Source organism: Microcoleus sp. B4-D4 (assembly GCF_036705185.1).
Taxonomy (GTDB): Bacteria; Cyanobacteriota; Cyanobacteriia; order Cyanobacteriales; family Microcoleaceae; genus Microcoleus.
Genome location: NZ_JAUBTX010000012.1, coordinates 62,386 through 120,056, shown reverse-complemented (window position 1 = coordinate 120,056; position 57,671 = coordinate 62,386). Strand labels below are relative to the sequence as shown.

Here is a 57,671-nt window from a genome sequence, read left to right as displayed (position 1 = left end):
TACGAATATTCCTAGCTACCAGTTCAACTACATTGAAGTCGGTAATTCCTAAGCTTTGAATCTTCTCAATGCTCCAATGCCACTGATTTAATTCAAAGTTAAAAGTTAATGAATTTTCGGAGGCTAAAGTTTTAAATAGCTGCGTTAAAAAAAATGGATTTCCTTGAGTTTTATTATATAATAATTCAGACAGCTCAAAAATGCGGTTGCCGCTAATAGCTACCTCACTCAAAGTATCGCCTACTAACTCACTGACCTGACTAATATCTAAGGGTTGCAAAATAATATTATTTATGACAGAACCAGCTTTCTCAATTTTTTCTAAAGTTTGAATAGTCGGGTGAACTGGACTCACTTCATTATCTCGATAGGCACCAATCATTAACAGGTAATGACTATCCGAGTCCGTCATTAACTGTTCGATTACATTTAGAGAAGCTAAATCGGCCCATTGTAAGTCATCAAGAAACAAGACTAGGGGATGTGAGGGTTGAGCAAAAACGTAAATGAATTGCTGAAATATACGATTAAAACGGTTTTGGGTTTCTGTAGACCCTAATTCAGAAACTTCAGGCTGTTTGCCGATAATCAGTTCCACTTCTGGAATAACGTCAATAATAATCTGCCCATTTTCGCCTAAAGCTACAAGCAGTTTCTCTTTCCAAACAGCAATTTCGTCATAATTTTGCGTCAATATCTGCCGAATAAGTTCTTGAAAAGCTTGAGTAAGGGCGGCATAGGGAATGTCTCGCTTAAATTGATCGAACTTACCGCTAATAAAATATCCCCTTTGCCGAAGAATTGGTTTGTGAATTTCCTGAATTACGCAAGTTTTGCCAATACCAGAATAACCAGAAACCAACATCATCTCGGTTTGCCCTAAACTGACCCGCTCAAAGGCTTGTAAGAGAGTTTCCACTTCCGCTTCCCGTCCGTATAGTTTTTGCGGAATCAGGAATTGTCCAGTTTTATCCACTTTACCCGGAATAAAATCTTCAATTTTTCCTGTCGTTTGCAGTTGCGTCAAACATTCTTCTAAATCAGCTTTTAATCCCAAGGCACTTTGATATCTATTTTCAGCATTTTTAGCCAGCAATTTTGTGACAATATTGGCTATGGTTATTGGTAATTCTGGATTGCGTTGGTGGAGTGGAATGGGGTTTTTCGCGATGTGGCAATGTATCAATTCCATTGGATCTAGTGAATTGAAAGGCAATTTACCCGTCAACATCTCGTAGAATGTGACACCCAAGGAATAAAAGTCAGTGCGATAGTCAAGGGTGCGGTTCATTCTCCCAGTTTGTTCTGGGGACATATAAGCAAGAGTGCCTTCAATGCAGTTGGGATTCATTGGGCTTTGGGTTTCTCTTTCCAAGCTGGTAGCAATGCTGAAGTCGATAATTTTTATTTGCTTGGTTTGGGGATTTATAATAATGTTTTGCGGTTTAATATCTTTATGAATTACGTGATTATGGTGCAGTGTTGCTAAAATTTCTGCTATCTGAATAGCAATATTTAGGAATTGTTTTAATTCAAGGTGTTCTGCATTAACAAATTTTTTTAATGACTGAGACTCAAAGTATTCTAAAACCAAAACTAAACTATGTTGGTAGTTCGTTATTTCAATCGGTTTAATAATTCCTTCTATCTTTAAACTTTGAAGGATATTGTATTCATGTCGGAGGCGGGCGATTTCTTCTAGGGTGGGATATTCGGCTCTGAGAGTTTTGATAATTACGGGAGTATTATCTGAGGAGCGTTCGGCTTGATAAATAACGGTTTTGAAGCCTTCGTAAATGGGTTGAAAAAGTTGGTAGCCGTTGAGTTTTAGCATAATTTTAGCTGTGCAATTTTTTGAGAATCAGACTGTTGATTAAAAACAGCACCCATATAACCAATAAACGTAGCATAAACTTTTACAAAAGTTATGTGATATAGAATACAGCATTTTCAGATAAGTGAGGTAGGGGTATGAAAGTATAGTGCTAGATAGCATAGATTTGTTAAGAAGAATGTATACAAAAGCGAGAGGGACTGTTAACAATCGCTCTCGTCTTTTGGGGCATTTTCCCTACTGCGCGGTGTATCCGCCGTCAATCACCATGTTATGCCCTGTAACAAACGAAGCTTTTTCCGAACATAGCCACGTAACAGCATTGGCAACCTCCTCTGGCTGGCCGATACGTCCCACAGGATGCTGTGCTTCTATATAAGCAAGTTGGTCTATGGGGATATTCATACTTAGAGCCTCAGTCTGGATGGCTCCTGGGCTAACAGCATTGATGCGGATGCCAGACTTAGCATACTCCATCGCTGCGGTTTGGGTTAAAGCAATAATCCCGCCTTTGCTAGCTGAATAGATAGAAAAACCAACCAAGCCAGTAATTCCAGCTATAGATGCTATATTCACGATAGCACCGCCTTGTTGGAGCATCGCAGGGATCTCATATTTGAGACAAAGCCAAGTTCCTTTAAGGTTTACATTAGTTATGCGATCCCAGTCTGATTCTAAAAGAGTTGTAATCGAACCTCCTACAATTACGCCAGCATTGTTACAGGCGTAGTCTAAACGACCATAAATTTCCACAGTTTTGTCAACCAATGCTTTTACATCAGCCTCCTGAGAAACATCAGTTTTCACAAAAATAGCCTCCCCTCCTCTTTCACAAATTTCATGGACTGTTTGTTCCCCTTCCGCAACTCGGCGACCAGCAATTACTATATTTGCTCCAGCGCTAGCAAATGCGAATGCTATTGCTTTGCCAATACCAGAAGCTCCTCCAGTAACAAGCGCAACTTTTCCATCGAATTCTCTTGAGTAGAACATCATTGAACTCCTTATTTTTGATGAATTAAAATGTGGCTGTGTGGGGAGTAAAAATAAAGTTTTTTATTGATTACTCCCCCGACAAGCAAATAATTTCCACAAAATATTACTTATTCAAATGGTAAATTCTTTACCTTAGAACGCGATTAAACCATTACTGCTGCCGGAACATTAATGAAGCTTGGCGATGGAGTTGGCATGGGGCCTAATGCAACCTTACCCCAGCGTATAACCATTGCGGCAGCATTACCTACAAACCCATGAGCGTAAACAAGAACCAAATCACCCTCGTGAATTTTTTCTAGCTTTGCTGCATGATGCAAGGCAACTACAACCGAAGCTGTAGAAATATTAGTGTAGTGAGGGTAAATATTGATTGTTTTTGTGGGATCAATACCTAACTCTTCTACGCAGAAATCAACGTACCATGCTGTGGCAGCATAAAAAATAAAGAAATCGATTTGCTTCAAAGTCACGTCAGCATTTTCTAAGGCACTATTACAGCACTTACGAAAGTATTTCGTGAATAATTCTGGCATTTTTTTACCAGCTTCTTTGTTTGCCCGAACCATGAATACTGGTTGACCTTGAAAGTCAGTTGTGAGGTCTGCGGAAACAGCCCCACACGATTCTTTAGTGTTGGTAATTTCTGCACCAATAAGTCCTTGATTTGCTTCCAACTCACCAACCAAAAAAGCACCCGCTCCATCACCAGAGAAGATAGAAAAAGCTTCCCCCTTACAAAAGCGAGAGTATGTACATGAAGCTACGACCAAAATATTTTTGTATCGCCCAGATGCCACTCGCAAACAAGCATCTTCAAGAGCAAAAAGTGAACCAGCACAGCTTGAATCGAGATTGAAAGCCGGACATTCTAGGTTTAATTTCTTTGCTAAGTAAGCTGCGTTTCCGGGAATAATATGATGTGGAAACATTGAGGAAACAATCATTAAATCAACATCCTTAATATTCAGCTTTGCTGATTGAATAGCTTGTAAAGCTGCATTATGTTCAAGAGTTAATGAAGTCTCATCACCACTAATCATCCGGCGCTCAATACTACCTCGGAAAGGATCGGATACGTATGGGAGCATCGTCTTTGTCCAGGCATTCATTTCACCACCTTCTAGAGGTGTAAAAGCCTTGGAAAAACTTGCTTGTTTTGTTGTGTCTAATAGTTCTGGATAGTTTTCTAAGAAGTAATCGTTTCTAATAACTTCTTTTGGAAAGCTAACAGCTATTGATCGAATACCTACTGATTGAGACATGACAATGTAACTCGTTATGAAATTGTAAACTTTTGGGCAATTAAGAGTAGGGTGTCTAACCGCGACAGGTTAAAAATTCGCAGAGCATAACTCAAGGTAAGACACCCTAAAGAGTTGGAAACCTGACTAGGATAGGATAGGAGCTTAACTATGCGCCTCGCGCAAAACCCGCCTCAAAACCTTACCCGTCGTATTCTTCGGCAACGAATCAACAAACCGGACAAGGTGAGGAACCTTATAAGCAGCTATCTGCTTAGAGCAGAAAGAAATCACATCCTCTGGCGCGACAACTTGCCCATTATTCAGGACAATATTCGCCAAAATACTCTCACCTTTCACTCTGTCAGGAACACCACAAATAGCCACTTCCGCCACCGCTGGATGTTGAGAAATCACCCGCTCCAATTCGCTCGGATAAACCTTAAATCCAGAAACATTGATCATGTCCTTCAAGCGGTCAACAATGTAGAAATAGCCCTCTTCATCCATCCGGCCCAAATCTCCAGTGTGAAACCAACCATTTGACATAACTTCGGCAGTTTCAGCGGGACGTTTCCAATAGCTTGACATCACATTAGGGCCGCGAATAATAATCTCGCCAACATCCCCAACCTCCACTTCTGAACCCTCACTATCCACCACCTTCATTTCCACATTATCAATTGGCATCCCAATCGAACCAGGCTTATATTTCAAGTAATGATTATAACAAGAAAAAGGCGAAGTTTCCGTCAAACCGTACCCTTCATGGATCACCAAACCATACTGTTCTTGCCACTGCTCTACAACTTCCAAAGGCATTCTAGCAGCAGCGCTAAAATAATAGCGTACTGAGTTAAAGTTGCATTCATCTGGCGACATTTCTAACAGCTTGGCAAAGGCAGCAGGCACTCCAAAAAACATGGTAATCTGCTCCGCAGCCGTTACCTTCAAAACTTCTGCTGGATAAAATCTGCGCTGCAAAATGATAGTCGCACAAGCATTTAATCCCGCATTCAGAATGAAATTCTGACCGAAACAGTGGAACAATGGTAAATACAAAAGCAACCTATCTTCAGCCCTCATACCGCAGCAGTGCTTGACAGAGTGCATATTAGAAGTCACATTTCCATGAGAAAGCGCAGCTCCTTTAGGAAAACCAGTCGTCCCCGATGTATAGATAATTGCAGCGGGTTCTGTGGGTTCCATTTGAATAGCTTTAGCTTCTACAGAAGCTAAAGCCATCAGTTGTAACAAACTGATTTCTTTACAGCTTAAACTCTGCTTGCTTCCAGAAATATGAGAAGAGTGGCTAACAACCATGCTTGGCGGCTTAATAACTCCATCTTCAGCAATCAAAATGTATTGAAGATAAGCTAAATCATCATCAGGCACTTGCACTCGCAATGATTCTGTCGCAATTACTATCTTAGCCGCACAGTCATTGAGAATAAACCGAACTTCATCAGTTTTGAGCATCGCATTGATAGAAACTGCGACAGCACCAATCTTTAAGATGCCCAGATAAGATATGACAAATTCGGGAATGTTAGGCAGGAAGAGAGCGACGCAATCTCCCCGTTTAATGCCTAATCCTTGCAAACCATTAGCAGCACAGTTTGCCAATTGATTTAGCTGCTTGTAAGTAAAAGATTTACCTTCAAAAATTAAAGCCGTTTTCTGAGGAAAAAATCTACACCCTCTCTCGATATGCTCTGCAATGTTCATTCCTATCTTAGTCCTCCGTAAAATTGCCGCCAAACAATAGGTTTTGTGTTCAAGATTTTGATGCACTGTTGCACTGTCGTTAAGGCCAATCGCCAACCACTAACTAAAGCCTTTGAGTGCTGTGTTTTTTCTAAGGAAACATCCCTCACATAACCAGGGTGAATTGCCTGATAAATTTGTTGCCAATCCCTCGGTTCAAGTTGATAGACTTTGACGCACTGGCGAACAGTATCGGTCAAAAAGTGTTGCTGATTTGACAATCTATCTGCTTTTTTACTTGGGTAAATATCTAGCTGAAAAGCAGTTTCAGAGATGTTAGCTGAAATATTGTGAGTAACCATTTTTGTGCCTTTCTAGTAATGTTCAACAATCCTTTGCAGCCGCAAAATTGGAACTGCTTGTGTAAAAGACAAGCAGTTCTTAATGAGTTAAATTTTTAACTCATTTTTCCACCGTTTTGCAGACTGTTATTAGCTACAAATGACCTGTTTTATACCATTTCTCTAAAATCGTGCAACACTCTTCGACCCCCCCTAGCCCCCCCTTGCAAAGGGGGGGAACAAGAATACTGTTGCATTCTTTTTTAAAATTGGTATTACATAGGAAATGAGAGGGGAAAAAGGGAATGAAATAATGTAAATCTTTGACAAAAATTCTTCCCCTTCCCTTTCTGCTTCCTACTTCAAACTTGATAAAATCTGGTTCACAGCTTGCACAATTCGTCCTTCCTGTGCAATGTCAGCAGCAATCATGGCAATGTGTACATCTAAAGATTGCTCGTTGTCATTCCAAATGTAAGATTTGTCAACATTAGGCGGCTGTCCTACAACTTCGCGCACAGCCTCATATAGCGGTAAGCTAAGTGGTGACAAACACTCCCGTGCATCATAGTGACCTGCGACTTGATGGGTTCGTAAATCAACCGCTTGGACGGCAAACATTAGGGAAATTGCCATATATTGCTGGAACAATTCAATTGAGCGACGAGCTAAATTAGCTGAAGCGAATCCTTGGCTATTGATATTCTGATTGAATTGTTCGGCATGAGTGGGAAAACGGTCAGCAATTGAGTTTCCGTAAAAAGTCAATAGCGGCATAATCGAATTTCCAGCTATTTGCAGACCTTTTAATCCCATGTTGACCTTACGGCTGGTGTTGCCAACCAGAGAAGGCGACAAACCATTATTAAATTCAGGTGCAGCTAACAGCGCAATTTGCACATCCAAATGCTTAGCCAGCAAACCTAAAAGATAGCGCAACCGATCCATCCCAACGCCAATATATTGCCCTAAGAAATTGCCGCCGTGATAGCTAGCTTGATTCTCAGTATCGATTAAGGGGTTGTCAGTAACAGAGTTAAGTTCAACTTCAATCTGCTGGGCAATTTCTGCGATTCCATCCACAATCGGCCCCATGTACTGAGGCAAACAACGCAGCGAATAACGGTCTTGTATCGGACGATCGCCGCGAGACTCGTGGGAACCATCTAACTCATCTCGATTCAAGCAGGAACCTGCGAGGAGTTCGACCATTTGGGAAGCGGCCCACACTTGACCAAAATGAGGCTTGAGCTTGTGAATGAAGGGGTGGAATGATTGATTGGTTCCGCCTAATCCTTGGATGGTCAAAGCATGAGTACCCATTGCCAAGGCAAGTATTACTTGCGAATCCCGGACGCAGTTGGCAGCAATGCCGGTCATTACAGATGTACCATTGGTCATTGCCAGCCCTTCTTTGGGGAGCAGATCAATTCTTGGTAAATCTAATATTTCTAGGGCTTGAATTGCTGACATTTCTCTGCAGTTAAAATCAACAGTGAAACTGTCATCTAGACCTATTAATGCCCCTGTGATGTGCGCTAGGGGAACTAAATCGCCGGAAGCGCCGATCGAACCCAATTCACAAACGTGAGGCGTGACTCCTGCGTTTAGAAAAGCGATCATCCGCTCTATTAACTCCAGCCGAATCCCTGAAGCGCCCTGGAGGTGGGAGTTAATTCGCAAGAGCATGGCGGCGCGGACGCAAGCTGTGGGCAGCTTTGGCCCTGCACCAGCTTTGAGAAACCAAATTAAATTGTTTTGTAAGCTTGCGGCTTCTTCAGGTGCGATCGCTGTATTGGCCATCCCACCAAAGCCAGTTGTAACTCCGTAAATCGGCTTTCCCGACTCGACAGCATTTGCAATGTAGTCGCAGGATGCTTGCACTCGTTCAACAATATCGCTTTCATCATTCAACCGAACTCTGGTTCCGCAGCGGGCAACCCTGGCAACTTCATCTACACTCAGCCGTCGGTTCCCCACAGTTACGTTACTCAAATTAGGCTCAGGCCATTTGGGTAATTTTAGAGAAATCGGCTCTGTTAAGTTTCGTGACACTTCTTAGATCCTAAATTTATAGATAGATGCCACTAAAATGTGACTTTAGTCACAGCACACTCGAAACCAGGATGTTATTTTGAATTCAATGACAGAGAAATATGACTGGATACCATACTCTGCCATTTGTATTCAAATCTTGCCTTTCGTTTCGTAAAACAAGCCGCAGCCACTAGACATCACCGATGTTGAGCCTGCAAGCCTTATTGCGTTAAGGCTGGAAGCTTAAATTCGGTTGGTGTCTATTGTGCTCAAGGCAAAATAAAACTGCGCCGACGCTACATTATGCGGGCAGAGTTATAATTGATTGAGTTATTAAAGCTGGTAGGCTGTTACTGGGGCTATTGACCGATAACTAAATGACAATACCACCGCTAAAGGCTAATCATACATTTTTGTAACAAAACTTTACAATGATTTCCGAAATTTTTAGGATGACTATTGAACGCTACGGGATATCTGGAAAACAGTTATCCAAGTTTTCAGGCGTTAGCGAGAATCATATTTCTGAGTTTCGGCGGGGCAAGACTGGCATTTCTACGGAGGTGCTGTGGAAATTAATTCAGGCAATGGACGAGATCAAGCCGGGAGCCCGCGCTTACTTCTGTAATCGGCTGACGGGGGGAGAGGGATTTGGTAACAGCAGCCAGATGTCAGTGCCAAAGCAACTAGAGTCTTTGTTAAATATGCAGAATTTGGTTGATGGGCTCTCTGACGACAGTTTGGCCTTGTTACTGATGGTGGTGGCGGCGCGGATCAAGAATGGTGTTTCCTCTCATGCGAAGGGTTTTGAGTTAATTGGCTAATAATTTAACCGTTAGTTTGTATAGGCAAGAATCCACAGCTCTTGCCCCTTTTCTGAAACTCTTGCTAAACAAGGATCAAGAAAGATTATGCTGATTTCACTAATTTTTTTATCTTTTAAAAATCAGTGAAATCCTTTGAAATCTCAAGAATTAGAAAAGAGCGGACAGTCTCCCTTAAGACAACTTTAAAAGCAGCTAAACTTGATCAACATCATGACACATAGCATCCAGCATCTCATCGAGCCGCACATTCAAGATTTGGGTGGATTCCAAGCCCGCCGCCTGCTTCCCTCAGACGTTCTAACGCTGGTAGGCCCGTTCATCTTTTTTGACCATCTCGGCCCTGCGGTGTTTCCACCCGGTCGGGGCGTGGATGTCAGGCCGCACCCGCACATCAACTTAGCAACCGTCACCTACCTGTTTGAAGGCGTTTTGCTGCACCGCGATAGTGTCGGCAGCGTTCAAGAAATCCGTCCCGGCGCGGTGAACTGGATGACGGCAGGGCGAGGCATCGTCCACTCCGAACGCACGCCAGACAACGATCGCAGCAAAGAAGCCATCCTGCACGGCATCCAAACCTGGATAGCACTTCCCGACGAATACGAAGAAACAGAACCTTGGTTTCGGCACCATCCGGCAACCGAACTGCCCGCTTGGGAGGATGCAGGAGTTTCGTTCGCCCTGATTGCGGGCGATGCTTACGGTCGCACTTCCCCAGTCCAAATATTTTCACCCATGATTTATCTGGACGTGCAACTGACTCCAGGAACAGAATTTACTTTACCGGGCGATTACAGCGAACAGGCGGTTTACAGCGTGACAGAGGGGCTTGCGATCGATGGAGTGCCTTTAGCACAGCATCGGTTGGCGGTTCTAACTTCAGGCACGCCGGTCAGCATTTCTGCATCGGGCACGGCTCGGTGTATTGTGATTGGCGGCGAACCTGTGGGCGATCGGCATAAATGGTGGAATTTTGTTTCGAGCCGGCGCGAGCGCATTGAACAAGCCAAACTCGATTGGAAAGAAGGAAGGTTTGGTCAGGTTCCTCAAGAGACAGAGTTTATTCCGCTGCCAGAAGAAATGCCAAATCAACCGGAACAGCCGTTGTAAATAGCCCCAGCCATCTAATAGACCTTGTGACGATGTTGGATCGATAAATCCAAGAAATACTTCTCTACCCTCTCTGAAAACAGCTATCCACCACTCACGTCGATACCCAAACTCTTGGCGTAAGTAATATTCAATCTCAGACCAAGTATTTTCCAAAAACTGGGCTATGTTTGCCAAAAGATATTGAGTAGCTTCTGTTATGTATCCCCAAATTTCTTTGGTAGCAGCAACTAAGTTTTCCCATAACTCGGCAAAATCTCCTGATAGAGCATCAATAATCGCAGCAACCCATAACCCACTGCTGCACAAAGAATTAATCCAGCAGCAGCTTGCAGTAAAATATCCCAAACCATTACTATTGACTCCAGGAAACGTATCGATTCATAAAAATGAACCGCATTGAGCGTATGAAGTTAGCCGATCGCACGCACCACAAATAGATACCGCAACGCCTAAGCATCCAGTACCAACTCGGCCCCGCACCAAGCAACATCTTGCTTCTATATCTATGTATTCGGTTTCAATCCCTGATAAGTAGTAAGACACAATTAATTACACAAAACTCTGGGCTACAAGCCTTGTCTAGTAAAGAATCAGCCAAAAATCAGTGTGTAATTAATTCTGTCCAATTACTTATTTACGCAAAAGTTGGCGTATTGTTACAAATCTTTACACTTACCCACTAACCGTTGCTGTATCTGCACCCTAAACTCTTGACACATAGCCCGCTCTTTTTACAGCAGAGCGATCGCCACATCCGTTTCTGGAATGATAAACTAAGTATACTCAGATAGCAACTAGCCAAAGCTGTAATTTTGGTTAGGCTTTGGCTATCAACTAAGCGAGACATACTGCGATGACATCCAGCGATGAGATGTTTGCCGAGGCTGCGAATAACTGGGACTTGGAAAGGCTCTATAAAGCTATGGCAGAAGCCAAATGGCAAGTATCTCCCCGTTCCAGAAAGGGACTTACAGAACGGGAAAAGCTGTTTCTCCGAGGTTTGCTCTGCGGCCACAGTCCTGCTGAAATAGCTAGCCAACTCCATCAAAGTCGTAAAGGCGTTGAGGTTTATATATCTAAAACTTTATATCAATACTTTAAAAAAATTACAGATGTACCTAACGAAAAGGTCAGCAACTGGAGAAATATTCACAACTGCCTAGAGGAAGCTGGATATAAAACTATGCCCTCTGTTAAATCTCACTCAAGCAATTATTCACCCCAAATTCCGTTAGTAAATATAGTTAATATAAGTTTGAACAATCAAAGTCATTCAATAACAATTGACATTCACCTTCAACTAACATTACCTTCGCTTTCAGATCCAACCATCACAGAAGACATGGATACAAAAGATCGCCCCGACACCAACCAATCTAACTAAAGGCCGATCGCCTACAATAGAATCAACACTCATATTCTCAAACGCCATGCAATATAGTTTTGCCACCTGAAGTCGAAGCTAGGAGTGCAGCGCTTTCCTCACCAGCGGCAAATCCAAAATCGGGCGATCGCCCCCAACGACTCCTGAGCAGACCCAATGCTTGCTACAATCGGGAAAGGTAAACGTTGTGGCTAACACTACAGCCCGTAACCCTGAAAGCTAATAGCTAAATTATTAAAAATCTGCCTCTCCTGCCATGTTTAAAAATCTGCTAGGCGATCCCAACGCGCGCAAACTAAGAAAATTTCAGCCTTGGGTAGCTGATATCAATATCTTGGAAGAAGACTTCCGTACCCTCTCAGACGACGGCCTCAGAGGGAAAACTGCCGAGTTTCAAGAACGTCTGGCAAAAGCTAAATCTCTCAACGAAGAGAAAGAAATCCTAGACGAAATCTTGCCAGAAGCTTTTGCAGTGGTGCGGGAAGCGGGACAGCGGGTTTTGGGAATGCGCCACTTTGATGTCCAACTCCTCGGCGGCATCATCCTCCACAAAGGCCAAATTGCCGAAATGAAAACCGGTGAAGGCAAAACTCTGGTGGCGACACTGCCGGCGTACCTCAACGCCCTCAACGGTAAAGGCGTACACATCATCACCGTCAACGATTATCTCGCAAGACGGGACGCGGAATGGATGGGGCAGGTGCACCGCTTCCTGGGATTGACTGTGGGACTGATTCAGCAGGGCATGGATCAGGTGGAACGCAAGAAAAATTATAACTGCGATATTACCTACGCGACTAACAGCGAAGTGGGTTTTGATTATTTGCGGGACAATATGGCTACTGTGATGGAAGATGTAGTCCAGCGTCCTTTTAATTTCTGCGTGATTGATGAGGTTGACTCGGTGCTGATCGATGAAGCTCGGACACCTCTGATTATTTCGGGCCAGGTGGAACGCCCCAGCGAGAAATACATCGGGGCGGCTGAGGTGGCTGCTGCTCTGAGAAAGGAAAATGAGGAACATTACGAGGTTGACGAAAAGGCACGGAATGTGCTGTTGACCGATGAAGGGTTTGGGGAAGCTGAGCGTTTGTTGGGCGTTACTGATTTGTACGACCCGGCTGACCCTTGGGCGCATTACATTTTTAATGCGATTAAGGCGAAGGAATTGTTTATTAAGGATATTAACTACATTGTCAATCCCGATCGCGAAGTGGTGATTGTCGATGAGTTTACCGGCCGGGTGATGCCCGGAAGGCGCTGGAGCGACGGTTTGCACCAGGCGATCGAAGCGAAGGAACGGGCGGAAATTCAGCCGGAAACTCAGACACTGGCGACGATTACCTATCAGAATTTCTTTTTGCTTTATCCGAAGCTGTCGGGAATGACTGGGACGGCGAAGACTGAAGAAACCGAGTTTGAGAAGATTTACAGTCTGGAAGTGACGCTGATTCCGACAAACCGGGTGACGAGCCGCACTGACCTTTCGGATATGGTTTACAAGGCGGAGGCTGGGAAGTGGAAGGCGATCGCCCAAGAATGTGCCGAAATGCACGAAATTGGTCGCCCGGTGCTGGTGGGCACCACGAGCGTAGAAAAATCCGAGTTGCTGTCGCGGCTGCTCCAAGAACTCAAGATTCCTCACAATTTGCTCAACGCGAAACCGGAAAACGTGGAACGGGAGTCGGAAATTATCGCTCAAGCCGGACGCAAAGGCGCTGTGACGATCGCCACTAACATGGCCGGACGCGGTACAGACATCATTTTGGGCGGTAATTCTGAGTACATGGGGCGGCTCAAGTTGCGGGAATACTTGATGCCCCGGATCGTGCAGCCGGAGGATGAAGAAGGGTTTTCGCTGGTGCAAGTTCCGGGTATTGGGGGCCGCCCCGCAGCTCAAGGTTTTGGTCAAACGGCTAAAAAGGTCAAGTCTTGGAAAGCTTCGGCGCAGATTTTCCCGACGCAGCTATCGAAAGATGCTGAGCAAATGCTCAAAGCGGCGGTGGAATTGGCGGTGAAGGAGTACGGGGAGCGATCGCTCTCGGAATTGAAAGCCGATGACATTGTGGCTGTAGCCTCGGAAAAAGCGCCTACCAAAGACATCGTAATTCAAAAATTGCGGGAAGCTTACAATTTAACTCGCAGCGAGTACGATGCTTTTACCAGCCGCGAACATGATGAAGTCGTTCAGTTGGGAGGCCTCCACGTCATCGGTACAGAACGCCACGAGTCGCGCCGGATTGACAATCAGTTGCGCGGCCGGGCGGGACGCCAAGGAGACCCTGGTTCTACGCGCTTTTTCTTGAGTTTGGAAGACAATTTGCTCAGGATTTTTGGCGGCGAACGGGTTGCCGGTTTGATGAAGGCTTTCGGTGTTGAGGAAGATATGCCGATCGAATCTGGAATGCTGACTCGCTCGCTCGAAGGCGCTCAGAAAAAAGTCGAAACCTACTATTACGACATCCGCAAACAGGTATTTGAATACGACGAAGTGATGAACAATCAACGTCGAGCAATCTATGCAGAACGCCGCCGAGTCTTGGAAGGTTTGGACTCGAAGGAACAGGTAATTAAATATGCCGAACAAACGATGGACGACATCGTGGGAGCATACATCAATCCCGAGTTGCCTTCGGAAGAATGGGAACTCGAAAAACTTGTCAGCAAAGTGAAGGAATTTGTTTATCTCCTAGCTGACATGACTCCCGATCAATTAGAGGATTTGTCGGTTGAGGAAATTAAAACTTTCCTCCACGAACAAGTTCGCAACGCTTACGACATGAAAGAAGCGGAAGTTAATGCCATCCGAGCGGAATTGATGCGCGATGCTGAGCGGTTCTTTATCTTGCAGCAAATTGATACTTTGTGGCGGGAACACTTGCAGCAAATGGATGCTTTGCGCGAGTCTGTCGGGTTGCGCGGTTACGGGCAGAAAGACCCGCTGATCGAGTACAAAACTGAAGGTTACGAGCTGTTTTTGGACATGATGACGGATATCCGCCGCAATGTGGTTTATTCGCTGTTCCAGTTCCAGCCGCAGCCGGCAATGCAAGTTTCACCAGAGATGGTTTGAAAATAGTTACCGGAAATCAGGACACGGCAGTGCCGTGTCCCTACAATTAATCGCGGTAGGGACACGGCACTGCCGTGTCCTCTATATCATTTACAAGAAAATAAACAAACGCTATTGGAACCTTGGTATGGGTATTTTGGCGATTCGAGCGGACGAGAGAGTTAAGCACATTCATTTTACAGAAGAAACCATTAGTGTTGATTTGATGGATGGACGAATCATTACCGTGCCTTTAATTTGGTATCCAAGATTGTTTAATGCAACGCCCCACCAAAGGGAAAAATGGGAAGTATGTGGAGGAGGCTATGGCATTCACTGGGAAGAAATTGATGAAGACTTGAGTACAGAAGGAATGCTGCGAGGCGCACCGGCTCCGAGACCTAAAATTACTCATTAATTTAGATCGCTACTTCACTTCTAAGCTTTGGTATTATTAAGCCCAATCTTCTTGGTCGCTTTTTTGTTTCCTGTAAACTTCACCTGTGGCGTGAATTTTACGGGTTTGTTCGTAAAGAGTTTCTTCGGTATGATTCCATTGTTGCAGGACTTTTTTTAAGTCTGATTGAATATCTCTAGCGCCGGGAAAGCCTCGGTAGCGAATGATTAATCTTGCTAATTCCGATAAATTGTAGTCGGTTGCTTCTCCTGTTAATAAAGTATTGACACTGGCTCGATCGCGCTTGTATTGCGGGTGCTGTTGGTCTTGATTTTTGGCTTCTAAATTCATGTTTTTTTGCGATAAAACGGTTTGTAGTGAAGACTTTAATCCGGGAGCATCTCCTGCATCGCAAAAAGGATGTTTTTTACAGTGAGATCGTCCCCGCTCGCGTATTGTATTGTACTCGCGAGCGGGGACGATCTCACTACAAATGCCAAATACATTTGTACAAAAAAGAGTTGTTTTTTTACTCGCCCTGTAAACACTGGTGCGTCGCTTTGAGATTGTCGATCGAGTACAGGGATTTTTGAGGTATGCCCACCTTATAGCGGTTCTCTAAAAAGTGAGGTATGCCCTATGCCCACGGAGGCCTATGCCCTATGCCCACGGAGGCCTATGCCCTATGCCGGATAGTACCTCATCTTTTTGAGAAAGGCTATACAACTACTTTGCTAATTCTGGCTCTAATTTTAAAGCTTTTTCTTGATATATTAAGCCTTCGTTGGTGCGCCCTTGCTTTTCCAAAAGTTTGCCTAAATTCCAATAAGCGGCGGCTAAATCTGGCTGTATAGCGATCGCCTTTTGGTAATAAGTTATTGCTTCGTCTAGCAAGCCTTGTTTGTAAAACATACTGCCTAAGTTAACATAGGCAGCGACTAAATTGGGGTCAAATTCGATCGCCTTTGAGTAGGCGCGCGCCGCCGCTTCTATTTTGCCTTGGGCTTGCAGGATATTGCCTAGGGTTTTGTAGGCTGGGGCGAAATTGGGTTGATGGCGCAGTGTTTGGTAGCAGGAGGCGATCGCCTCTACATATTTCTGTTGCGTATAATAAACTTCTGCTATCTTGCTGCACGCAACCGCCGCATCCGGTTTGAGTGCTAATATTTGTTGGTATTGGGCGATCGCCTCCTCAAATTTTCCCGATTTCTGCAGGTTCTCGCCCGCTGACAAATACTGCTGTGTTAACTCGGAATTTGCGGTCATAAATTTTACTTGAACAGCCGACACTACTTTACCATAGAGAGAATATCAACGCTAATTGGAGAGCAAATCTCATGGCATCACTAGCAGGAAAAGTAGCAATTGTGACTGGTTCATCGCGGGGAATTGGACGCGAGATCGCCCTTCGATTATCTCAAGAAGGCGCATCGGTTGTCATCAACTACGCCAAAGCAGCAGAAGCAGCAAAAGAGGTTGTCTCAGCGATTGAAGCAGCAGGCGGCAAAGCATTAGCCGTGCAAGCGGATGTCAGCAAAACCGCAGAAATTTGCAATTTGTTCGATCGCGCTCTCGAAACCTATTCACAAATCGATATTTTAGTCAACAATGCAGGAGTAAATCTTTCCAAAACTGTAGCGGAAGTTACCGAAGCAGAGTTTGATAATCTTTTTGCAATTAACGTCAAAGGCACGTTTTTTGCTTGTCAAGAAGCTGCTAAACGCATGGCAGAGGGAGGAAGAATTGTCAATTTTTCCAGTTCGACAACTGCTATGCTACTGCCAACTTACGGGGCCTACGTGGCGACAAAAGGTGCGGTGGAACAGCTAACTCGATCGCTGGCAAAGGAATTGGGCGATCGCCAAATTACAGTCAATGTCATTTCTCCGGGCCCAACGGATACAGAACTTTTCACAGTCGGAAAAACCGCCGAACAAATCCAAAGATTCACTCAAATGACTGCTTTGGGAAGACTCGGAAAAGTTGAAGATATTGCCGATGTGACGGCTTTTTTGTGCAGCGAACAAGCCCGCTGGATTACCGGACAAAATATCCGCGTTAACGGCGGAATTGCCTAACTCGGCGGAGGCGGACGAAAGTTTGACTCTTAAGCAATTTCCATCGCCGAGTTTTGAACAATCCCCAACCAAATCAAAGATTATGGTTAAAGATTGTTCCAAGAAAGAATAGAAAAATCAAGGAGACAGTCGCCACACCTTAATCGTGTCGTCATAACTGCCGCTGATCAACGTTTTGTCTTGAGGATTAAAAGCCAGTTCCACCCAAGTCGAATGACCTTTGAGCGTACCTTGTTCCCCGCTATCCATCGCCCACAGCTTGATAGTACCGCTCAAATCGCCGCTAGCTAACGTCTCGCTGTCGGGACTGAAAGCTAAAGACTGGATGCGATCGGCATGACCGGTAAAAGTCACCTCGCCCGAGGGCTGCGGCCCGTGATTCGTGGTGATATCCCAAATCCTCACCGTGTTGTCCCAACCGCCGCTGCCCAAAATATTACCATCCGGGCTGACAACCAAAGCCGAAACAGCATCGACATGACCCATGAGAGTCGCTTGGAATTCCCCAGTCTTCCAATTCCACATCTCGATCGTACCGTCGCCCTTGCCAGCAAACAAAGTATCTTTGTTGGGACTGAAAGCCACTGAATGTACTTCGTCGGTAATCCCCTTGAGGGTTTGCAACTCGGCACCGCCTTCGACTTGCCACAGTTTCAATGTATTGTCTTTACCGACACTGGCGAGGGCTCGGCCGTCGGGACTGAAAACAACTGAGAACACGCCATCTTTGTCTCCGTCCAACGTCCGAATTAACTTGCCAGAATAGAAATTCCACAATTTAATCGTACCGTCTGCGCCTCCGCTGGCGATCGTCCTGCCGTCGGGACTGACAGCCACCGACCACACGGGCCCCAAATGTGCTGAGATAACTTTGAGTATTTTGCCGTGACGCTTGTGCAGCAGGCGAATTGTCCCGTCATTGTTGCCGCTGACTATGACGCGGCCGTTGGGAGTGACTGCTACAGCCCACACCGGGTTTTTGTCTTGCTCTGCGAGAGTGCGAACTGCAGGGCCTGACTGCAATGGCTCACTGCTGAAATTCTGCATCGGGGGCGGATCGAACCGAATTTCGGGAATGCTGGAAACCGGTTCCGAAGAAGTGAAAGCCTCCGGTGTCGATGACAAGCCAGAACCCAGCAGCACTGAAATTAGGGCAACGGTGGCTCCTCCCCACAAAGCCAAAGTCACTCTGGGTTTGTTGACGATCGCGTCTATCGGTGTCGGGCCGTATTTTATGTCTCTGAGAATTGCTTCGGTCGATCGATAGCGTTTTGATGCTTCTCGTTCTACCATTTTATCCAGGATGCGGCCGAGTCTGCTCGAAACTGGTATTTTCAAATAGTGCCTCCAGGCCCAAGTGTCCCCTTTGATATCAAACAAATCAAAGGGCGACATTCCTGTTAACAAATGAATGCAAGTCACGCCCAAACTGTAGATGTCGCTGCTCAAAATAGCTTGACCTTTGATTTGTTCGGGAGCGGCGTATTCGGCAGAACCAGTCACTGTTTCTGTTTTCAGCGGCCCGCTGTTGGCAGGAATTGCTGCGCCGAAATCGACTAAAACCAGTCCCGATTCCTCCTCCCAGGGTATAGTACCTACATCCTCTTTACCCGCCGTTATTAAGCCATTTTGGCTGGTTTTGCGGTGAATAATATTGGAGGGTTTGATGTCTCGGTGAATTAGTTGATGGTCGTGAACCAGTTGCAGGACAGGCAACAATTCGCTCAGCAAATACCAAATGTGAATTTCTTTCAGTACGCCTTTTTGCGACAGTCGATCGGCCAAATTGCGACCGGGGATGTATTCTTGCACTAAATACTGGCAGCCTTCGACTTCAAAAAATGCCAGCAGTTTCGGTATTTGGGGATGTTTACCCAACTCGTCGAGGACGCTGGCGTCGCTGCGAAATGTCTGGTTTAGCTGTGCGCCATTGTCGGCGACTGAGGGCACTGAGCCGCAGAACTGTTGAATGACGCAGCGGGGTTGGGCTGGTTGGTCTTCATCGACTGCTAAGAAGGTGCGGCAACCGAGACTTTGACCGAGGGGGTGAAATACTCGGTAGCGACCTTTTAGCAGCAAGTTTGACTCGCAGCTTTTGCAGGCTGTGGCGCGATCGAGATTTTCTGGATTCTGGCAATTGGGATTGATGCAGTAACTCATTTCTCTTTCCGCTGGAGACCCCCGTCCGACTTAAAGCCAGGAGTGGGGGAGGAAAGCGGGGCGGTGCGTGCCGCTTCCTTTGGACAAATTAAATAATTTGAATCATTGCTTTGCTTCATGATAATTGTTTCCAAGATTTTAGTGACAATTCCTGCGGTCGATCGCGCATTAATTATTACTGACTTTCCTGCGATGGAGGTTTAATACCATTTTTCTAAAGCTGTGTTATGGATCAAGTCCTAGCCCCCCCTTACTAAGCTACCGTTGGGGGGCTAATATCTAGCACTACTTTATGAAATTGGTATAATAGGTCGATCGCCCGCGTGCCGTGACATTGTTCGGCAGAACTCGCTCTCAACGAATTAGGCTATACTGTCATTGCGGATACAATAATTTTGCTCGCAGCGCCAAGTCAAGCCATCGCGAGGCATTGCCAAAACTCCCCTATCCTCCGATCGCCCTGAGTAAATCTCAAATTTCAAATAAACTAAAAAATTGAAATTTGGGCAAATTTCGCCCGACGAACTACTAACTTTTAACTATTACTTATGCCCTTCATTCGCATTCCTAAATCTTGGGAAATTCTCGATCCCCAAATTACCTCAGAAACAGCCTTTCTCAACCGCCGCCGCTTCATGACAAATTTAATCGGCGCTGGCGTGACTGCTTCGTTGCTGCCGCTGACAAGCTGTCAAAGCAGTGATAGTTCAAAAACCGCTCTGGACAAAGGCTCAACCCAAGCATATTCGGGATTGACCCGGAATTCTAACTTCGCAAAAGTCGATCGAGCAATTACCGACGAAGCCTTAGCTACAAAATATAACAACTTTTACGAATACGGCGGCACAAAATCTATCTGGGAAGCCGCTCAAGCTTTGCCAACAGAAAACTGGAAAGTAGAAGTAGCAGGTTTAGTCAAAAATCCCCGCACTTACGACATTGACGACATCTACAAAAAATTTCCCATCGAAGAACGAGTTTATCGATTTCGCTGTGTAGAAGCATGGGCAATGGTAGTTCCTTGGGTCGGATTTCCCATGAAATTACTCATGGCTGATGTCGAACCACAATCAAATGCTAAATTCGTTCGCTTCACCTCGTTTTATGACAAAAAAATTACTCCAGGCCCCGGTTTGATGTCACAATTTTATCCTTGGCCTTACACCGAAGGTCTGCGGATTGAGGAAATGGCCAACGATTTAGCATTTTTTGCTACGGGCTTGTACGGGCGGCAGCTACCAAAACAAAACGGTGCGCCACTGCGAGAAGTGATTCCTTGGAAGTACGGTTTTAAGGGCGCAAAGTCGATCGTCAAAATTGAATTTGTCGAAAAACAGCCCGCCACTTTTTGGAATACAATCGGCCCCAACGAATACGCTTTTGAGGCAAATGTCAACCCCGACCAACCTCACCCGAGATGGTCTCAAGCCAGCGAAAGAGTCGTCGGCCCCGGTAACAGTTGGTCGTGGGAAACTCGCCCGACTTTGCCCTATAACGGCTACGGCGAATATGTGGCGAGTCTTTACAGTTAAAAATAGATTCGGCTCGTTACCAGGCTCTGCCTGGTAATGCAGATCCAGAGGCTCTGCCTCTTTTTACCTCGCCGCTTCTGGAGAAAGAGAATTGTGGCACAATACGGTTTACTTAAGACGATCTCTCTGGCACACCCCTTAAAAAGGGGAGTAGGGGGTGGGACAAGAATGCTCTCAAAGTCCCCCTTTTTAAGGGGGATTTAGGGGGATCTCCGGGGCATAAATATGTTAAGTGAACCGTATTGAATTATGGCAGATATTTCATATCGCGTTTGGTCGATCGATAACGATACAATCAGATCATCTGGTGTGTTGCAAAAAGCATTTTTATTATAGTGCGAGCGTCCCCGCTCGCGAGTTGTACAATACGCGAGCGGGGACGCTCGCACTATAAATGCAAAACATCCAGATGCTCCCGATAAAATTCGATCGCGCGTGTAGACTTTAGTCCGCTCCATGAAAGCGGACTAAAGTCCGCACTACGAACCGTTTTTGGGTACGATCTGACATGATATCGCTTACCTGAAAACCGCTATAAATCCCAACGTTTATCGCTTTTGAGCAAAGCCTCAAACTCAGCCGCTGGTAAAGCCTGACTGAAAAAATAGCCTTGAATTTCGTCGCAATCGCGGGCACACAAAAAAGCAAGTTCCCGCTCATTTTCTACCCCCTCAGCAATCACAGTCATATTCAGAGAGTGCGCCATTTGAATAATCGCCACTGTAATCGCTGCATTTTGGCGATCGTCCGCAATATCCCGAATAAAACTCTTGTCAATCTTGAGCGCATCAAATACAAAGCGTTTCGGATAACTCAAAGAAGAATATCCAATCCCAAAATCATCAATCGCTATCCTAATCCCCATCTCTCTCCATACCTGAAAAGCTCCCGCCGCAGCCGTTTCATCTTGCAAAATCAGACCTTCCGTCAATTCTAATTCCAGACATTTAGGATCGAGATTCGTTTCTCTCAATATCTGGCTTACTCTCTCCGTCAAATTTTCGCCTTCAAACTGGCGGGCTGACACATTGACCGCTACCCGCAGCGGAGGTAAACCCTCAATTTGCCACGCTTTAGTTTGCCTGCAAGCAGTCTCTAAAACCCATTCGCCCAGCGGTGCAATTAAGCCCATTTCTTCAGCCATTGGAATAAATTCCCCAGGGGAAACTCGGCCTCTTTTTGGATGATTCCAGCGCACTAACGCTTCAGCACCAACTATTTTTCCTGTTTTAATTTGTATTTTTGGTTCATAATAAACTTCAAATTCCGAGCGTTTCAAAGCATGGCGAAGACAATTTTCTTGACTAAATTTATTAATGGAAATAATTGCATTTTTAGCGGTATAAAATTGATAGTTATTTCCTCCTTTCTCCTGAGAATCGTACATAGCTGTATAAGCATTTTTAAGCAGTTCGTCTCCATTGCTGCCGTCGTTTGGAGATAAACAAATGCCGATACTCGCCGTGACGTAAAGTTCGGAGCCTCTGGCCATTATAGGTTGGGCTACAATATCTAAAATATTTTGAGCAATTTTGACAGCATCCTGTTTTTTGGCAACTGGTTCGATAACAATTGCAAATTCAGCAGATTCCAAACGAGCCACCATATTAATTTTATCCGTGCAGTTGCTCAGCCGTTCGGCAATTTCGCAAAGTACAAAATCGCCAATATCGTGTCCAAATGTACTGTTAATCCTGTTAATTCTATCTATACTGAGAGTAACAACGGGAACGATTTCTGGCACTTCTTTGTGCTCTTCCAATACCTGACTTAGCTGCTTTTGCAACAGCGAACGATTTGGCAAGTTTGTCAAGCAGTCGTGCTGATGTCGGTGCAGAGCTATTTGAATAGTTGTGTGCAAGTTTTTTTCTTCAAATGGTTTAACAATATAGCCGAATGGTTTGGTTGAATTGACCCGCCGCAACGTATTTTCGTCAGCATAGGCTGTTAGATAAATTACCGGAATTGCCAAGCGCGATCGAATTACTTCTGCTGCTGTAATACCATCGATTTCTCCTTGCAGGTTAACATCCATTAAAACTAAATCTGGTCGAGATTGTGTTGCCGATTGAATTGCTTCTTCTCCTGAATAGGCAATATCAGTGATTCTATAACCAAGAGATATTAAGCTGTCGGAAATGTCTTCGGCAATAATGCTTTCGTCTTCAACTATCAGAATTTTTTTATTGGGCATATTTTTTTCTCTCCGAAGATGGCTATTGTTGTTTAGAAAATGTTATTTGAAAAGTCGTGCCTGTTGTTGCTAGTAGCTCTATTTTCCCCCTAATTTGCTTAACTAAAGATCCGACAAGTCGCAAACCCAATGTGCGAGCATTTCGATAATCTAAGTCTTGAGGAAAACCAACACCGCTGTCGCTGACAGTTAGCACGCAAACCCTGTCATTTTCTAAACTAAAGTCTATGTTAATTGTACCTGCGATTTCTCCTTCAAAAGCATATTTTAGTGCATTGGTCACAAGTTCGTTGATAATTAATCCGCAAGGAACGGCCTCGTCAATATTCATAGAACACGGCGCAATATTTGTTCGCAATTTGACGCTTTCTGCATGAGTTTCATAAGCTTGAAATAAATTGTGGGCGAGATTTTGGATATATTCAGCAAAGTCAATGTTTGAAAAATATTTGGATTGATACAATTGTTCATGAACCAGGGCCATTGACATGACTCGGTTTTGACTTTCTTTTAACATTTCAGTAACCCTGCTGTCTTTGATGTAGCGGGACTGAAGTTTGAGCAAACTGGAAATAACTTGCAGGTTATTTTTGACGCGGTGGTGAATTTCTTTGAAGAGGACTTCTTTTTCTGCGAGGGATGCTTTGATCCGATCTTCGTCCCGCTTGCGGTCTGTAATGTCTCGCACTACTGCTTGAATTACTTTACGACCGTTAATTTCCATTACATTTAACAGCACTTCGGCTGGAAATTCTGAACCGTCTAGCCGTTTGTGTACCCAGTCAAAGCGACAGCTACCTGCTTGCATTGCTGTCGATATTCTCTGTGTGGCTAAACTGTATGAGTCTTGTCCGCTAGGCTGAAATTGCGGGGAAAATTCGCTGGGTTTTTTTCCGTAAAACTGTTTTTTATTACTACAGCCGAAGATTCTTAAGGTGGCGACGTTACAGTCAAAAAATTCTTGTTCGTCTAGTAGCATTACTGCGTCGCTGGTGGCTTCGTAAAGGCTGCGTAATTTGCGCTCAGATTCTTGCAAAGAAGCGATTAGTTCGGTTTTTTGAGCTTCGGCGCGTTTGCGGTCGGTAATGTCTATTCCTACCGAAACTGCTGCGGTTCCTTGATGATATTTCTGAGCTACTATCAGATAATTGCGGGTGTTGCCGTTAATTTCTATGTCTATTTCTTGCCAGATTTGGTGAGATGAACTGTCAAAAAAGTTTCGGATCAGTTCTCCAAAAGCCGATCCTTTGTCGAGAAAGTTGATTTCTTGACCGACAAAGCTTTCTGGAGACAGTTGGAAGGAGGTGGCTAGGTGCTGGTTGACTCCTATATACCGCAAATCTGAACCGATCCAAGAAATGAGTCCGGGCACTGCATCTAAGACTGCGCGAAGTTGGTCTGTGGCTTCTTGGAGTGCTGCTTCCGATCGCTTGCGATCGCTAATATCTGTTGCGGTTCCGCAAAGACCTAAAATAGCGCCGTTTTCACCTTGGTTGATGATGCTGTTGACGCGCAGGTGGACGGGGCTACCGTCTTTGCGAACTTGTTCTATTTCGTAAGGAGAATTGGGGGTTTGTTGCTGAAGGCTGGTTCTCGCTAAAAGTTCGGCAAATATTTCTATTTGTCTGCTGTTTTGTTGGGGAACTAAAAATTCAGTAAAGCGGCGGCCGATCATTTCTGGGGGGTCGTAACCGTAGATGCGTTTGGCGGCGGTATTGACAAAAGTTAAGATGCCTTGAATATCGATCGACCAAATAAGTTCTTGGGAGGTCTCTACAAGGTTGCGGTACTTTTTTTCGCTGGCGGCAAGTGCTGTATTGAAGGCTGTTGTTTGCTGCTGAAGTCTGTTTTCTAATTCTTGATTTGCTGTTTCGAGAGTGGCGATCGACTTTTGGCGGTTGGTAATATCAGTAGAAACACCGACAGCCCCGACAACTTCCCCCTTTGCATCTCGCAGCGCTGCCGATCGAATTTCGTGAATAAAATCCCCCTCTTGGGCATTCCAAGTGCGATCTTTTCCTGCTATTACCTCGGCAATATTTTCTAAGATATCTGGCTGACTGCCGTAAACTTCAAAAATCGACAGTCCCACAGTTACAGGTTGTTTGAACCCCAAATTTTCTATGTTTTTGCCGGAAGCAAGGGTTAACCTGCCGTCTTTGTCAGTTGCCCACAGGAAAATTGGGGAACAACTGAGGGCGGCGTGGAGGGTTTCGTTTTCTTGTTTTAGCCGATCGATTTCGGCATGAAGCTTCGCGCGCGTGTTGCTCAATTCTACCGTTAGCCGATCGGCTATAAGCTGCCAACTCGCAGCAGTGTCGCACATTTCAGCAGGATTGCGCGATCGACAGATGGATTGGTTGCAGTATGACATGGTTCTCAGGGATGTACTGTATATTTAATCCCGGGCTATCTTTTAAGCATAAACTTTTTAAGTAAAATATTACAGTTTTTCGGGATACTCATCCGAGCCAGATGCGATAGTTTAAATCTTGTTTAAAACATTCAGCAATTGCTCCCCTGTCTGTATTCCTGGCAACTTTTTAAAGGTTGATAACAGGCTGAATAATTCCTGCAAATACGTATTTTTACGGTGAATAGCTGTAGTCTTTTAAAAAAACATCGCAATGTTAGCCTTGTACAGGACATATAATTATAAAATTTTCATATTATTTGCGTATATTCACGCACTCAAGAATCGGAAATCGGGATTTTTGAAATATAGTCACGGCTAACAAAAGTGCGATCGGGGCGATCGCCAGGGAACATCGATTCAAATCTCAAACCTAAAACCTAAAATGCTGTAACGCCATGTCCGGTAGATTATCCTAATAAAAACGGTTTGTAGTGCGGACTTCAGTCAGCGACCTATTGCCGACACTAGGGCGCACGCGCGATCGAATCCGATATCCGTTAACTTTAGATTTTAGACACTTCAAGTTACCCGTACAAGTTTTAGATCGTAGGATTAAAACACGGGTGAATAATGATTAAGCTATGGTTAAACTTTCGTTTTTAAAGTTGATTTTTTATCGTTATAGTATCTATTAAAAAAACGAAATTCGGGAATAACAAGGCGCGGTGGATCAAAGCACCGTTCAAGCGAGTTGATGTGCAGGTGTAACTCTGCAAAGCTCTATATTTGTCGTAAAAGTCGAGTTAAATAGCGCAAGTCCTAAGTTATTGACTGTGGTTGTTGATGCTATGATAATCAAATCAGCGTTTCACAAAAAAATCTGAAAGTGATATGTCACACTTCACAACGATCGAGGTTCAAATCACCAATGGCGAACTGCTGCATCAAGTGTTGGAAGAGTTGGGTTATAACGTAGAGTCCAACGTGCAGGTGCGGGGTTATCAGGGCGACCAAACTAATGCGGAGTATGTGATTCGGCAATCCAACGGTTACGATTTGGGTTTTCGTCGCAACGGAGAGAATTACGAATTGGTTGCGGATTTTTGGGGCGCTAGAATTAACAAGCAAGAATTTGTTAATTCAATTAGTCAAAAATACGCGCGCCGCCAGTTGATGGTGGCGGTGCAGTCCGAGGGTTTTCATGTTGAAAAAGAGGAAACGTTGGCGGACGGAACGGTGAGGGTTGTTGTGGGTCGATGGGTTTAAGACTTGCGCTTGAATAACTCGTTTTTATATACCAAGTAGGCGGGTACAAATCAATAAATATTCGATTGGTCAAGCGGGTTTTGCTTGGGAGCATCTGGTGTTTTGCGTTTATAGTGCGATCGTCCCCGAAGAGCGAGTACAATATGCGAGCGGGGACGATCGCACGCTCAATAAAAAAAATGCGTTTTGCAAAACACCAGATGCTCCCTTTTACTTTCATCTTCTGGCTGTGATTTCGTGATTCTTCGCTAGCGCCCGCTTCTAGGTTTTTTGGGATTCGGTAGGGGCTCGCTTGACTGACATCTTTGATAGCAACAAAAAATTCAGGTAAACCGTCACGCACACCACTAAAATTTTAGGCTATTGTTCCTGCTCGCTGATTCATCTGTGGAGTAAATCTCAAACTTGTAGGGCGAAGTCGAAGTATCTAAAATCTCAAATCGACTGACTGGCGCGGGCTTTCGCAAACTAAGACTTAGGGGTTGTTGGAGTTGGAGTTGGAAACTTGCCTGCATTGGCATTTTTGCTTAAATACAGCACAATCTGCCGATTTTTGCCTCCGGGCCAGTTTTGCGCGCTGGTGTCTCAAGTTCCTGAGACTGTGGGAATCCGGGCCGTCGAACTCTCGAAGGATGTCAGTATATTTATAGATGACGGGCGATCGCACTCCAACTCCCTACCGACAGAGGAAAATAGCATAACAGATTGCACTAATCTATTGATAGATTATTGATAGATTTTTAAGATTTTTCGGAAAACACGCGATCGCAGGGTATATCATGGTAAAAAGTTTACAGCAGAGTTCCGTAAGTTCCACAAAAGCTTCGATCGTTTAACATTGATTTAGAAACAAAATCCTTAGCAGACCATGCTATTGCGATCGGGTTTTCCCGTTGGGTGCTGTTGAAATTTGACAAACTAGCAATTACCCGTTAGCCATTAATAGCAACTTAACTTATCCATCAATACAAAATTTAACAGGGGTTTCATCTATGTTTGCTGTGCATGAAACAAACTCGGAGTTATCCGTTTTGCATATCAATGAAATTTGTAGTTGGGATATATCCTTAGAATCAACTCTCCTAGATTTGCCTCTCTACCACTGTCAAATTGACTTAACCCAACAGGCAAAAGAAGTAGCCCAGGCTTTTGAAGGAAATTCCATGCTTCCCGGCGTCATATTGACCGAGCGGGGTACTTTTGTCGGCATGATATCCAGGCGTTATTTTTATGAAAAAATTAACAGGCGCTACGGTTTAGAAATGTTTTTCAAGCGACCGATAGAGGTATTGTACAGGTTTTCCAAGCAAGAGCTGCTGGTGCTTCCCGGTAGTAAATTAATAGTAGAAGCCGCCTCGGAATCTCTTTACAGGTTAGCAGAATTAGTCTACGAACCCGTAGTAGTGGAAGTAGCACCCCAGACTTACAAATTGTTAGACTCACACCAATTAATGGTGGCTCAATCCCGAATTCACCAACTAACAAATAAGCTGCTCAAGAAACAAACCCAAGCGAAACTCATTCAAACCGAAAAAATGGCGAGTCTGGGGAGAATTGTCGCAGAAGTAGCCCACGAAATTAGAAATCCGCTGAACAGTATTTGGGGAAATTTGACTTTTCTGCTGTCCTATTTTGAAAATTTGCTGCAACTAATGTCAGCTTATGAAGAAGAATATTCGGAACCGTCTCCCCGAATTAATGCCCTCAAAGAAGAAATTGAGTTTGATTTTTTACAAGAAGATTTGCCGATCACCTTAGAAGGGATGGAGTTGGGAGCCTCGCAATTGCTAAAAATAGTGAACGGGCTGCACCACTTCTCTCATATGGACGAGACAAAGCCAATGGATACAGACATTCACGAATGCGTGGATATGACGCTGTTAATTCTCAAAAACCGCTTGAAGAATAGCATAAGAGTGGTAAAGATTTACGGCGAACTGCCCCTAGTTAGTGGCTACTCCGGTCAGTTGAGTCAGGTGTTTTTGAATTTGTTAGTTAATGCTATAGATGCCCTGACAGAGTACGCAGCAAATAGAGAAATACAGACCGAGTGCGCGGATAACTGGCAGCCCCAAATCGAAATTACCACTAATGTCAGAGAAACTGAACAGGGCCTGCAGGTAGCAATTGAGATTGCTGATAACGGGCCCGGCATTGCCCCAGAACATCATCAGCAAATATTTGATACCTTTTTTACCACAAAACCGGCAGGGAAAGGCAGCGGTATGGGGTTGGCTATCTGCCATCAAATCGTCACAGAAAAGCACGGCGGCCAACTTTTATTGCGATCGCAACCAGGCCAGAACACCAAATTTGAAATTCTCCTGCCAATAGTTCGCAAAACATGATTAACTCAAAAACAGTTTTCTGGTTCGCTGCTGCGGTGAAATGATAGGCTACCTTAGTAGTGGGTTCTCATTTTACTGTTCCAGCATTTCGGCAATTATAAAGTTCCAGTGGCAAATACATTCAGTTCCAAACTACAAAGCCCTTCACTTTCCGAAGGCAGCCATCAAGACCTTTCACTAGAGTCTACCCTCTGGGATTTGCCCCTGTATGAATTTCAGGTAAAATCGAGCTGCTTGGCCGTGACAGTTGCCGAAATCTTTGAACGGCATCCCCTGGTGCCGGGAGTCGTCTTGATTGAAGCAGGAGAGTTTGCGGGCATGATCTCGCGCAGACAACTGCTGGAATATCTGCTCAAACCCCAAGGCCCTGAGCTATTTTTGCACCTGCCGCTGAAAGTGCTCTACAGTTACGCTCGCGTCGAAATATTATTGCTCGCAGAGAGTACAACCATTTTGGCGGGAGCTCCACAAGCTTTGCGCCGATCGCCCGAATTGCAGTCAGAACCAATCGTCGTCCAAATAGACTCCCAATCTTACCGACTCTTAGACCCTCACGCACTAAACATCGCCTACTGGCAAATTCGCGGCATAGAAACTCAAGTCCGCTACGAAAGAGCCCAAACTCAAATGATTCAAAGCGAAAAAATGGCTAGTTTAGGCCGTTTAGTCAACGGAGTAGCCCACGAAATTTTAGATCCGGTGGGCTTTATTTGGGGGAATTTAACCTACGTCAGCGACTACAGCAAAAACTTGATGGAGTTGCTCTTAGTTTACGACGCGCACTGTACCGAACAACCGCCGGAAATAGCACAGCTCAAAGAAAAGATAGACTATGACTTTTTGCAAAACGATTTCCTGCGAACTGTCGCCAGTATCAAAGCCGGAGCCGAACGTTTGAGTAAGTTAGCAACCAGTTTGCAAAATTTTTGCCACATCGACGATATTTATCCCAAACCGACCGACTTGCACGCCAATATAGACAGCATACTCTTGCTGCTCAAAAGTCGTTTGACCAGGGAAATAAAAGTAGTGAAAAACTACGGCTACCTGCCGCCCGTGCCGTGCTATGCAGGACAGCTCAACCAAGTATTTATGAATATCTTGACCAATGCTATTCATACATTAATTAACGAAGCAGTCGGTCAAGAATTGGCGAAGGAGTTCAAGGGTGGAGGAATCAGAGAGGGCGATCGCCAGCCTCAAATTGAAATTACAACTGAAGTTGGCTGTCCCGAACCTGCGAGCGACTTGAACCAACTTCACGATCGCTGGGTTTCGATTCGCATAGCAGATAACGGGCCGGGAATGTCACCTCACAAATACAAAAGAATCATAGAATCATTCTCTGCCGAAAAACGCGCCCTCAAAGAAACCAGCTTAGCAGTTAGCTATCAAATCGTGACGGGCAAACACGGCGGCGCATTCAGAATGCGATCGCAATTAGGAACAGGCACCGACTTTGAAATTTTGTTACCTTTAGGTTAAAGAAGTCAGGAGTTATTAGTTATTGGTTATTAGTTATTGGTTATTGGTTATTGGTTATTAGTTATTGGTTATTAGTTATCAATACTTCGGACAGTTTTTTAACGGTCCTGTAAGCCTTACTGAGGAAGCCCTGCCATTTTCAACGTATTTTCTGAAACTTAGGAATGAACTTAAACCTTGAAAAAATAGTCCAGCATATAGCCAGCAAGGGTTTCGGACACTCAACTAGATATAAAAGTGTCCGAAGTATTGAGTTGTTGGTTATTAGTTATTAGTTATTGGTTGCAACTAACAAATAACAGCAGTCAACAGTCAACAGCCAACAGCCAACAGCCAACAGCCAATAGTCAACCATTATCCAACTGAGTGCCGCACATTTTACAGAATTTAGCATTAGCATCATGTACCAACCAACCGCAACCCTTACAAACAATCTCTACTTGATTAGCACTTTTAACTAATTGTTTAATCAAATCCCCCAATTGCCAAGGAATTAAAGCAATTCCCGTCAAAATCATCAAAATAGTCAGAAAACGCCCGGATTCTGAAATCGGAGTAACATCGCCAAATCCCACAGTAGTCATCGTCACAACCGAGAAATAAACAGCATCCAAAAAAGTCCCAAAAGCTGCGGAATTTTCCGAATGTTCGACTTGATAAATCAAACCAGAATAAACAAAAATTATCGCCAGTAAAGTAAACACAATCCGGGAAAAAATCACCCCATCTTCGGTGCTGATGCGAAAAACCGAATTTTTTAATTCCAGAAAGCGGATGAGTCGGAGAATTCTAAACCAGCGAAAAATCCGAATAAAACTGACATTGACAAATCCCAGTAAAAATGGTAATATTGCCAGCAAATCGACTATTGAAAAAAAACTAAAAATAAACTTAAATTTATGATCGGCGCACCACAACCGCACTAAATATTCAACACTAAAAACGACTAAAAGAGCGGTGTCGAGAGTTGCTAATCGAGTTCTAACTAATTCGGAAATCGGGTAAGTTTCTGCGATAAAGCTGGCAGTAGATAGGAGAATGAGTCCGGTAATAATTAAACTGATGGTTCTCCCTGCGGGCGTTTCAATGTCTTCTAAATAAAATGCAATTTGTTTGCGATTTAACATAAATAATCTGTATTTTAGCAGGACTCGGCGATTGAAATCGTCAGCGTCAAAGGATGTGCGCGCCGGAGGGCGACTGAAGAGGAAACTGGGTATTAAAGCCGGCTTTAGGATAATTCCCGTAGGGGCTGGTTCACGAATGTCTGCAATACAAACCAGAAATCCTGTAAACCCGCCGCCCCAACCTACTCCTTTAAAGTATCGAAAGGCGACGGAAATCGCCTAAGCGTCAAACGATATCCGCCGGAGGGCGACTGAAGAATCTACGGGGTATTAAAACCTGATTTAATATAATTCCCGTAGGGGCTGGTTCAAAAATAATATATAATTCAGACACACAATCTATATACCAATACACTTGGGTTAAACGCTGTTTCTTGCCAGGAGAGCTCCTTGCATCTCCCTGGTTGTAGGGAATTAGGGGTTGGCGCAAGAGCAATTTCTTGTCCCCTCGGTAGGGGGGCGGTGGGCGATCGGGCTACATCAACCCGCCCCCACCACGGCACAGAGTGCGATCGCTGGCAATTCAATGCACATGATATAACTGGTATGCTGAAAAAAATTTTTAGGCGAATTTCTCAGTTTGACAGCGAGAAAAATTTTCTGCATTTTACAGAAAGTGTAGAAGTAATAATATCGAAAATTCTCTCACTGGCGATGATTGTGGTAATTATCGTCAGCGTTTGCGATTTGCTGATTTATTTAGCAAAAGAGTTGTTTAACAACGACAATCCTTTACTAAAAGACACGTTGTTTGTCATATTTGGGCTGTTTTTAAATGTTTTAATTGCTCTGGAAATCTTGGAAAACATTACAGCTTATCTAAAAAAGCACGTAATTCAAGTAGAGCTAGTTATTGTAACTTCTTTAATAGCCGTATCTCGAAAAATAATTATTCTGGACTTAGAAAAAAAAACAGCAGCAGATTTGATAGGTCTATCGACGGCAATTTTGGCCCTTTCAATTAGTTATTTAATCGTGCGATATAGCAATAATAGACACGATACTTAATATCTAGATAGAGAGTATTCGACCTCTCGAACAGTTTTAACAATCGCGTATTGAATTTTAGTTTTATAGCCAACTGAAGATTTGGCAGACGGTGAACTCAAGGGCAGTGGCGAAGTCTGGAACGGGAAGTTTGTCTTGGGGTCGATCGAATACGGCAATGGTGCGATCGCTTCGGTAGACAAAGATCAATTCTTTGTCGGGGTCAATCAGCCAGCCCATGTGGTTTGGTGCGTCGCTTCTCGCCAATCAAATAGTGGTGAAAATTTCGTTAACGACGCACCAAAATATTTTGATATTAGTCTAACAAACCAGCGGGAGGCACAATTTCAATTCGGCCTTTTTCTAAGTCAACAACTGGCACAATCTCTTGCACGAAAGGAATCAAGATTTTTGTTGATTTCGGCTGTTTCTCGCGGATTTTCCGTGGTTTGCGGGTATTTCTGGGGTCAGGGTTTGTTTTGGGAGTTTCAGCTTTTTTGGGCTTTTCTAGTTCTGGGACGACAATTTCTGGCAGCGTTAGATTTGTTTCTACTTCTAACAGGTCGTTACCTGCGGCAAGAATATCACTTACTTTGCCTAAAATTTCCCCGGTTAATTGGTTAAAAACTTCCATACCGATCAAATCTTGCACGTAAAACTCATCAGGTTCGAGGTAAGGTCGATCGGTCTTTTCTACAAACAACTTACAGCCCCGCAGCGCCTCGGCACCATCGCGGTCTTCCACGCCCTCCACCTCTACAGCATACAAGCCTTTGCCCGGTATGTAGCGACCTCCCAAAAACTCGATCGGTTCCGGTTCACTTTTGTTAGGGCGCAAAAGCCACCGCTTCCCCGGTTCGATAAATCTTTCCGGGAAATCTGAATCGGGATAGACTCGCACTTCCCCGTCCAAACCTTGAGCTGCTACAATTGTACCGATTTCTATCCACTCTGACATAAACTTTTTGGGAATTAGGAATTAATTGGGAATTGGGAATTGGGAATTGGGAATTGGGAATTGGGAATTGGGAATTGGGAATTGGGCCCGCGCAGGGAATTGGCCCGCGCAGGGCATTGGGCATTGGGCATTGGACTCCGTGGCCCGCGCAGGGCACTCGTACTGAGCGTAGTCGAAGTATTGGGAATTGGCCCGCGCAGGGCATTGGGAATAGGAACTAACCAATAACCAATAACCAATAACCAATAACCGATAACCGATAACCAATAACTAATGACTGCTGACTACTGACTGCTGACTTCTTTAAACCAACCCGGTTCTCAGGGCTACAACTGCCGCTTGCACGCGGTCATCCACAGCCAACTTATTCATAATACCGCGAACGTGAGTTTTAATAGTATTTGGACTCAAGTAAAGCGCCGCTGCTATCTCTGGATTGCTGTTACCTTCCACCATTAACTTTAATACCTCCAACTCCCGCTGCGACAACTGACCAAAAGTAGCTGTAGAGGCTGGTGCCGGCGGTTTGAGATGCTCGATCACAGTGCGGGCAATTTGAGGGTCAAGGTATGTAGCCCCCTCTGCTGCCGCTGCGATCGCCGCTAACAGCCTGTCTACGGAAGCACCTTTAATACAATAAGCATCAGCACCGCTAGAAAGTGCTGCAATAATTTCAATTTCTGCCGTGTGAGAAGTTAACATTACAACTCGAACTTCCGGCATTTGTGATTTAATTTTTTGAGTGGCTGCTATGCCGTCTAGCCTGGGCAAACCGATATCCATAACAATAATATCAGGCTTGAGTTTCAGTGCAGCAGCTACTCCTAAATACCCGTCTTCTGCTTGCCCTACTATTTCTATTTCTGGCGAATCTGCTAATACTTGCTCTAATCCCAGTTGCATCATCGGATCGTCTTCAACAATTAAAATTCTCATAATATGAAGTAAGTAGTCAGTAGTCAGTAGTCATTAGTCAGTAGTCAGTAGTCAGTAGTCATTAGTCAGTAGTCAGTAGTCATTAGTCATTAGTTAGTAGTTATTGGTCATTAGTCATTGGTCATTAGTCATTAGTTATAGCGGTTATCACAAAAGTGAGGTATGCCCTATGCCCTATGCCCTATGCCCTATGCCGGATAGTACCTCATATGAGAGCACAGAAAGGCTATAGTAGTCATTAGTGCTGTCTCCTCCGAGCGAACGTCCAAGTCATCAGGAAGAAGGCTATAACGGCTTCGCTCATGGTAAAAAGAAGGAAGAAGGAAGAAGCAAGAAGCAAGAAGCAAGAAGGAAGATTAATGACTAATGACTAATGACTAATGACCAATGACTAATGACTAACTTTTAAAACTTCAACAAATTCGCCTGGGGGAATCCAGGTTTCTGCTGCTGGCAAAACTGCTAAACCAGTTGTATTAGCAAGGTTAATTAAATTCGCTGAATTTTGGCTGCCGCTAGCTGGTTCAAATTCCCAGACTCCCGCCACTAAATGTAGTTTACCCCAAACATAAGTTTCGCGCTTGCCGATCGATCGCAATTCCACATTACACCTAGCCTTGACAAACTCCGGCCCCCAAGCATCCGCACCGAGCCCCGACATCTTTCTCAAAGCAGGCACAACAAACCGCCAACAGCAGACTAAAGCTGAAACCGGATTTCCGGGCAAACCAAAATAGAGACAATCCGAACTCGAAATCGGCGCATCAGATTTTGTTTCACCTCGTTTAAACGCAGCAACGGTTAAGGGTTTTCCCGGTTTGATCGCCACAGCCTGAATGTGAATTTTACCTCCTAAATCTGCCAAAATTTTCTCTACATAATCGTAGTCTCCTACCGAGACGCCGCCCGTAGAAAGCACCACATCCGCTGTCGAAACAGCCTGGGCGATCGCCTTTTGTAGCGCATCTTCGCGATCGGGAATTATCCCCAATCCGATCGGCTCACATCCCATTTGCGCCAACAAAACAGACAAAGCATACTGATTCGAGTCTACCAGTTTCCCCGGACTCAAAGGTTTGTCAGGCGATACCAATTCGTCACCAGTAGAGAAAATAGCGACGCGCACGCGCTTGTAAACGGGAACTTTAATGCACTGTGCAGTTGCTAACACTGCTATTTCTGGCGCATTGATAGCAGTACCGCGATCCATCAAAGTTGTTTCTGCTTGATAAAAAGCGCCTTTGTGCCTGACAAAAGCTTGCGGTTTTTCAGGAGCAACTAAGACAAAAATACGATCGCCCTCACGCCTCGTTTCTTCCTGCATTACCACCGTATCAGCACCATCCGGCATCATAGCCCCGGTAAAAATGCGCGCCGCTGAACCCGGCTGCACCGTAATTTGAGGCAGATATCCCGCTGGAATCTCCTCAACTACTTCGAGCACCGCTGGTTTTTCGGCGCTGCAATTTTCCACATCGGCAAACCGCACGGCATATCCATCCATTGCCGAATTGTCCCAATAAGGAAAATCGAGGGAACTTGTCACAGGCGCGGCCAAGATTCGCCCCGATGCTGCCAGCAAGTCTACTGTTTCTACATCCCGCTGACTGTCGGGAGATTGCGCCAAATTTAGTATGATCGATTCTGCTTCTTTTACTGACAGCATGACTGTTTCCTGCGATCGCTCTGCGATTATTTTAACAGTCCTGCACGCAAAAAATACTTTGATAAACTACCCATATCGGTCAAGTGTGCAGTGTGCACATAAGCTATTAGCTGCGTAGAGGACTGTTTAACAAAATAGCATAGCTAACCGTGTTATAATTTTTTATTCCACAATCAAGCTGAATTTCGGTGTAAATTGCTTATGACTATTTATCGAAGGCTTTTTCGACTAAATTCGTTGTGTTTTTTATCCCTAGGAATGGCAATCGGTTTCAGTCTATTTTTCGGCTTAAAAGTCAGCGATTTATTTTTTTATCCTTATTTTTTTCCCCATCCAAATATCGCCTTTTTAACTCGCACATTCCAGATTTTATGTTCTGTACCAGTAGTTGTTTGTGCTTTTACCTACGGCTTAGCAAAAACTCTTCAACCGCGACATCCCGCCACAAAATTTATTTTATGTTCTGCTCTTTTAACAGGGGGATTTCTGCTGAATGAAATTTACATAATTCATATATACATGATAAGATTAGGAATTCCCAAACTCGGAGTATGTCTGCTGTACGCTGTTGTTTTGTTTTCCTACGGATGGGTTTTTCAGCGAGAATTAAAGGAGACTCCCTATCAAATATTGTTGGCTGGTGTGGCGTTGTTATTTTGGGCGATCGCCATAGACTCGCTGCATTTAAAAAACAAAATACTTGCCAGCTTGCTCGAAGGAGTACCTAAATTGTATATAGCAATCCTAAATGATTATACTCGTTACCAGGCTCTGCCTGGTAACGCATATCCGGAGGCTCTGCCTCCATTGTCGCAGCCGAGGCAGAGCCTCTGGACATCGGTTCCCAGGCAGAGCTTGGGAACCAGTTAACCAGTTATTGAAACTGATTTAGGATTGCTATAGCGAAATTAATATAGCATTTTATTATTGGTATGTTTGTCAGTGTTTTGTCAAAAAAACATTTACCTAAACTTTAGGCAGCCTAATTATCAATTATGGCTAAAAAAGCAGCAATTATCTGTATAATCGGTACGACAACAGCCGGGAATTTATACGGGCTTTAAATTAGCTTAAAGCCCGCTAACTAAAGCTGTTTATACAGCTTTTTTTGATGGCAAAACTAGGGACGCGGAGTCTTAGGAATGTACTTAACAGCCTCCTTGTCCGAAAGCGGTTCGATCTGCTTTTGATTGACCAAAGCTTGATGAATTAGCGCCGTAGCACTCCCCCGACTGAGTAACTCGTTCGGATTAAGAACTCTCGCGTCTGGATAGTTAACCACTATATTTGCCTGTGTCGCTGCTGCTACTGCATCAACCGCATTTTTAGGAATCAGATCGGCATCTTTATAGTATGATTTAAGAAACTCTAATGCCGAAATTTTAGAAGTTGCAACGGGACTTTTTGTCGTCGTTGCCGGAACAGTTTTAGCAGCTTTAGGTTGCTGCTGCTGTTTTGTTGATATTACAGGCAATAGCGGCTGCATTAAAACAGTTGATGCTAAGGGAAATACCAAACGATTCCTAGTAGCTTTTCGACGTTGATTTGTAGGTGCTACACGTGCGGCGGCTTGACTCGCTGCTACAGGGCGATCGTAATTCAAGTCTAAACCCTTCATTAAGGCAACTAATGCTTGTGTCTTAGTCATTGGCTGCTGCGGATGAAACTCGTTTCCCGGAAAATCTTTCATAAATCCCGTTTCATAAGCTTCTTGAACCGGAGGTGCTGCCCAATTGCCTTGCGGCACATCCTTAAAGGAACTTCCACTGGGTATATTTCTAATTTTTGCTTTGTCAAAAGCTTGGCGAATCATCGCTGCAAACTCGTCGCGATCGACATTTTGTTTGGGTTTAAACATTCCGTTGGGATATCCCGTAACAATGTCTTTTTCAGCTAGGGATTTAATAAACGGACGCGCCCAGTAATTTTGCGGTACATCAGGAAATGTCGATTTGGCTTGTTGTTGAGCAGCAGCTTGCTGGGAATTTAGCACAAAACTAGCGCCGCTCACACTAACGATCAAAGCTAAAAATGAACCCTTGACTAGCGGTAAATGCCAGCGATTACACATGATAAAACATCCTCTTGTTGTTTGACAATTGCAGTGATTTGTGGGGCTGGTAATTTCGATTCAGCACTAATTTTGGTGCGAAATCGGAACTACGAACCATCGTTCGATTTATCGGCACTCTAACAGTCTTCTGCCGACAAATCTAATTTTTCGCGTCGCAGCGCTTCTGTTGACTCAACATTCTCCTTGTCAACTTCTTTCCTGATGTTAACTTCCTCGCGCAGGAAAGCTTGTTTTTTAATATCGGCAGTTTCTTCGTGCAGTTCCATACGCACCGTCTCTTGTTCTCCGAAGGCCACCTCTGGACTGACTGGAGTGCCTGCATTTTCGGGAGTTAAGTGTTCAATTACAGCGCGCTCTTTTGCTACAGGAACTGAAATTTTTGCTGTCTCAGTTTCTACTCGCTTGCTAATTATTACTTCCCCAGTTTTGTGGCGGGTTTTGCTTGCAATCAATCGTTCTTCGTAAAGTCGGAATTTTTGATGGTCTTGCTCGTTCATCTGGTACAGTTCAGGATCTCGATCGTAACTATAAGTGTTGCGGTCATAACCGGCAGCCGTAGCTTGGTTAGATACAGGAGGCGACACAGAAACTGGAGCGGATGGGGTGACAATTCGTGATGCTTCTAAAGGCAGTGAGGCTTCTACAGGTGCAGATGCTCCGGCGGTGGGAGTGCGATAAACTTTCCGCACTTGTTCTTCGTAATCGTAATCAACGACCATCCCGTTTTCGTATCTGGCTAGGTTTTCGACTTGCTGTTTGTTCTGCAAACCTCTGGCGTAAACGCGCCTGGTATTGATATCTACTCGACAAATACCGATGGGAACTAATACTTTTTTGCCAAAAATCCAAACACCTGTTTCAACTGCAAAATAGCGAAAACGTCCTGTTTCATCAACTAGCACAGTATCGATCGTGCCAATTTTTTCATCGGTATTTCCGGCACAGACATCGAACCCTTTGATATCTTCACCATCAAATGCTTCTTCCCGGTAGCTGGGATTAAAATCTTCTATTTTGTAAAGTAACATTTTTATTTTACTCACTATGTTGCGTTTATTTTAGCTCTAAATCGCTTTCGGTACATCCTGCTTATGAAAGATTGTGTAGTAATAAAAAAATAGATAATGTTATAACCAAGGATAGATAAGCTAATTATAAATTTAAAGTAAAATAAAGTTTCAACGATAAGGATTAATTTTTTATGGCATACAATCCAGAACCACTGAGCAGTGAAGTTGCTGAGCCTACAATTGTCAACACGGCGGTTAATTACCACGATCGAGTCCGCTGGGGGCCTGTTTTGGCAGGAATTGCGATCGCCCTGACCTGTCAACTTTTGTTAAGCGCTTTGGGAGCCGCTATCGGGTTGAGCGCGGGTGCAACGGGTGCTGATGCAGGCTCTGTTAGTCTGGCGGTGGGAATTTGGTCGATCGTCAGTTTGCTAATTTCCTTATTTTTGGGCGGTTGGGTAATGGCTCAAAGCTGCGGCCCCATGACTAAGAAAACAGCTATTTTGAATGCAGCAATTCTTTGGGGAACTACATTAGCACTTAGTTCTTGGCTGTTAGCAAGCGGGATATCTGGTGCTGCTGAGGCTGTCGCGGCTAATGCTGGAGAAATTGCCGATCAAGTACAACAACAGGGCGGCGTTAATATACCGAATCAAGTGCAGAATGCAGATCCAAATCAAGTTCGCGACATTGCTACTAATACAGCTACAGCTACTTGGTCATTTCTACTTGGCTCTTTGCTGAGTTTGGCAGGGGCAATGATTGGTGCTGCTGTTGGCGCTCGCAAACCGCGCGTTTATGCTTGATTACCCGCGATCGAACTTGAAAATCCGACAAGCACAGCAGCGAATATAATTTTTTTATGCCCTGGGAATGATGCTTTATTCATGCTGTAAGCAAATGAGCGAGATAAAAATTTGAGATAGGGTGTTGACACAACAGTTAAAAGGAGACAAAGTGATGAAACAGAAGGGAATCTGGCAAAAATATACAAGTTTAACAAGTTCGTTATTGTTGAGTGCAACGGTCTTAGTTGCTCCCTCGTTCGCCACCGATACAAATCAAACTCAAGACGTTAAGCTTCAAAATCAAGGTGAATATCTACTAGCACAAATACCCGATAGCTGTCGCCAGGTAATTGCTAATAACGGTCTTAACGTGCGGCAAGAAGCGACCACTAACAGCGAAGCGATCGGCATCATCGGCTCCGGCAGAAATGTGACGATTCAAAGTCTGGGCGAGAATGGCTGGGTACCAATTACAGCACCGCTAAAAGGCTACGTATACGGTGGTTTTCTCGGAGAGTGCGAAGCGGCAAATTCTCCGCCTCCTACTGACTGCCGCCTAGTTGCAGCCCTCAGAGGAATTAACGTATATCAAACACCTTCGAGTGATGGGGAAACGAGTGGTTTCGTTGCCAACGGACGAAGGGTGACGATTGAAAGTTTAGGAAGCGATGGTTGGGTGCCAATTACGGTGCCTCTGAAAGGTTACGTCCAAGCTGAAAACTTGGCATATTGTCGTTAATTTAAAAAACAGTGATGAATGACCGATCGAGCCCGCAAGAAGAAACTAATTCACAGCAAAAGTCTGGTTTATTAAATTTCATTGGCGAAACAACAGAATCTGCTGTGGATGCAGGCAAAGCAGTTGTTGACACAGCAGTTGACGTGGGGGAAACTACTGCTAAACAAACCTATCGACTGATTGGAAAAGCAACTCAGGGAACAGGAGAAGCTGTGAATTATGTCAGCAATCTTCCTGTTGTCAAGCAAGTTGCAGGTGTGCTCAGGCTTGATTGGTTAGCGGGAGCCAGCTCGGGTGTCGATGTCACCAAAGCTGAAGCTGAAGTCAAGCAAATCCAACAACAGTATCCCAACGAAACTCCCAGCGAAATTGCCCATCACATTATGGTAAAAAAAGCCATCCAAGCCGGTGGTGTCGGAGTTGCTAGCAGCATTTTACCCGGTGTCGCGGCAGCTCTTTTGGCGATCGATTTAGTCGCGACTAATGCGATTCAAACCGAAATGGTTTATGAAATTGCCGCCGCTTATGGGATGGATTTGCAAGCTCCAGCCCGAAAAGGCGAGGTTTTGGCAATTTTTGGGTTAGCGCTCGGCGGTAGCAACGCCATGAAAGCGGGTTTGGGTTTTTTACGCAACCTACCGCTGGCTGGCGCGATGATTGGTGCGAGTACGAATGCTACGATGCTGTACGCGCTGGGATATGCGGCGCGCGAGTTTTATGAAGCAAAATTGAGGGAAGATTCTGAAGAACCTGCAACCGAAACGCTGCAAGCGATTCAGCAACTAAGCGAAAAATATCTCGATGTGGCGATCGCCCAACAAGCAGTCATGGATCGAATTATGGTTCACATTATTCTGGCAAGTTATCCCAACAAAAACTGGGAAGATATTTTGCCAGAATTGGAGCCATTGCAATTAAATACCCCTTCTCTAAATACGATTTCCGCTAATATTCAATCACCTGAACCTTTGGATAGCTTGTTAGAGCAACTTAACCCCGATTTTGCCGTAATGCTATTAGCTCAATGCCGTAGCATTGCCGAAATTAGCGGGGAAGTTTCCGAAGCAGAACAGAGGGTACTCGATACGATCGCCGATCGCGAAAGCCGATCGCAAACAATTGACGCTCTGGATCGCTGACTTAACCTATGAGCGACCCAAACCTTGCCGAAAAACCAGCCCTAGAACAAGAGCGCAACGAGATTTTACAGCAGCTAGAAGATTGGCTGGAAACTCCCATGCTGGTGCTGTCCTTTGTGTGGCTAGCCCTATTTATAGTTGAATTACTTTGGGAATTAAACCCATTTTTAGAATTCGCCAGCAACACGATTTGGGCGATTTTTATTGCAGATTTTATACTTAAACTCGCCATTGCACCGCGCAAAACTTCCTATATCAAAAGCAATTGGATCGCAGTTTTTTCTCTGCTGTTACCGGCTTTGCGTACCTTTCGATTTATCCGAATTTTCCGAGCATTTAAGACAGCACGGGCTGTCCGAAGTTTGCAGTTGTTGCGAGTCATGACTCGTACCAATCGAGGGATGCGGGCCTTAGCTGCAAGTGTTCAACGCAGGGGATTTGGTTATGTTGTAGGACTAACAATAATTATTACCTTGGTAGGTGCTGCGGGGATGTATGCGTTTGAAAAAGATGTCGGCGATAGTTCCTCCGGTTTAAATAATTACGCCACTGCTTTGTGGTGGACGGCAATGTTGATGATGACATTGGGTTCGGAATATTGGCCAAAAACGCCTGAAGGCCGCATACTTTGCCTTGTTTTGGCACTTTATGCTTTTGCAGTTTTTGGTTATGTAACTGCGACCATTGCCACATTTTTTATCGGTCGCGATGCAGAGGATGAGGAAGCCGAATTAGCAGGAGCAAAGTCAATTGCAGCCCTGAGCGCTGAAATTGCTGCCTTGCGGACGGATATTCAGCAATTACTGCATCAGAACTCAAATTCTTGAATCAGATATAGCATTTCTCAGAAAGATGAGGTGCCGCTGGGCATAGGGCATAGGCCTTCGTGGGCATAGGGCATGGGGCATGGGGCATGGGGCGAGCGCGAAGCGGAGGGATGGGCCAAACAGGGCCCAGCGAAGCGGAGGGATGGGGGATTGAGCTTGCAGTCAACAGCCAACAGCCAACAGTCAACAGTCAACAGTCAACAATCACCTGACGGTGCAACCGGAATTGGTATAACATACCCCTTGATAATTCGGCGGTTGAAACCGCCAGAAAGTCAAACGATGTCGGCCTGCGCCGACTGGTTCGTAAAGGGTATCTCAAACCCGAATTTACTATAACATAACATAACATCATTTCATGGTTTCCGCGAGGGATCGGTTTCCCAGCGATCTAGTATATCTTTGATTAAAACTTCTTGCACCAAAGTTTGAGCAATAATTAAAATTGGCAGCGCTAGCAATAATCCTAAAAAACCCAAGAAAGTTCCAAATGCTGCCAACAAAGCTAAGGTGTATGCAGGGAGCAAAGACACTTGATTTTTCATGATTATAGGTGTTACAAAATTGCCCTCAATTTGTTGAATTGCCAAATAAAGTAACAATACTGCACCTGCTTTTCCCGGAGAATCTAACAAAGCTAGTAGCATTGGTGGAATCACGCTCAAAATCGCGCCCACATAAGGAATTAAAGCTAATATAAATGCCAAAGAACCGTTAATAAAAGGCAGTTGCACTTGCAAAAAATACAGACCCACAGTGGTCGTAATGCCAATAAAAGTCATACTTAATCCAATTCCCGCTAACCAGCCCATTAAAGCTTTTTCACATTCAGTCAGGATTCGATCGACTCGCTGACGGTAAAAAGCGGGAAAAAGGCTGATGATTACTCGGCGGTATGGCATTGGATTTGCCACAAGCATAATTGTCAAAACGGTAATTAACAAGGAATTAATTACTAAACTGAGGGAGTTGGATAAAAAGAGATAGATATGGGAAATTACCCACTGAGAAAAAGTTTGGAGTTGTTGGCTGAAATTGTCAAAATTGGGGAGGTTATTGATGGCTGAGTCAGAAAATCTTGCTTGCAACCAGTTACTCCACAAACGCAGTTGTTCTATCCCTAGCGGGATAAGTTGAGTTAACTCTTGAAATTGAGAGCTTAGCCTGGTTACTATCACCCATATCGAGCCAAATAAGATCGCGACTAAAATCGCCACAGTTAAAGCGATCGCCACCTCGCGCCTAGCACCCGACTGCTGGAATCTTCGCGCTAAACGGTTGAGAGCGATCGCTAAAATGACCGCAGTAAAAAACACTAAAACAACCACTCTAATTTTCCACAAAATATAGAGCGAGAGTACCAAAGCCAAAAAACCGAGCCACTTTCCTAAACCCACAACATACACCCCTCTATTTCTATTCACCAACACTTAACTGGAGCAGGGAGATTTTTTTTGCTAAACTTTCTACAGCGAGAGTGAGCGATCGCATCAATTCCGAATCTTCACTGTATTCTGCAGGAGCCAAATTTATCACCCGCTGACTTTGGCTAATTTCTACTTCCCGACTCCAATCTTGGGCGGTACTGTCTTTATAAACCCCAATCGCTATTCCCTGTTCTTCATTCAAAAGCGAAAAGCAAGGAATATCTGATGAACCATCACCCACATAAATGACTTGCCTTAGCGGGACGTGTAATTCTTTCACCGAAGCATCTCGATAAACAAAATTCTTTCCCTCATCATCATCTTTGGGAGCGCTGTCAATGCCTTTAGCAAGTTGGAACAAATAGCGGGTTTTTTCTGTGTGAGTCACCAGTTTTTTGAGAAACTCAATCCCGCCATCTTTACCATAAGAAAATTCGCAACCCCACATTGCTTTAAAATTAGAAGCGATGGAGTTATTACGGGCAATTTCCACCATACCGCAGCTAATTAGATAAAATTCAACTTCCACTTTGGAGTTGATTGCATAAGCGCTTTGACGCAGGCGATCGAACATTTCCGGAACGCCATCAAAGGGCGCTAATTTTTTCCCAAAATTTGCTAGATATTCCTGGGTTATTTTGTTTTCTCGCCGCTTCGATTCCTCGATAATTGCGTAAAATCTGGCTAAAATTTTGTCCCAACCGCGATCGATTAAAGGTTGAATTCGATCGCGACGAAACTTAAGCGCATCAATTTCGAGGCTTTCTAACAGAGTATCGACGGTATCCGGGACAAGGGTCTCGTCGAAGTCAAATACGACAGCGATATAGCTAGATAAAGGTTTGGTTGCAAGAGTCATAACAATTTGAAAGTGAAAGTTAACCAACAACCGCAACTTGATAGTTGCAATTTTCCTAATTTTGGGAAAGAGTTCATAAACCGATCAACCGTAAATTTCCTCTTTAACTCCCCGAGCCACCGGTTCCCATTATTCCGGTCAGTTGTAAAAGATAGATAACCGCAAAGCAGGCGAAAAATATCCCTGCAATTACCGTTCCACCCCAGATAAACTTCGAGGGCCGCAATTCCTCGGGCAGCATTCGATGATTGACATAAAGGGTTAATCCAGTCACAATGGGAATGTGAGCTGCTTCAATGCCTCCAGCAATTTGTAACAAGGCAACGGGTTCCCCGAAAATCAGATAAATCGCAATTGGCAACACAGCTAACAGCACTGCAACATAAAATCGCTGCAAAAATTTTTCATTCGTCCAACGATTCTGCACGCCAAATCCTTGCAGTAAAATTTGGGTGCCATCGGCAAACATTCGCCCAAAGCCATCTTGGACAGAAAGCGTGGTGCTGCAAAAAGTTATAAAAACAATTGCCACCATAAACCAAAAGCCAAATGGTCCCCAAAGGTCGCCTAGCAAACTACCCAAAATTTCTGCTACTTGCTGTTCTTTTGGCACTAATCCTTGGGGACGCAACAACTCGCCACCGAGAATCAAAAAAGCGAGTGCCGCTAACAGCGCGCCCACCACTGCTAAGGTGTTGGAAAAACTCATTAAAGTCACCCAGCCCTGCAATTTTTTTGTTTCTTCGGGATCGATTTGACTAAAATCGAGGGGTTGTTCTTGTTTGAGAGAAGCAGCACCGTATCCTCTGGCTTCCACCCAATAGGAATACCACATCAATCCTGCCGCCCCTGCTAGCATAAAACCCAACCAAGGTAGGATTTCTTGATATTGCACGTTTGGGGGAATTTGAGGCACTAATCCCGCCGCCAGTTTTCGCAGGTTGGGAAAGACAAAAATTGCCGCTGCTACCACTGCCAAGGTGCGACCGATGCCGATAAATGAGGAAATTTTTTCGACAACTTTATACTGCCCCAGAAACACAATTGCTGCAGTCACAGCGATAATAATCACCGTCCAAAGTTGGACGCTTCCTCCTGTTACTAGAATTAATGCTGTAGCGGCTGCACCTGCAAGTCCGGCAACCGTGGAAATTGCTACTACTAGCTGCGGCAATAAAATCAGCCAAATCGTCCAATTTTTCGGGCCGGGAATTCGCTTAAAACCTTCTAAAATCGTCGCGCCCGTACAAACCGAAAACCGCCCGACTTCGTTGTTAATAAACCACTTGAGGATTACAGCCGCTAGCAGCGCCCACAACAGCGAGTAGCCGTAAAGTGCTGCAATTCGAGGTGTAAATAGTAACTCGCCAGAACCAGCAGCCGAAAGCATCCATAAAAAACTCGGCCCCAACCATTTAAAGCGCTCCCAACCCTCTGGCGGCTGCGGGATTTGTTGACTGGTATTTTCACCCTCCTGGTTAGTTATTTGTGCAGAAGAACTGCGATAGCTATCTGTATTCATTGTTACTGGTGCATTAGTAAGTGGTCAAAAACGGCTCGATTTCTCCGCGATTTATACTGAGGTTGAAATTGAGGATATTCCTATTCAGATGATTCACTGCTTGTCAGAATGAGGGTACGCGCCCAGCCAGAAACAGTGCTGGCAGTCCTAAAAAAACGGCACTCTCTACCACAAATGCGATCGCGCTCAAGCTTAACCAGGTTTCCAAGTTTGAGATATTACTTTGCATTTTCTACAGCGAACGAACCAGCCAGAGGCATCCCAAATTGCGACGGTTGAATTTTTGAATAGGTCAGCTTTTTTTATATTCCAGCGATTAACTTTGTACGTAGATGCCCGTGAAAGTGTTAATTTTAGGACTTAATCATATCCGATCGATTACCCTAATAAAAATGGTTTGTAGTGCGGAATTTAGTCCGCAACCAAGCAAGCGGACTGAATGCCGCAATACGAACCTATCTTACGAACAAGTAGTCAGAAATCGGGTTTGATGAACGAAAATCCTACGTTGAAGCCGCCAGTAATGGTGAAAAACTAGGTTTCGAGGAGTGGGAATGCGTCCAAGACTGAATTTTACATTTTCACAGTATACCTACCTAGGGGAAAGATTGTGCAGAATTCAAGCAAATTCCTACAACTCTTACTTAAGATATATGGCCAATATCGTCAGCGAAAAGGTTGGAAATCTGGTAGTAGTGAAGTTCCCAAACAACGCAATGTTGGGGTTTCGTCGCACTTAACGATCTGTTCTATTGATGTGGGTATCGCCTCTATAAATCTCTCGCTGCCGATCTGCCCTCTATTCCCTTAGAAGTATAGGGCGATCGCTGGTTGCGACTCAATCAAAGGCTGGGGTAATCCTCCCGAAACACTATTGGACTGCGGGACTGCTGAGCGATTTACCTATATGGAGGGATGCTAAAAATACCTAAATTTCCTAAATTATTAACATTAGGATAAATACAAATAGCATACTCGCAAAAAAACATCTTTTTAATTACAAATTTTCCTTTTTTGCTTGTCTTCTTAAGCTGTTGTGCATTTAAATTGTATATTTTGATGACAATCAAAAATCCGATCCCCATCGGACCCGATCCCCATCGGACCCTCTCCCCCTCAATCGCCATACACAATCTATATGAGCAACAGCTTACCAAAAATAGGTGAGCGATATGCCTCCGACACGCTGGGCGATCGCCAGGGATGTATTATGAAGTGGCTGGAATATCCAACTGAGTCCAAATTAGAAACATATGACACGGCACAACTCACCCACCGATAGCATCAAAGAACCTGTCCGACGCGCAAGTTCTCATCCCTGGTTCGAGCGACTGGCCAGACTCGGATATGCCGCCAAAGGCTTAGTTTACTTTATAATCGGTTTTCTTGCCGCACAAGCAGCTTTTGGATCGGGTGGCAAAACAACTGATACTAAGGGTGCATTAGCAACAATTGTCACCCAACCATTCGGAAAATTCCTGCTATTTTTGGTAACAATTGGTATTATTGGGTACGTCCTTTTGCGGATTGTTCAAACCGTTCTCGATCCGGAACACGCTGGCGAAAAAATGGATGCCAAGCGAATTGCGACGCGCGTTGGCTACGCTTTTAGTGGGTTAGCTTATGCAGGTTTGGCCGTGACTGCTGTCAAATTAATTATCGGTTCCGGTGGTAGCAGCGGCAATTCAACTCAAGATTGGACAGCTTTGTTTTTATCTCAACCTTTTGGACAATGGCTGGTAGGGCTGGGGGGAGCAATTACGATCGGCTTGGGTTTCTCTTACCTTTATAAAGCATTCAAGGGAAAATTCCGCCAGCAATTCAAACTCACTCAAATGAGTAACAACGAGCAAACTTGGGCAGTGCGACTGGGTAGACTTGGGATTGCAGCTCGTGGCATTGTCTTCACTATCATCGGCTTTTTCTTAATTCAAGCTGCGAAGCAATCAGATGCCAGTCAAGCTAAAGGATTTGGTGAGGCGCTGGCATCGCTGGAACAACATCCGTTTGGCCCGTGGATTCTCGGTTTAGTGGCTTTGGGTTTGACTTCCTATGGCATCTACTCATTAGTTCAAGCTCGTTACCGGCAAATTCTGCACTGATCAAGTGGTAAAAATTTTAGGTACTGCATTAGCTTTTTTAAGTGCTTGTTTTTGAAATGGTAATTGCAGCAGCGTTACGCTCGCCCCCTAATACTTTAGCTTTATCCGCACTCATTGTTACTGGTTTAGTGCTGACACACCTATTTGCCGGCCAGTTACGGTTTACTTCTATCCGTCGCAGTCGCTGGCTTTCAGCAGCGAGCGGGGTTTCGGTGGCTTACGTTTTTGTGCATATTTTGCCGGAATTAAATCAGCACCAAACGGTATTAGATCGACTAAACATACGGGTTGTTTCCTATTTAGAACACCACGTTTATCTAATAGCTTTGTTAGGCTTGATTGTATTTTATGGACTGGAAAAAATTGCAAAATTATCCCGTCAAGGCCGCAAAGGTGAGGTCACGAGTCCTGGAGTTTTTTGGCTGCACATTGGCTCTTTTTCTATTTACAATGCTCTGATTGGCTATCTGCTGCTGCATCGGGAAGAACCGGGCATTACCAATCTAATGTTGTTTTCTTGTGCAATGGCGCTGCACTTTGTAGTGAACGACTTTGGTTTGCGGGAACATCATAAATATAGTTATGACCGCATCGGACGCTGGATACTGGCAGCAGCTATTATGGTGGGGTGGGTGTTAGGTAGCGCTACTGAGATTGGAAAACCGGCGATCGCAGTTTTATTTGCTTTTTTAGCCGGAGGAATTGTTCTCAACGTTCTCAAAGAAGAACTGCCAGAAGAACGGGAAAGCGGCTTTTGGGCATTTGCCCTTGGTGCGGGAATTTACACCACTATTTTGTTGGCTTTATAGAGGAATGAACGACAATGATCAGTACAAACTGGCGCGGCTATCGAGTTGCAGCTTGGGTGGGGCAGGCGTTATTAACCATAGCAGTAATAGCTGCTGTCAGTCAGGGAAATTGGCAAAATGCCTTGGCGCTAGCATTATTTTTAGCAGCATCCGCGGTGTTTGTGGTGATGCAAGATCGCTTGCCAACGCTGTTTGATTTCCTGTTTGTGTTTGCTGCTTTACTCAATGCTGGAGGCTGGGTGTGGGGACTATTTTACCAGCAGGGGCCTTATGATGAAATTGTTCATGCTTTCACGATTTTTGCCGTGACTTTAGCATTGAGTTTTTTAGCCTACAGTTCAATGTTGACGATTTTTCGCGATCGCAAACTGCTGTACTTGCTAACAATAACCAGTTTTGGAATTGCGATCGGTGCTTTGTGGGAAATTACCGAATGGACGGCTGGTATGATTCTTTCTAGCAAAGTGATTGGCAGTCTGGATGATACGATTATCGATTTGATTATGGATAGTTTGGGCTCTGCAATAGCTGCCCTAACTAGCTTGTGGGCGTTGCAAGAATGGACTCGCCCCGGTGCGGTAGGTGGGAAGGGTGCATCTACCGTCAATAGTCCGATCGACGATCGCGCTTAACTCAAAGCAACACAATCAGTTTTTCCTCGATCGATCGTCTTTCATCAGACGGATATTTTCTTAGGGCCTCAGACAGATGGCAAGGCGGGGATATTTTAGGTTAAATGGTTATACAAGCAAGATTTTGAAATGTAGAACATAAAAAATCAACCTTTTGCTAAGTTTAATTATTTTTTATTAAATTTTATTACTGTAAAGAGGTTTGTTTTTTCGATTTAGGAGGATTTTATGAAAATAAAATCATTGTCAACCACAATTACACTGACTCTGTTGAGTGCAACTATTTGTTTGCCGGAAATGGCAAAAGCTAGTCCAAAACCCTCTATCCAAGTTGCTCAACGAAGAGTAGTCTCATCGGATATCGACAGTTTTACTGCGTATCCAGTACAGCGATTAGAGTCTGGAACTGAACTTTTTTTTGTCCTGCGAGGAACCCCCTATTCTAGAGCTACTTTGACCATCCCAAATGCAGTGCAAAACCTGCCGATGCGGGAGGTTCAACCGGGAGTTTACGAGGTAAGCTATACGATCCGCCAGGGCGATCGAATTTCCGAAAATACAGTCGTGCGGGCAAATTTGCAACAAGGCGATCGCATCAGCAGCGCCCGCTTGCAACAACCACTCGTTGACAGTTACAGCGATCGGCGCTTTCAATCTTTGTCGATTAACCGCTTCAGCAGTCCACCAGTAAAGCAGTTAGATCCGGGAACAAGGCTTAATTTCACCTTGATCGGCACTCCCAACGCTACAGCTACTTTCTCCATTGAAGGAGTGGCCTATAACATCCCCATGCGGGAAGAATCCAACGGCGTTTACACAGGCGGATATACGATCGGCCGCCAAGACTATTTCCCCCCGGAAGGTGCGAAGGTTACTGCTAGTTTGCAGTCGGGGAATCAAGTTATTCGTTCCCGTTTAGAGCGAGAGCTAGTTGCTGGCGATGATAGCAGTGTTGAGACTGCCGAAATCCCTCTAGAAATTATCACTCCCGAAGAAAATGCTCGCGTCAGCGGGACGGTTAAAGTAGAAGGCCGCAGCGCACCAAATGCAACAGTTAATGTCGAGGTTCAGGCGAATTCTTCTGTAGCAGGTTTGTTTGGGTTTAAACGAAACATCCTCGAACGCACAATTAAAGCGGACGAACAAGGTAACTTCAGTTTTGCTTTTAATCCGACCATTGCTCTACCAGGAACCAGATACGAAGTGAACCTCAGTTCTAACAGCGGCGATCGCACTAGCGAAGAAACTTTGGTACTGTTTCAAAATTGAGCGGTGACTCGCGACTATTTGCTATTTGCTAGCCCCAAACCTGGCAAACCCTCACCAAATTTGAAAGATTGCATCAGGAGATATCTATGTATCAACTAAATCGCTGGAAAAAAACGCCAGGGATAGTACAAATCATCTCTGGAAGTTTATTAATCGCCCTGCCAACCGCTCCTCTTGTTGCATCGGCAGCTCCGGCTCCAACACTCAACTCCTGTCCTAGGATTTATTATGAAGAACCTTACAACAGTAATGTTCGGGTTCCCCAGGGATGTCAGCCGAATGCTGCAAGTCAAAGATTGAACCAGCAAGAGTTGGGTCAAAATATGGTTCCTCCCGCGAGGCCAACAAATGTTACGCAACCACCTTTGCCAGAAACAAGACAGACTCCCATTGCCACTGTCATGCCAATAGCAGGTGAGGTGAGCGTGAAATTAACAAACAGCACAAATGCCCCGATTTCCTATCAGGCGATCGGGCATACTGAATCCCGAATGCTAGCGCGCGGAGCAGAAATTATCCTGCAAAATCTACCAACGCCTGTGACAGTCACAATGGTGCGCGCAGATGGAGGGCTGCTGAAAGTTATACCCATGTCTAGTTCTGAAAAAGGGATGCTAGAAGTTTCAATAGATGAAACGAGTAACTTTAATGGCAATCAAGGAGTTTTAAGAATTCAACCTGACGGTCAAGTGTTTTTGAATTAGGTAATAAAAAAAATCGGTTTTGAAGAACACAAACTCTCTAGCTTCACCAACCATAGGACTAAGGCAAAAACAACCCGGTTTCTTTAAAAATAATGGCTGCTGGCTGGAGACGCTTGATGCAGAAACCGAGTTTTAGGGGCTTGATGCGTCCGGGACTGAACAAAATAAACACGAAAATCAAGGAGATTTTTTAATGGTTAACAATCGTTTCAACAATTCTACTCAAAAGCTATCGAATGCTCGGGGAAGTGCGATCGCCTTCGCACTCACCGCCATGCTGCTTCCGGCTTGTTCTACCCCACAGCGGGAAGCTACGGCACCTGCACCTGCACCTGCAACACCGGGAACGGTTGCCACGACAACTGAGAACGTGGTCGATAAAACAGCAGCACTGCTTGGTAAAACTGTGACGGTCAGAAGTAAACCCATCAATAAATTGGGCCCATCGACTTTTACAATTAGCGATCAGAAGTTTTTTGGCAGCGAAACGATTTTGGTTGTCAATGCCACAGGCAAGCCTTTTGTGCTGCCGGCTGAATCGGGTCAAGATATTCAAGTAACGGGAACTGTTCGCAACTTTGTGCTTGCAGATATTGAGCGTGAGTACAAATTAGGCTTACAGCCAAATCAGTACGCCGAGTACGAAAGTAAACCTGTGATCGTTGCACAATCGATGGCGCTATCCCCCACACCGGGGGAACTCACCTCAGACCCCAAAAAATACTACGGCAAGACACTGGCGGTGAGTGGTGAAGTCGAAACCATCAGAAGTCCAAACTCGTTCACCTTGGATGAAGACAAATTAATTGGCGGAGAAGATTTGTTAGTGATACACACCGTTCCAAAAACAAGCGTGAAAGAAGGGGAGAAAGTTGCCGTAACCGGTGTGCTGCGTCAGTTTGTTGTCGCTGAACTCGATCGCGAATACGATTTGCAATGGGATTTGACCTTAAAGCAGAAGCTAGAAGCCGAGTATACCAACAAACCCGTGCTAGTTGCTACAGGCGTGTATCCCTCAGCCATTCCTGATTGAGGAATAGACCTCTCAAATAACTCTTGGGGAACAGGCTCAAATAGCCTGTTCTTTACAGGTTTTTAGAGCAGAAGTCTAATAGATCGTCGTTCATATCGCGTGCGATCGCCCTGGTTCGTAGTGCGGACTTTAGTCCGAGCTTAAACGGAGGACGGTCGTCCGCATTACGAACTATTCTTGCTATGGTAATCGATCGCACATGATATCACTTCGGGATGATGAAAAACCGAGTTTGATGCACTAAAATCATTGGTTGTTACCCGAAGATCGAGTAAAAAACTAAGGTTTAAAGGCATTGATGCGTCTAGGAGCGATCGCACGGCACCCAGACTATCGGCCGAAACAACCTCTTCCTTGTTTCGTTTGTGATAATTATCAATTCAGCAATAAGGTGTATATAATGAATCAATCAGAATCCGTATCCGTATCGCCACCACTTCTCCAAAGCAAATTCGTCGAGAATTTTCGCTGGTTCAGTCGATTTAGCTTTTGGGTACAGTTATTGTTTGGTGCAGTTTCCGGTATTACTTTAATACTTGCCATGTTGAGCCGCAACCTGAGCGAGCAACCCAATAATCCAGGTATTGGGTTCGGCATAGTTTTAGCGATAGTTGGTATTGTATTGCTTGCTTTTAGGATATTTTGGGATTTTCGATATCGGCTTTTAGGCAGACGTTTACAAGGAGGCGATATCGAGTTCTATCCCAGCAAAGAAGATATTACTCAAGCCTTACGAATTGGATTAAATTCTAGTTTAGTGGGGCTACTGATCGCGTTTATCGCTTCGGAAGAAACAGTGGGTCTAGTTTTAGCAAAAACGCTCGCTCAACCACAAGCGCTCGCAACTAATACAGAAAATGTGATTCGTTCCCTAGATATTTTTGTAACGATGTCAAACGTCAATATGATTGGCGCTCACTTTTTTGGAGCTGTTACCTCTCTTGGGTTGCTCAATTGGGTAGATGAGTAGTTGACCGCAAAAAAACCAACTCCTATGCCGTCAAGACATACAAAAGATGGAATATTTGCCCGATATCGCATCTTATCGATGACCACAAAAAAACTTCGTAGTGCGGACTTTAGTCCGTAAAATGCCAAGGACTCAAATTCGCACGCGCGATCGCATTTTCCTACAGTCGATCGGACACGATAGAACATCTTGCACCATTATCAATAAACTTATAACCGGGTTTTTGAACCAAAAATATAGATTTTGATATTAATTTTAGGTGAAAAACCTGGTTTTTGTCACAGGTACAATATTTCAATTTAACTAACTAACTAATTATGAAAGACCTTTGGTATAAAGACGCAATAGTCTACTCCCTTGATGTTGAAACCTTTCTGGACTCGAACGGGGATGGTGTAGGCGACTTTCAGGGACTTACCAACAAGCTAGATTATTTATCAGGACTGGGAATTACTTGTTTATGGTTGTTGCCGTTTTATCCTTCGCCTAACCGCGACAACGGTTACGATGTGATGGATTACTGCAACATTGACCCGCGACTGGGAACTCTGGGAGATTTTGTCGAGTTCATGCACCAAGCAGGGGAACGAGGAATTAGGGTGCTAGTCGATTTGGTAGTAAATCATACGTCCGACCAACATCCTTGGTTTGTTGCAGCGCGTAGCGATGAAAATTCCAAGTATCGCAATTACTATGTGTGGTCAAAAAATCCACCCAAAACCGATCCAAGTATGCTGGTGTTTCCCGATGCCGAGGACAGTATTTGGGAGTACGACGAACAAGCAAACTCTTACTATTTGCATCACTTCTATAAAGAACAGCCAGATTTGAATATTACCAATTCAGCGGTACGAGAAGAAATCTGCAAAATTATGGGTTTCTGGCTAGAACTGGGCGTGTCTGGATTTCGGATTGATGCTGTTCCCTTTTTAATTAAAGAAACTGACACCGAAGGTACAAGCCCCGATGACCTGCGATGTTTCTTGGAAGAAATGAGAGAATTTGTGTCATCGCGTCAGGCTGATGCAGTTTTGCTGGCAGAAGCAAATGTGGCACCCGATCGCATTCACGTCTACTTTGATCAGGGCGACAGAATGCACGTCCTGTTCAACTTTTTGTTGAACCAATATCTGTTTTTAGCCCTAGCGCGTCAAGAATCCACAGCCCTGCGCGAGGGACTAAAAATCTTACCGGAGATTCCTGATGTTTGTCAGTGGCTGAATTTTGTGCGCCACCACGATGAATTGACGCTAGACCGAATTTCTTCAGCGGAACGAGAGGAAATTTTTGCAGCATTCGCCCCCGATGAAAGAATGCAAATTTTCGGGCGCGGGATTCGCCGTCGCTTACCACCGATGATGGGAAATGACCGTTGCCGGATTGAACTAATCTATAGCTTGCTGTTCACTTTGCCCGGTACACCAATGCTGCGCTACGGCGAAGAAATTGGCATGGGAGATGACCTTTCGTTGGAAGGTCGAAACAGCGTCCGCACGGCGATGCAATGGTCAGATGCTCCAAATGGTGGCTTCTCGACTGCTGCAACTGATGCTCTTGCCAAACCTGCGATCGCCAGCGGAGAATATAGTTATAAACAAGTCAATGTCGCCGCAGCGCAGCGCGATCCTAACTCATTAATTAACTGGGTCGAACGTGCAATCCGCATCCGCAAGCAATGTCCTGAGTTCGGTAGGGGAAAATGGCAAATTTTGGAAACCGACTGTTCTTGGGTTTTTGCCCACTGCTGTCACTGGGAAGGCAGAACATTGCTTCTCGTCCACAATCTAGCCGACAAACCTTGCACGGTTACTCTCAAATCTAACGAATACACCAATCTTTTTGATTTATTTGGCGATCGCCTGTACGAATCTCTCGATGACGGATCGCCCTGTATTCCCTTACAAGCTTACGGCTATCGCTGGTTCCGAGTCAATTAAATCTTAGACAAATCCTGATTGTTCAATATTCGGATTAGTTGGCGGATTTTCCCGGCTGATGCCACCCGATTTACCAACAGATAATACCATGCTAGCAGTTACCATTAATTTTGATGCGATCGCCCAAATCACCGACGACCAATTTTATCAACTGTGTCGCGAAAACCCCGATGTCAAATTTGAACGCAACGCCAAAGGAGAAATAATCGTCATGTCACCCACAGGAGGAGAAACCGGAAATTACAATTTTGAAATAGCTACTGATTTTGGAATTTGGAACCGACAAACTAAACTGGGAGTTTGTTTCGATTCTTCAACTTGTTTCAAACTCCCCAGCGGTGCAAATCGTTCTCCCGATGTCTCTTGGATCAAAAAAGAAAGATGGGATGCACTGACTCCCGAACAAAAACAAAAATTTCCTCCTATCGCCCCAGATTTTGTCTTAGAGTTAATGTCCCCGACTGACAGTCTCAAGGATACTCAAGACAAAATGCAAGAATACATGAACAACCAAGTAAAATTAGGCTGGTTAATCAACCGTAAAACCCGCCGAGTAGAAATCTACCGCCAAGGACAAGCAACAGAAGTTTTGGAAAGTCCCGCAGAGCTGTCAGGAGAAGATATTTTGCCGGGTTTCGTGCTAAACTTGCAAACAGTCTGGGCGTAACTACACATCCTGCATCTATCAGCGTTTATTTGCGTTAATCTGCGGTTAAAAAAGAAATTTCATGGCAACCAATACAGAAACAACTACAACCACTGGTTTAACAGCCGAACAGCACAAACAGAAAATGCAGCGCCGCCAAGAAGTGCAGGCGCAGCGAATTGCCAACGCTTCTAAAGACAAAGGTTTGATAATTGTCAATACCGGCAACGGTAAAGGCAAAACTACGGCTGCTTTGGGCATGGTTGTGCGATCGCTCGGTCACGGATACCGCGTCGCCATAGTACAATTTATCAAAGGAGCTTGGGAACCTGCAGAAAAAGCCGTTTTTGAAATGTGGGAAAAACAGCTAGAATTTCATGCAATGGGTGAAGGTTTTACCTGGGACACGCAAGACAGAGACAGAGATATCGAAACAGCTCAAAAAGCCTGGGAAAAAGCCTTAACTTTTATCTGCAATCCTGAGTTTAAATTAGTGCTGCTAGATGAAGTTAATATAGCATTAAAACTGGGTTATTTGCAAGTAGAGCAAGTTCTATCCGGTTTAGAACAAAAACCAGAAGAAACTCATGTTATTTTAACAGGTAGAGGCGCGCCCCCAGAATTAATTGAACGGGCAGATTTGGTTACTGAAATGACTTTAATCAAGCATCCATTTCGGGAACAAGGGATTAAAGCTCAAGCAGGTATTGAATATTAATATGGTTCGTAGTGCGTCTTAGGATCGAAAACTTAATAACTTAAACAACTCCTACAGTCCTCTCTCCTGTAAGTTGCCTTCCTCAAAGGAGGCAGAGCCTCCGCACCTGCATTACCAGGCAGAGCCTGGTAACGAGCAATCGCTTAAGTTATACCAATTTTAAAAAAGAATGCAACAGTGTTCTTGTCCCCCCCCTTTGCAAGGGGGGGGCTAGGGGGGGTCGAAGAGTGTTGCACGATTTTAGAAAAATGGTATTATTAAATTTTTATTCCTTAGTGTCCGCAACAAAAGAACACTCAACCATTTAGTTTTTCGCCCTCTAGTCAACAGTCAACCGTCAACAGTCAACCGTCAACCGTCAACAGTCAACCGTCAACAGTCAACCGTCAACAGTCAACAGTCAACCGGAATTCATATCAAATATCAAATATATCCTATGCCGGC

54 protein-coding genes (2 of these 54 only partly in view) are annotated in these 57,671 nt (G+C 44.5%); 31 read left to right on the top strand and 23 right to left on the bottom strand.

Annotated features, from left to right (window positions below; translation table 11 throughout):
- From QUB13_RS12565 to QUB13_RS12540, 6 genes are all read right to left on the bottom strand, one after another.
- A protein-coding gene (locus tag QUB13_RS12565; protein ID WP_333381093.1) for a trifunctional serine/threonine-protein kinase/ATP-binding protein/sensor histidine kinase crosses the window boundary here: on the bottom strand, positions 1 to 1,834 show its start. The gene continues 3,626 nt to the left of window position 1, outside the view; only the first 1,834 of its 5,460 coding nucleotides appear in the window; its start codon is at positions 1,832 to 1,834; the stop codon falls past the left edge of the window.
- Positions 1,835 to 2,071: 237 nt separating this feature from the next.
- Positions 2,072 to 2,830, bottom strand: coding sequence for an SDR family oxidoreductase (locus tag QUB13_RS12560; protein WP_442922161.1), 759 nt, complete (start codon positions 2,828 to 2,830; stop codon positions 2,072 to 2,074).
- 143 nt (positions 2,831 to 2,973) lie between these two features.
- Positions 2,974 to 4,095: a 3-oxoacyl-ACP synthase III family protein gene (locus QUB13_RS12555; RefSeq protein ID WP_333381091.1), complete on the bottom strand. Its 1,122-nt coding sequence runs from the start codon at positions 4,093 to 4,095 to the stop codon at positions 2,974 to 2,976.
- 144 nt (positions 4,096 to 4,239) lie between these two features.
- Positions 4,240 to 5,802 (bottom strand): class I adenylate-forming enzyme family protein, encoded by a 1,563-nt coding sequence (locus QUB13_RS12550; protein ID WP_333381089.1) that lies wholly within the window; start codon positions 5,800 to 5,802, stop codon positions 4,240 to 4,242.
- 2 nt (positions 5,803 to 5,804) lie between these two features.
- Positions 5,805 to 6,143, bottom strand: a complete 339-nt coding sequence (locus tag QUB13_RS12545; RefSeq protein WP_333381086.1) for a hypothetical protein — start codon at positions 6,141 to 6,143, stop codon at positions 5,805 to 5,807.
- 336 nt (positions 6,144 to 6,479) lie between these two features.
- A complete protein-coding gene (locus QUB13_RS12540; RefSeq protein WP_333381084.1) occupies positions 6,480 to 8,117 on the bottom strand; it encodes an HAL/PAL/TAL family ammonia-lyase in 1,638 nt (545 codons plus the stop codon).
- Between the two features lie 494 nt (positions 8,118 to 8,611).
- On the opposite strand from QUB13_RS12540, the gene QUB13_RS12535 reads away from it, so the two are divergent.
- Entirely contained in the window at positions 8,612 to 8,983 is a 372-nt protein-coding gene (locus tag QUB13_RS12535; RefSeq protein WP_333381082.1) for a helix-turn-helix transcriptional regulator, read from the top strand.
- 213 nt (positions 8,984 to 9,196) lie between these two features.
- A complete protein-coding gene (locus QUB13_RS12530) occupies positions 9,197 to 10,093 on the top strand; it encodes a pirin family protein (protein WP_333381080.1) in 897 nt (298 codons plus the stop codon).
- Between the two features lie 230 nt (positions 10,094 to 10,323).
- Here the strand turns inward: QUB13_RS12530 and QUB13_RS12525 are convergent, their stop codons facing one another.
- Positions 10,324 to 10,446 carry a hypothetical protein gene (locus tag QUB13_RS12525; protein ID WP_333381077.1) on the bottom strand — a complete coding sequence of 41 codons (123 nt, stop codon included), beginning with the start codon at positions 10,444 to 10,446 and terminating at the stop codon, positions 10,324 to 10,326.
- 503 nt (positions 10,447 to 10,949) lie between these two features.
- On the opposite strand from QUB13_RS12525, the gene QUB13_RS12520 reads away from it, so the two are divergent.
- The 3 genes from QUB13_RS12520 to QUB13_RS12510 all read left to right on the top strand — a co-directional run bounded on the left by QUB13_RS12520 (position 10,950) and on the right by QUB13_RS12510 (position 14,950).
- Positions 10,950 to 11,480 (top strand): helix-turn-helix transcriptional regulator, encoded by a 531-nt coding sequence (locus tag QUB13_RS12520; protein WP_333381075.1) that lies wholly within the window; start codon positions 10,950 to 10,952, stop codon positions 11,478 to 11,480.
- A 256-nt stretch (positions 11,481 to 11,736) separates the two neighbouring features.
- The gene (secA, locus tag QUB13_RS12515; protein WP_333381073.1) at positions 11,737 to 14,553 is read left to right on the top strand and encodes a preprotein translocase subunit SecA; all 2,817 of its coding nucleotides are present in this window, start codon (positions 11,737 to 11,739) and stop codon (positions 14,551 to 14,553) included.
- A 127-nt stretch (positions 14,554 to 14,680) separates the two neighbouring features.
- Positions 14,681 to 14,950, top strand: coding sequence for a DUF2442 domain-containing protein (locus tag QUB13_RS12510; RefSeq protein ID WP_333381071.1), 270 nt, complete (start codon positions 14,681 to 14,683; stop codon positions 14,948 to 14,950).
- A 36-nt stretch (positions 14,951 to 14,986) separates the two neighbouring features.
- Here QUB13_RS12510 and QUB13_RS12505 read toward each other — a convergent pair whose 3' ends face one another.
- Complete coding sequence (locus tag QUB13_RS12505; RefSeq protein WP_333087686.1) at positions 14,987 to 15,280, bottom strand: DUF3288 family protein; 294 nt, start codon at positions 15,278 to 15,280, stop codon at positions 14,987 to 14,989.
- Positions 15,281 to 15,655: 375 nt separating this feature from the next.
- Positions 15,656 to 16,195 (bottom strand): tetratricopeptide repeat protein, encoded by a 540-nt coding sequence (locus QUB13_RS12500; RefSeq protein ID WP_333381069.1) that lies wholly within the window; start codon positions 16,193 to 16,195, stop codon positions 15,656 to 15,658.
- A 71-nt stretch (positions 16,196 to 16,266) separates the two neighbouring features.
- On the opposite strand from QUB13_RS12500, the gene QUB13_RS12495 reads away from it, so the two are divergent.
- Positions 16,267 to 17,007: an SDR family oxidoreductase gene (locus QUB13_RS12495; protein ID WP_333381067.1), complete on the top strand. Its 741-nt coding sequence runs from the start codon at positions 16,267 to 16,269 to the stop codon at positions 17,005 to 17,007.
- A 117-nt stretch (positions 17,008 to 17,124) separates the two neighbouring features.
- Here QUB13_RS12495 and QUB13_RS12490 read toward each other — a convergent pair whose 3' ends face one another.
- Positions 17,125 to 19,167 carry a serine/threonine-protein kinase gene (locus QUB13_RS12490; protein WP_333381064.1) on the bottom strand — a complete coding sequence of 681 codons (2,043 nt, stop codon included), beginning with the start codon at positions 19,165 to 19,167 and terminating at the stop codon, positions 17,125 to 17,127.
- A gap of 548 nt (positions 19,168 to 19,715) precedes the next feature.
- Between QUB13_RS12490 and msrP the strand changes: the two genes are divergently transcribed.
- The gene (msrP, locus tag QUB13_RS12485; protein WP_333381062.1) at positions 19,716 to 20,699 is read left to right on the top strand and encodes a protein-methionine-sulfoxide reductase catalytic subunit MsrP; all 984 of its coding nucleotides are present in this window, start codon (positions 19,716 to 19,718) and stop codon (positions 20,697 to 20,699) included.
- 532 nt (positions 20,700 to 21,231) lie between these two features.
- On the opposite strand, the gene QUB13_RS12480 is transcribed toward msrP, so the two are convergent.
- Both QUB13_RS12480 and QUB13_RS12475 read right to left on the bottom strand, forming a co-directional pair.
- Positions 21,232 to 22,893, bottom strand: a complete 1,662-nt coding sequence (locus QUB13_RS12480; protein WP_333381059.1) for a putative bifunctional diguanylate cyclase/phosphodiesterase — start codon at positions 22,891 to 22,893, stop codon at positions 21,232 to 21,234.
- 22 nt (positions 22,894 to 22,915) lie between these two features.
- On the bottom strand, positions 22,916 to 25,267 hold the full coding sequence (locus QUB13_RS12475; protein WP_333381057.1) for a PAS domain-containing sensor histidine kinase: 2,352 nt from the start codon (positions 25,265 to 25,267) through the stop codon (positions 22,916 to 22,918).
- An 873-nt stretch (positions 25,268 to 26,140) separates the two neighbouring features.
- Here QUB13_RS12475 and QUB13_RS12470 point away from each other — a divergent pair.
- The 4 genes from QUB13_RS12470 to QUB13_RS12455 all read left to right on the top strand — a co-directional run bounded on the left by QUB13_RS12470 (position 26,141) and on the right by QUB13_RS12455 (position 30,348).
- Positions 26,141 to 26,515, top strand: a complete 375-nt coding sequence (locus QUB13_RS12470) for a DUF1257 domain-containing protein (protein WP_333087698.1) — start codon at positions 26,141 to 26,143, stop codon at positions 26,513 to 26,515.
- Between the two features lie 580 nt (positions 26,516 to 27,095).
- The gene (locus QUB13_RS12465) at positions 27,096 to 27,248 is read left to right on the top strand and encodes a hypothetical protein (protein ID WP_333381055.1); all 153 of its coding nucleotides are present in this window, start codon (positions 27,096 to 27,098) and stop codon (positions 27,246 to 27,248) included.
- A 259-nt stretch (positions 27,249 to 27,507) separates the two neighbouring features.
- Positions 27,508 to 28,863: a sensor histidine kinase gene (locus tag QUB13_RS12460; RefSeq protein WP_333381053.1), complete on the top strand. Its 1,356-nt coding sequence runs from the start codon at positions 27,508 to 27,510 to the stop codon at positions 28,861 to 28,863.
- A gap of 108 nt (positions 28,864 to 28,971) precedes the next feature.
- Entirely contained in the window at positions 28,972 to 30,348 is a 1,377-nt protein-coding gene (locus tag QUB13_RS12455; RefSeq protein WP_333381051.1) for a sensor histidine kinase, read from the top strand.
- 347 nt (positions 30,349 to 30,695) lie between these two features.
- Here the strand turns inward: QUB13_RS12455 and QUB13_RS12450 are convergent, their stop codons facing one another.
- Positions 30,696 to 31,475, bottom strand: coding sequence for an ion transporter (locus QUB13_RS12450; RefSeq protein ID WP_333381049.1), 780 nt, complete (start codon positions 31,473 to 31,475; stop codon positions 30,696 to 30,698).
- A 390-nt stretch (positions 31,476 to 31,865) separates the two neighbouring features.
- Between QUB13_RS12450 and QUB13_RS12445 the strand changes: the two genes are divergently transcribed.
- Positions 31,866 to 32,483, top strand: a complete 618-nt coding sequence (locus QUB13_RS12445) for a phosphate-starvation-inducible PsiE family protein (protein WP_442922159.1) — start codon at positions 31,866 to 31,868, stop codon at positions 32,481 to 32,483.
- Positions 32,484 to 32,546: 63 nt separating this feature from the next.
- Here QUB13_RS12445 and QUB13_RS12440 read toward each other — a convergent pair whose 3' ends face one another.
- Entirely contained in the window at positions 32,547 to 32,729 is a 183-nt protein-coding gene (locus QUB13_RS12440; protein ID WP_333381046.1) for a hypothetical protein, read from the bottom strand.
- A gap of 49 nt (positions 32,730 to 32,778) precedes the next feature.
- Complete coding sequence (gene rimM, locus QUB13_RS12435) at positions 32,779 to 33,420, bottom strand: ribosome maturation factor RimM (RefSeq protein WP_333381044.1); 642 nt, start codon at positions 33,418 to 33,420, stop codon at positions 32,779 to 32,781.
- Between the two features lie 39 nt (positions 33,421 to 33,459).
- Here rimM and QUB13_RS12430 point away from each other — a divergent pair, with 39 nt between their 5' ends.
- A complete protein-coding gene (locus QUB13_RS12430; protein ID WP_333381042.1) occupies positions 33,460 to 33,648 on the top strand; it encodes a hypothetical protein in 189 nt (62 codons plus the stop codon).
- Positions 33,649 to 33,723: 75 nt separating this feature from the next.
- Here the strand turns inward: QUB13_RS12430 and QUB13_RS12425 are convergent, their stop codons facing one another.
- A complete protein-coding gene (locus tag QUB13_RS12425) occupies positions 33,724 to 34,356 on the bottom strand; it encodes a response regulator (protein ID WP_194012767.1) in 633 nt (210 codons plus the stop codon).
- A gap of 241 nt (positions 34,357 to 34,597) precedes the next feature.
- Here QUB13_RS12425 and QUB13_RS12420 point away from each other — a divergent pair, with 241 nt between their 5' ends.
- Positions 34,598 to 34,723: a hypothetical protein gene (locus QUB13_RS12420; RefSeq protein WP_333381040.1), complete on the top strand. Its 126-nt coding sequence runs from the start codon at positions 34,598 to 34,600 to the stop codon at positions 34,721 to 34,723.
- Between the two features lie 24 nt (positions 34,724 to 34,747).
- Here QUB13_RS12420 and QUB13_RS12415 read toward each other — a convergent pair whose 3' ends face one another.
- Positions 34,748 to 36,022, bottom strand: a complete 1,275-nt coding sequence (locus tag QUB13_RS12415; protein ID WP_333381038.1) for a molybdopterin molybdotransferase MoeA — start codon at positions 36,020 to 36,022, stop codon at positions 34,748 to 34,750.
- Positions 36,023 to 36,280: 258 nt separating this feature from the next.
- On the opposite strand from QUB13_RS12415, the gene QUB13_RS12410 reads away from it, so the two are divergent.
- Entirely contained in the window at positions 36,281 to 36,892 is a 612-nt protein-coding gene (locus QUB13_RS12410; RefSeq protein WP_333381037.1) for a hypothetical protein, read from the top strand.
- Positions 36,893 to 37,142: 250 nt separating this feature from the next.
- On the opposite strand, the gene QUB13_RS12405 is transcribed toward QUB13_RS12410, so the two are convergent.
- Together QUB13_RS12405 and QUB13_RS12400 are read right to left on the bottom strand one after the other, a co-directional pair.
- Entirely contained in the window at positions 37,143 to 38,093 is a 951-nt protein-coding gene (locus QUB13_RS12405; RefSeq protein WP_333381035.1) for an S-layer homology domain-containing protein, read from the bottom strand.
- A 119-nt stretch (positions 38,094 to 38,212) separates the two neighbouring features.
- Complete coding sequence (locus QUB13_RS12400; protein WP_333381033.1) at positions 38,213 to 39,124, bottom strand: DUF2382 domain-containing protein; 912 nt, start codon at positions 39,122 to 39,124, stop codon at positions 38,213 to 38,215.
- Positions 39,125 to 39,297: 173 nt separating this feature from the next.
- On the opposite strand from QUB13_RS12400, the gene QUB13_RS12395 reads away from it, so the two are divergent.
- The 5 genes from QUB13_RS12395 to QUB13_RS12375 all read left to right on the top strand — a co-directional run bounded on the left by QUB13_RS12395 (position 39,298) and on the right by QUB13_RS12375 (position 42,938).
- Positions 39,298 to 39,912: a hypothetical protein gene (locus QUB13_RS12395; protein ID WP_333381031.1), complete on the top strand. Its 615-nt coding sequence runs from the start codon at positions 39,298 to 39,300 to the stop codon at positions 39,910 to 39,912.
- A 124-nt stretch (positions 39,913 to 40,036) separates the two neighbouring features.
- Positions 40,037 to 40,633: an SH3 domain-containing protein gene (locus tag QUB13_RS12390; RefSeq protein WP_333381029.1), complete on the top strand. Its 597-nt coding sequence runs from the start codon at positions 40,037 to 40,039 to the stop codon at positions 40,631 to 40,633.
- A gap of 14 nt (positions 40,634 to 40,647) precedes the next feature.
- Positions 40,648 to 41,772 (top strand): hypothetical protein, encoded by a 1,125-nt coding sequence (locus QUB13_RS12385; RefSeq protein WP_333381027.1) that lies wholly within the window; start codon positions 40,648 to 40,650, stop codon positions 41,770 to 41,772.
- An 8-nt stretch (positions 41,773 to 41,780) separates the two neighbouring features.
- Positions 41,781 to 42,599 (top strand): ion transporter, encoded by an 819-nt coding sequence (locus tag QUB13_RS12380; protein WP_333381025.1) that lies wholly within the window; start codon positions 41,781 to 41,783, stop codon positions 42,597 to 42,599.
- Between the two features lie 72 nt (positions 42,600 to 42,671).
- Positions 42,672 to 42,938 carry a hypothetical protein gene (locus QUB13_RS12375; protein WP_333381023.1) on the top strand — a complete coding sequence of 89 codons (267 nt, stop codon included), beginning with the start codon at positions 42,672 to 42,674 and terminating at the stop codon, positions 42,936 to 42,938.
- Positions 42,939 to 42,955: 17 nt separating this feature from the next.
- Here the strand turns inward: QUB13_RS12375 and QUB13_RS12370 are convergent, their stop codons facing one another.
- The 3 genes from QUB13_RS12370 to QUB13_RS12360 form a co-directional block, all read right to left on the bottom strand.
- On the bottom strand, positions 42,956 to 44,023 hold the full coding sequence (locus QUB13_RS12370; protein ID WP_333381021.1) for an AI-2E family transporter: 1,068 nt from the start codon (positions 44,021 to 44,023) through the stop codon (positions 42,956 to 42,958).
- Positions 44,016 to 44,885 (bottom strand): HAD family hydrolase, encoded by an 870-nt coding sequence (locus QUB13_RS12365; protein WP_333381018.1) that lies wholly within the window; start codon positions 44,883 to 44,885, stop codon positions 44,016 to 44,018. Before QUB13_RS12365 ends, QUB13_RS12370 begins: the two co-directional genes overlap by 8 nt.
- A gap of 103 nt (positions 44,886 to 44,988) precedes the next feature.
- Positions 44,989 to 46,407 carry an Nramp family divalent metal transporter gene (locus QUB13_RS12360; RefSeq protein ID WP_333381016.1) on the bottom strand — a complete coding sequence of 473 codons (1,419 nt, stop codon included), beginning with the start codon at positions 46,405 to 46,407 and terminating at the stop codon, positions 44,989 to 44,991.
- Positions 46,408 to 47,545: 1,138 nt separating this feature from the next.
- Here QUB13_RS12360 and QUB13_RS12355 point away from each other — a divergent pair.
- The 11 genes from QUB13_RS12355 (at position 47,546) to cobO (ending at position 57,227) form a co-directional block, all read left to right on the top strand.
- Positions 47,546 to 47,689 (top strand): hypothetical protein, encoded by a 144-nt coding sequence (locus tag QUB13_RS12355; RefSeq protein ID WP_333381014.1) that lies wholly within the window; start codon positions 47,546 to 47,548, stop codon positions 47,687 to 47,689.
- Positions 47,661 to 48,509, top strand: a complete 849-nt coding sequence (locus tag QUB13_RS12350) for a DUF1206 domain-containing protein (RefSeq protein ID WP_333381013.1) — start codon at positions 47,661 to 47,663, stop codon at positions 48,507 to 48,509. Before QUB13_RS12355 ends, QUB13_RS12350 begins: the two co-directional genes overlap by 29 nt.
- A 41-nt stretch (positions 48,510 to 48,550) precedes the next feature.
- On the top strand, positions 48,551 to 49,318 hold the full coding sequence (locus QUB13_RS12345) for a hypothetical protein (RefSeq protein WP_333381011.1): 768 nt from the start codon (positions 48,551 to 48,553) through the stop codon (positions 49,316 to 49,318).
- 14 nt (positions 49,319 to 49,332) lie between these two features.
- On the top strand, positions 49,333 to 49,950 hold the full coding sequence (locus tag QUB13_RS12340; RefSeq protein WP_333381009.1) for a hypothetical protein: 618 nt from the start codon (positions 49,333 to 49,335) through the stop codon (positions 49,948 to 49,950).
- Positions 49,951 to 50,178: 228 nt separating this feature from the next.
- On the top strand, positions 50,179 to 51,219 hold the full coding sequence (locus QUB13_RS12335; RefSeq protein ID WP_333381007.1) for a hypothetical protein: 1,041 nt from the start codon (positions 50,179 to 50,181) through the stop codon (positions 51,217 to 51,219).
- Positions 51,220 to 51,305: 86 nt separating this feature from the next.
- Positions 51,306 to 51,923 (top strand): hypothetical protein, encoded by a 618-nt coding sequence (locus QUB13_RS12330; protein WP_333381005.1) that lies wholly within the window; start codon positions 51,306 to 51,308, stop codon positions 51,921 to 51,923.
- 193 nt (positions 51,924 to 52,116) lie between these two features.
- Positions 52,117 to 52,956, top strand: coding sequence for a hypothetical protein (locus tag QUB13_RS12325; RefSeq protein WP_333381003.1), 840 nt, complete (start codon positions 52,117 to 52,119; stop codon positions 52,954 to 52,956).
- Positions 52,957 to 53,356: 400 nt separating this feature from the next.
- Complete coding sequence (locus QUB13_RS12320) at positions 53,357 to 53,926, top strand: DUF3611 family protein (RefSeq protein ID WP_333381001.1); 570 nt, start codon at positions 53,357 to 53,359, stop codon at positions 53,924 to 53,926.
- A gap of 317 nt (positions 53,927 to 54,243) precedes the next feature.
- On the top strand, positions 54,244 to 55,863 hold the full coding sequence (locus QUB13_RS12315) for an alpha-amylase family protein (protein WP_333380999.1): 1,620 nt from the start codon (positions 54,244 to 54,246) through the stop codon (positions 55,861 to 55,863).
- Between the two features lie 88 nt (positions 55,864 to 55,951).
- Positions 55,952 to 56,530, top strand: a complete 579-nt coding sequence (locus QUB13_RS12310; RefSeq protein WP_333381105.1) for a Uma2 family endonuclease — start codon at positions 55,952 to 55,954, stop codon at positions 56,528 to 56,530.
- A gap of 61 nt (positions 56,531 to 56,591) precedes the next feature.
- The gene (cobO, locus tag QUB13_RS12305; protein WP_333380997.1) at positions 56,592 to 57,227 is read left to right on the top strand and encodes a cob(I)yrinic acid a,c-diamide adenosyltransferase; all 636 of its coding nucleotides are present in this window, start codon (positions 56,592 to 56,594) and stop codon (positions 57,225 to 57,227) included.
- A 434-nt stretch (positions 57,228 to 57,661) separates the two neighbouring features.
- Here the strand turns inward: cobO and QUB13_RS12300 are convergent, their stop codons facing one another.
- Positions 57,662 to 57,671 carry the final stretch of a sensor histidine kinase gene (locus QUB13_RS12300; protein ID WP_333380995.1) on the bottom strand. Its footprint extends 2,528 nt past the window's final position, so 10 of the gene's 2,538 nt are visible here — the last part of the coding sequence; the start codon falls outside the window, past its right edge; its stop codon occupies positions 57,662 to 57,664.

Coding starts and splice junctions, on each gene's coding strand:
- QUB13_RS12495 (WP_333381067.1), top strand. CDS start 16,267: ATGGCATCACTAGCAGGAAAAGTAGCAATTGTGACTGGTTCATCGCGG.
- QUB13_RS12365 (WP_333381018.1), bottom strand. CDS start 44,885: ATGACTCTTGCAACCAAACCTTTATCTAGCTATATCGCTGTCGTATTT.
- QUB13_RS12310 (WP_333381105.1), top strand. CDS start 55,952: ATGCTAGCAGTTACCATTAATTTTGATGCGATCGCCCAAATCACCGAC.
- QUB13_RS12525 (WP_333381077.1), bottom strand. CDS start 10,446: ATGGTTTGGGATATTTTACTGCAAGCTGCTGCTGGATTAATTCTTTGT.
- QUB13_RS12480 (WP_333381059.1), bottom strand. CDS start 22,893: ATGCCCAATAAAAAAATTCTGATAGTTGAAGACGAAAGCATTATTGCC.
- QUB13_RS12395 (WP_333381031.1), top strand. CDS start 39,298: ATGGCATACAATCCAGAACCACTGAGCAGTGAAGTTGCTGAGCCTACA.
- QUB13_RS12325 (WP_333381003.1), top strand. CDS start 52,117: ATGGTTAACAATCGTTTCAACAATTCTACTCAAAAGCTATCGAATGCT.
- QUB13_RS12560 (WP_442922161.1), bottom strand. CDS start 2,830: ATGATGTTCTACTCAAGAGAATTCGATGGAAAAGTTGCGCTTGTTACT.
- QUB13_RS12500 (WP_333381069.1), bottom strand. CDS start 16,195: ATGACCGCAAATTCCGAGTTAACACAGCAGTATTTGTCAGCGGGCGAG.
- QUB13_RS12410 (WP_333381037.1), top strand. CDS start 36,281: ATGGCAATCGGTTTCAGTCTATTTTTCGGCTTAAAAGTCAGCGATTTA.
- QUB13_RS12375 (WP_333381023.1), top strand. CDS start 42,672: ATGGGGCATGGGGCATGGGGCGAGCGCGAAGCGGAGGGATGGGCCAAA.
- QUB13_RS12350 (WP_333381013.1), top strand. CDS start 47,661: ATGACACGGCACAACTCACCCACCGATAGCATCAAAGAACCTGTCCGA.
- cobO (WP_333380997.1), top strand. CDS start 56,592: ATGGCAACCAATACAGAAACAACTACAACCACTGGTTTAACAGCCGAA.
- rimM (WP_333381044.1), bottom strand. CDS start 33,420: ATGTCAGAGTGGATAGAAATCGGTACAATTGTAGCAGCTCAAGGTTTG.
- QUB13_RS12550 (WP_333381089.1), bottom strand. CDS start 5,802: ATGAACATTGCAGAGCATATCGAGAGAGGGTGTAGATTTTTTCCTCAG.
- QUB13_RS12545 (WP_333381086.1), bottom strand. CDS start 6,143: ATGGTTACTCACAATATTTCAGCTAACATCTCTGAAACTGCTTTTCAG.
- QUB13_RS12490 (WP_333381064.1), bottom strand. CDS start 19,167: ATGAGTTACTGCATCAATCCCAATTGCCAGAATCCAGAAAATCTCGAT.
- secA (WP_333381073.1), top strand. CDS start 11,737: ATGTTTAAAAATCTGCTAGGCGATCCCAACGCGCGCAAACTAAGAAAA.
- QUB13_RS12460 (WP_333381053.1), top strand. CDS start 27,508: ATGTTTGCTGTGCATGAAACAAACTCGGAGTTATCCGTTTTGCATATC.
- QUB13_RS12535 (WP_333381082.1), top strand. CDS start 8,612: ATGACTATTGAACGCTACGGGATATCTGGAAAACAGTTATCCAAGTTT.
- QUB13_RS12475 (WP_333381057.1), bottom strand. CDS start 25,267: ATGTCATACTGCAACCAATCCATCTGTCGATCGCGCAATCCTGCTGAA.
- QUB13_RS12380 (WP_333381025.1), top strand. CDS start 41,781: ATGAGCGACCCAAACCTTGCCGAAAAACCAGCCCTAGAACAAGAGCGC.
- QUB13_RS12425 (WP_194012767.1), bottom strand. CDS start 34,356: ATGAGAATTTTAATTGTTGAAGACGATCCGATGATGCAACTGGGATTA.
- QUB13_RS12335 (WP_333381007.1), top strand. CDS start 50,179: ATGAAAATAAAATCATTGTCAACCACAATTACACTGACTCTGTTGAGT.
- QUB13_RS12555 (WP_333381091.1), bottom strand. CDS start 4,095: ATGTCTCAATCAGTAGGTATTCGATCAATAGCTGTTAGCTTTCCAAAA.
- QUB13_RS12355 (WP_333381014.1), top strand. CDS start 47,546: ATGAGCAACAGCTTACCAAAAATAGGTGAGCGATATGCCTCCGACACG.
- QUB13_RS12505 (WP_333087686.1), bottom strand. CDS start 15,280: ATGAATTTAGAAGCCAAAAATCAAGACCAACAGCACCCGCAATACAAG.
- QUB13_RS12405 (WP_333381035.1), bottom strand. CDS start 38,093: ATGTGTAATCGCTGGCATTTACCGCTAGTCAAGGGTTCATTTTTAGCT.
- QUB13_RS12400 (WP_333381033.1), bottom strand. CDS start 39,124: ATGTTACTTTACAAAATAGAAGATTTTAATCCCAGCTACCGGGAAGAA.
- QUB13_RS12360 (WP_333381016.1), bottom strand. CDS start 46,407: ATGAATACAGATAGCTATCGCAGTTCTTCTGCACAAATAACTAACCAG.
- QUB13_RS12450 (WP_333381049.1), bottom strand. CDS start 31,475: ATGTTAAATCGCAAACAAATTGCATTTTATTTAGAAGACATTGAAACG.
- QUB13_RS12530 (WP_333381080.1), top strand. CDS start 9,197: ATGACACATAGCATCCAGCATCTCATCGAGCCGCACATTCAAGATTTG.
- QUB13_RS12385 (WP_333381027.1), top strand. CDS start 40,648: ATGAATGACCGATCGAGCCCGCAAGAAGAAACTAATTCACAGCAAAAG.
- QUB13_RS12510 (WP_333381071.1), top strand. CDS start 14,681: ATGGGTATTTTGGCGATTCGAGCGGACGAGAGAGTTAAGCACATTCAT.
- QUB13_RS12520 (WP_333381075.1), top strand. CDS start 10,950: ATGACATCCAGCGATGAGATGTTTGCCGAGGCTGCGAATAACTGGGAC.
- QUB13_RS12315 (WP_333380999.1), top strand. CDS start 54,244: ATGAAAGACCTTTGGTATAAAGACGCAATAGTCTACTCCCTTGATGTT.
- QUB13_RS12470 (WP_333087698.1), top strand. CDS start 26,141: ATGTCACACTTCACAACGATCGAGGTTCAAATCACCAATGGCGAACTG.
- QUB13_RS12340 (WP_333381009.1), top strand. CDS start 49,333: ATGATCAGTACAAACTGGCGCGGCTATCGAGTTGCAGCTTGGGTGGGG.
- QUB13_RS12330 (WP_333381005.1), top strand. CDS start 51,306: ATGTATCAACTAAATCGCTGGAAAAAAACGCCAGGGATAGTACAAATC.
- msrP (WP_333381062.1), top strand. CDS start 19,716: ATGCCCTTCATTCGCATTCCTAAATCTTGGGAAATTCTCGATCCCCAA.
- QUB13_RS12415 (WP_333381038.1), bottom strand. CDS start 36,022: ATGCTGTCAGTAAAAGAAGCAGAATCGATCATACTAAATTTGGCGCAA.
- QUB13_RS12320 (WP_333381001.1), top strand. CDS start 53,357: ATGAATCAATCAGAATCCGTATCCGTATCGCCACCACTTCTCCAAAGC.